This is a genomic window from Pseudomonas sp. GM60 (genome assembly GCF_000282415.1).
Lineage (GTDB): Bacteria > Pseudomonadota > Gammaproteobacteria > Pseudomonadales > Pseudomonadaceae > Aquipseudomonas > Aquipseudomonas migulae.
This window is the reverse complement of the sequence record NZ_AKJI01000087.1, coordinates 1-56,574: the sequence shown is the minus strand read 5'-3', so window position 1 is coordinate 56,574 and position 56,574 is coordinate 1. Positions and strand designations below refer to the sequence as shown.

The 56,574-nt window shown below is 59.0% G+C and carries 52 protein-coding genes (1 of these 52 only partly in view); 19 read left to right on the top strand and 33 right to left on the bottom strand.

From position 1 onward, the window contains the following. The 9 genes from aauS to PMI32_RS08250 form a co-directional block, all read right to left on the bottom strand. On the bottom strand, window positions 1-1,861 hold the 5' portion of the coding sequence (gene aauS / locus PMI32_RS08210; RefSeq protein WP_008032185.1) for a two-component sensor histidine kinase AauS. It extends 41 nt beyond the left edge of the window; 1,861 of the gene's 1,902 nt are visible here — the first part of the coding sequence; the start codon lies at window positions 1,859-1,861; the stop codon falls past the left edge of the window. Window positions 1,862-2,009: 148 nt separating this feature from the next. Beyond that, window positions 2,010-2,744 carry an amino acid ABC transporter ATP-binding protein gene (locus PMI32_RS08215; protein ID WP_008032183.1) on the bottom strand — a complete coding sequence of 245 codons (735 nt, stop codon included), beginning with the start codon at window positions 2,742-2,744 and terminating at the stop codon, window positions 2,010-2,012. Beyond that, a complete protein-coding gene (locus PMI32_RS08220) occupies window positions 2,741-3,412 on the bottom strand; it encodes an amino acid ABC transporter permease (protein ID WP_032829007.1) in 672 nt (223 codons plus the stop codon). The genes PMI32_RS08215 and PMI32_RS08220 overlap by 4 nt, the downstream gene beginning before the upstream one ends. Next, window positions 3,412-4,158 carry an amino acid ABC transporter permease gene (locus PMI32_RS08225; RefSeq protein ID WP_008032179.1) on the bottom strand — a complete coding sequence of 249 codons (747 nt, stop codon included), beginning with the start codon at window positions 4,156-4,158 and terminating at the stop codon, window positions 3,412-3,414. The genes PMI32_RS08220 and PMI32_RS08225 overlap by 1 nt, the downstream gene beginning before the upstream one ends. Window positions 4,159-4,353: 195 nt before the next feature. Continuing rightward, window positions 4,354-5,268 carry a glutamate/aspartate ABC transporter substrate-binding protein gene (locus PMI32_RS08230; protein ID WP_008032176.1) on the bottom strand — a complete coding sequence of 305 codons (915 nt, stop codon included), beginning with the start codon at window positions 5,266-5,268 and terminating at the stop codon, window positions 4,354-4,356. A 446-nt stretch (window positions 5,269-5,714) separates the two neighbouring features. Beyond that, window positions 5,715-7,253: a glycerol-3-phosphate dehydrogenase gene (gene glpD, locus PMI32_RS08235; protein ID WP_008032174.1), complete on the bottom strand. Its 1,539-nt coding sequence runs from the start codon at window positions 7,251-7,253 to the stop codon at window positions 5,715-5,717. A gap of 295 nt (window positions 7,254-7,548) precedes the next feature. Next, on the bottom strand, window positions 7,549-8,304 hold the full coding sequence (locus tag PMI32_RS08240; protein WP_008032173.1) for a DeoR/GlpR family transcriptional regulator: 756 nt from the start codon (window positions 8,302-8,304) through the stop codon (window positions 7,549-7,551). A 95-nt stretch (window positions 8,305-8,399) separates the two neighbouring features. Continuing rightward, window positions 8,400-9,905 (bottom strand): glycerol kinase GlpK, encoded by a 1,506-nt coding sequence (glpK, locus tag PMI32_RS08245; RefSeq protein ID WP_008032172.1) that lies wholly within the window; start codon window positions 9,903-9,905, stop codon window positions 8,400-8,402. Between the two features lie 75 nt (window positions 9,906-9,980). Then, entirely contained in the window at window positions 9,981-10,832 is an 852-nt protein-coding gene (locus PMI32_RS08250) for an MIP/aquaporin family protein (protein ID WP_008032171.1), read from the bottom strand. A gap of 369 nt (window positions 10,833-11,201) precedes the next feature. On the opposite strand from PMI32_RS08250, the gene ybaK reads away from it, so the two are divergent. Both ybaK and PMI32_RS08260 read left to right on the top strand, forming a co-directional pair. Then, complete coding sequence (gene ybaK, locus PMI32_RS08255; RefSeq protein WP_007971306.1) at window positions 11,202-11,672, top strand: Cys-tRNA(Pro) deacylase; 471 nt, start codon at window positions 11,202-11,204, stop codon at window positions 11,670-11,672. Window positions 11,673-11,687: 15 nt separating this feature from the next. Continuing rightward, window positions 11,688-12,470, top strand: coding sequence for a PhzF family phenazine biosynthesis protein (locus tag PMI32_RS08260; RefSeq protein WP_008032170.1), 783 nt, complete (start codon window positions 11,688-11,690; stop codon window positions 12,468-12,470). A 48-nt stretch (window positions 12,471-12,518) separates the two neighbouring features. Here the strand turns inward: PMI32_RS08260 and PMI32_RS08265 are convergent, their stop codons facing one another. Beyond that, window positions 12,519-13,628 (bottom strand): ABC transporter ATP-binding protein, encoded by a 1,110-nt coding sequence (locus PMI32_RS08265; RefSeq protein ID WP_008032169.1) that lies wholly within the window; start codon window positions 13,626-13,628, stop codon window positions 12,519-12,521. Then, window positions 13,625-14,545, bottom strand: a complete 921-nt coding sequence (argF, locus tag PMI32_RS08270; protein ID WP_032829003.1) for an ornithine carbamoyltransferase — start codon at window positions 14,543-14,545, stop codon at window positions 13,625-13,627. The genes PMI32_RS08265 and argF overlap by 4 nt, the downstream gene beginning before the upstream one ends. A gap of 407 nt (window positions 14,546-14,952) precedes the next feature. On the opposite strand from argF, the gene plzR reads away from it, so the two are divergent. The 3 genes from plzR to grxD all read left to right on the top strand — a co-directional run bounded on the left by plzR (window position 14,953) and on the right by grxD (window position 17,922). Continuing rightward, complete coding sequence (gene plzR / locus PMI32_RS08275; RefSeq protein ID WP_008032167.1) at window positions 14,953-15,243, top strand: PlzR type 4 pili assembly inhibitor; 291 nt, start codon at window positions 14,953-14,955, stop codon at window positions 15,241-15,243. A gap of 134 nt (window positions 15,244-15,377) precedes the next feature. Continuing rightward, window positions 15,378-17,483: a molybdopterin oxidoreductase family protein gene (locus PMI32_RS08280; protein ID WP_008032165.1), complete on the top strand. Its 2,106-nt coding sequence runs from the start codon at window positions 15,378-15,380 to the stop codon at window positions 17,481-17,483. A 97-nt stretch (window positions 17,484-17,580) separates the two neighbouring features. Then, window positions 17,581-17,922 carry a Grx4 family monothiol glutaredoxin gene (gene grxD / locus PMI32_RS08285; RefSeq protein WP_008032163.1) on the top strand — a complete coding sequence of 114 codons (342 nt, stop codon included), beginning with the start codon at window positions 17,581-17,583 and terminating at the stop codon, window positions 17,920-17,922. A 160-nt stretch (window positions 17,923-18,082) separates the two neighbouring features. Here grxD and bfr read toward each other — a convergent pair whose 3' ends face one another. Both bfr and PMI32_RS08295 read right to left on the bottom strand, forming a co-directional pair. After that, window positions 18,083-18,559 (bottom strand): bacterioferritin, encoded by a 477-nt coding sequence (gene bfr / locus PMI32_RS08290; protein ID WP_008032161.1) that lies wholly within the window; start codon window positions 18,557-18,559, stop codon window positions 18,083-18,085. 199 nt (window positions 18,560-18,758) lie between these two features. Next, entirely contained in the window at window positions 18,759-18,977 is a 219-nt protein-coding gene (locus tag PMI32_RS08295) for a bacterioferritin-associated ferredoxin (protein ID WP_008032160.1), read from the bottom strand. 312 nt (window positions 18,978-19,289) lie between these two features. Here PMI32_RS08295 and PMI32_RS08300 point away from each other — a divergent pair, with 312 nt between their 5' ends. Beyond that, window positions 19,290-19,892 carry a peroxiredoxin gene (locus PMI32_RS08300; RefSeq protein ID WP_008032158.1) on the top strand — a complete coding sequence of 201 codons (603 nt, stop codon included), beginning with the start codon at window positions 19,290-19,292 and terminating at the stop codon, window positions 19,890-19,892. A gap of 201 nt (window positions 19,893-20,093) precedes the next feature. On the opposite strand, the gene rnt is transcribed toward PMI32_RS08300, so the two are convergent. Together rnt and pyrC are read right to left on the bottom strand one after the other, a co-directional pair. Continuing rightward, entirely contained in the window at window positions 20,094-20,771 is a 678-nt protein-coding gene (gene rnt / locus PMI32_RS08305) for a ribonuclease T (protein ID WP_008032156.1), read from the bottom strand. Beyond that, window positions 20,768-21,814 (bottom strand): dihydroorotase, encoded by a 1,047-nt coding sequence (gene pyrC, locus PMI32_RS08310; RefSeq protein WP_008032154.1) that lies wholly within the window; start codon window positions 21,812-21,814, stop codon window positions 20,768-20,770. The genes rnt and pyrC overlap by 4 nt, the downstream gene beginning before the upstream one ends. A gap of 159 nt (window positions 21,815-21,973) precedes the next feature. On the opposite strand from pyrC, the gene PMI32_RS08315 reads away from it, so the two are divergent. Then, window positions 21,974-22,882 (top strand): flagellar protein MotY, encoded by a 909-nt coding sequence (locus PMI32_RS08315; protein ID WP_008032153.1) that lies wholly within the window; start codon window positions 21,974-21,976, stop codon window positions 22,880-22,882. Between the two features lie 129 nt (window positions 22,883-23,011). After that, window positions 23,012-24,229, top strand: a complete 1,218-nt coding sequence (locus PMI32_RS08320; RefSeq protein ID WP_008032151.1) for an argininosuccinate synthase — start codon at window positions 23,012-23,014, stop codon at window positions 24,227-24,229. Window positions 24,230-24,365: 136 nt separating this feature from the next. Here the strand turns inward: PMI32_RS08320 and PMI32_RS08325 are convergent, their stop codons facing one another. Continuing rightward, window positions 24,366-25,001 (bottom strand): hypothetical protein, encoded by a 636-nt coding sequence (locus PMI32_RS08325; protein ID WP_008032150.1) that lies wholly within the window; start codon window positions 24,999-25,001, stop codon window positions 24,366-24,368. A gap of 487 nt (window positions 25,002-25,488) precedes the next feature. On the opposite strand from PMI32_RS08325, the gene PMI32_RS08330 reads away from it, so the two are divergent. Next, complete coding sequence (locus PMI32_RS08330) at window positions 25,489-26,115, top strand: response regulator transcription factor (RefSeq protein WP_008032148.1); 627 nt, start codon at window positions 25,489-25,491, stop codon at window positions 26,113-26,115. 90 nt (window positions 26,116-26,205) lie between these two features. On the opposite strand, the gene PMI32_RS08335 is transcribed toward PMI32_RS08330, so the two are convergent. The 8 genes from PMI32_RS08335 to metG all read right to left on the bottom strand — a co-directional run bounded on the left by PMI32_RS08335 (window position 26,206) and on the right by metG (window position 33,210). After that, window positions 26,206-26,385, bottom strand: coding sequence for a PA3496 family putative envelope integrity protein (locus tag PMI32_RS08335; RefSeq protein ID WP_007898493.1), 180 nt, complete (start codon window positions 26,383-26,385; stop codon window positions 26,206-26,208). Window positions 26,386-26,492: 107 nt separating this feature from the next. Further along, window positions 26,493-27,131, bottom strand: coding sequence for an endonuclease III (gene nth / locus PMI32_RS08340; RefSeq protein WP_008032146.1), 639 nt, complete (start codon window positions 27,129-27,131; stop codon window positions 26,493-26,495). Window positions 27,132-27,156: 25 nt separating this feature from the next. Next, the gene (locus PMI32_RS08345) at window positions 27,157-27,666 is read right to left on the bottom strand and encodes an Rnf-Nqr domain containing protein (RefSeq protein ID WP_008032145.1); all 510 of its coding nucleotides are present in this window, start codon (window positions 27,664-27,666) and stop codon (window positions 27,157-27,159) included. Next, the gene (locus tag PMI32_RS08350; protein WP_008032143.1) at window positions 27,659-28,270 is read right to left on the bottom strand and encodes an RnfABCDGE type electron transport complex subunit G; all 612 of its coding nucleotides are present in this window, start codon (window positions 28,268-28,270) and stop codon (window positions 27,659-27,661) included. Before PMI32_RS08350 ends, PMI32_RS08345 begins: the two co-directional genes overlap by 8 nt. After that, on the bottom strand, window positions 28,267-29,256 hold the full coding sequence (locus PMI32_RS08355; RefSeq protein ID WP_008032142.1) for an RnfABCDGE type electron transport complex subunit D: 990 nt from the start codon (window positions 29,254-29,256) through the stop codon (window positions 28,267-28,269). Before PMI32_RS08355 ends, PMI32_RS08350 begins: the two co-directional genes overlap by 4 nt. Then, window positions 29,243-30,463 carry an electron transport complex subunit RsxB gene (rsxB, locus tag PMI32_RS08360; RefSeq protein WP_008032140.1) on the bottom strand — a complete coding sequence of 407 codons (1,221 nt, stop codon included), beginning with the start codon at window positions 30,461-30,463 and terminating at the stop codon, window positions 29,243-29,245. The genes PMI32_RS08355 and rsxB overlap by 14 nt, the downstream gene beginning before the upstream one ends. Next, complete coding sequence (locus PMI32_RS08365) at window positions 30,460-31,029, bottom strand: electron transport complex protein RnfA (RefSeq protein ID WP_008032138.1); 570 nt, start codon at window positions 31,027-31,029, stop codon at window positions 30,460-30,462. Before PMI32_RS08365 ends, rsxB begins: the two co-directional genes overlap by 4 nt. A 129-nt stretch (window positions 31,030-31,158) precedes the next feature. Then, complete coding sequence (gene metG / locus PMI32_RS08370; protein ID WP_008032136.1) at window positions 31,159-33,210, bottom strand: methionine--tRNA ligase; 2,052 nt, start codon at window positions 33,208-33,210, stop codon at window positions 31,159-31,161. Between the two features lie 267 nt (window positions 33,211-33,477). Here metG and apbC point away from each other — a divergent pair, with 267 nt between their 5' ends. Further along, window positions 33,478-34,572: an iron-sulfur cluster carrier protein ApbC gene (gene apbC / locus PMI32_RS08375; RefSeq protein WP_008032133.1), complete on the top strand. Its 1,095-nt coding sequence runs from the start codon at window positions 33,478-33,480 to the stop codon at window positions 34,570-34,572. Between the two features lie 120 nt (window positions 34,573-34,692). On the opposite strand, the gene PMI32_RS08380 is transcribed toward apbC, so the two are convergent. Continuing rightward, window positions 34,693-35,451 (bottom strand): SDR family oxidoreductase, encoded by a 759-nt coding sequence (locus tag PMI32_RS08380; RefSeq protein WP_032829000.1) that lies wholly within the window; start codon window positions 35,449-35,451, stop codon window positions 34,693-34,695. A 164-nt stretch (window positions 35,452-35,615) separates the two neighbouring features. Between PMI32_RS08380 and PMI32_RS08385 the strand changes: the two genes are divergently transcribed. The 4 genes from PMI32_RS08385 to groL all read left to right on the top strand — a co-directional run bounded on the left by PMI32_RS08385 (window position 35,616) and on the right by groL (window position 39,124). Further along, a complete protein-coding gene (locus tag PMI32_RS08385) occupies window positions 35,616-36,347 on the top strand; it encodes a HugZ family pyridoxamine 5'-phosphate oxidase (protein WP_032828994.1) in 732 nt (243 codons plus the stop codon). A 66-nt stretch (window positions 36,348-36,413) separates the two neighbouring features. After that, entirely contained in the window at window positions 36,414-36,890 is a 477-nt protein-coding gene (locus PMI32_RS08390) for an FxsA family protein (RefSeq protein ID WP_008032127.1), read from the top strand. Window positions 36,891-37,137: 247 nt separating this feature from the next. After that, complete coding sequence (locus PMI32_RS08395) at window positions 37,138-37,431, top strand: co-chaperone GroES (RefSeq protein ID WP_008032125.1); 294 nt, start codon at window positions 37,138-37,140, stop codon at window positions 37,429-37,431. Between the two features lie 49 nt (window positions 37,432-37,480). Beyond that, window positions 37,481-39,124: a chaperonin GroEL gene (gene groL, locus PMI32_RS08400; protein ID WP_008032122.1), complete on the top strand. Its 1,644-nt coding sequence runs from the start codon at window positions 37,481-37,483 to the stop codon at window positions 39,122-39,124. 168 nt (window positions 39,125-39,292) lie between these two features. Here groL and PMI32_RS08405 read toward each other — a convergent pair whose 3' ends face one another. Beyond that, on the bottom strand, window positions 39,293-40,036 hold the full coding sequence (locus PMI32_RS08405; RefSeq protein WP_008032120.1) for a phosphatase PAP2 family protein: 744 nt from the start codon (window positions 40,034-40,036) through the stop codon (window positions 39,293-39,295). A gap of 219 nt (window positions 40,037-40,255) precedes the next feature. Here PMI32_RS08405 and colR point away from each other — a divergent pair, with 219 nt between their 5' ends. From colR to PMI32_RS0129085, 5 genes are all read left to right on the top strand, one after another. After that, entirely contained in the window at window positions 40,256-40,939 is a 684-nt protein-coding gene (gene colR, locus PMI32_RS08410) for a two-component system response regulator ColR (RefSeq protein WP_008032118.1), read from the top strand. Further along, complete coding sequence (locus PMI32_RS08415) at window positions 40,929-42,209, top strand: sensor histidine kinase (protein WP_008032115.1); 1,281 nt, start codon at window positions 40,929-40,931, stop codon at window positions 42,207-42,209. Before colR ends, PMI32_RS08415 begins: the two co-directional genes overlap by 11 nt. A gap of 152 nt (window positions 42,210-42,361) precedes the next feature. Further along, window positions 42,362-43,030: a class I SAM-dependent methyltransferase gene (locus PMI32_RS08420; RefSeq protein ID WP_008032113.1), complete on the top strand. Its 669-nt coding sequence runs from the start codon at window positions 42,362-42,364 to the stop codon at window positions 43,028-43,030. A gap of 4 nt (window positions 43,031-43,034) precedes the next feature. Next, entirely contained in the window at window positions 43,035-43,748 is a 714-nt protein-coding gene (locus PMI32_RS08425; protein WP_008032110.1) for a lipopolysaccharide kinase InaA family protein, read from the top strand. A 2-nt stretch (window positions 43,749-43,750) separates the two neighbouring features. Next, window positions 43,751-43,978 carry a hypothetical protein gene (locus PMI32_RS0129085; protein WP_032828991.1) on the top strand — a complete coding sequence of 76 codons (228 nt, stop codon included), beginning with the start codon at window positions 43,751-43,753 and terminating at the stop codon, window positions 43,976-43,978. Between the two features lie 102 nt (window positions 43,979-44,080). On the opposite strand, the gene PMI32_RS08430 is transcribed toward PMI32_RS0129085, so the two are convergent. The 7 genes from PMI32_RS08430 to PMI32_RS08460 form a co-directional block, all read right to left on the bottom strand. Continuing rightward, on the bottom strand, window positions 44,081-47,116 hold the full coding sequence (locus PMI32_RS08430; RefSeq protein ID WP_008032109.1) for a multidrug efflux RND transporter permease subunit: 3,036 nt from the start codon (window positions 47,114-47,116) through the stop codon (window positions 44,081-44,083). A gap of 13 nt (window positions 47,117-47,129) precedes the next feature. Continuing rightward, the gene (locus PMI32_RS08435) at window positions 47,130-48,278 is read right to left on the bottom strand and encodes an efflux RND transporter periplasmic adaptor subunit (protein WP_008032107.1); all 1,149 of its coding nucleotides are present in this window, start codon (window positions 48,276-48,278) and stop codon (window positions 47,130-47,132) included. A gap of 213 nt (window positions 48,279-48,491) precedes the next feature. Then, window positions 48,492-49,592, bottom strand: a complete 1,101-nt coding sequence (locus PMI32_RS08440) for a DUF1513 domain-containing protein (protein ID WP_008032105.1) — start codon at window positions 49,590-49,592, stop codon at window positions 48,492-48,494. A gap of 14 nt (window positions 49,593-49,606) precedes the next feature. Next, the gene (locus PMI32_RS08445; protein ID WP_008032104.1) at window positions 49,607-50,671 is read right to left on the bottom strand and encodes an imelysin family protein; all 1,065 of its coding nucleotides are present in this window, start codon (window positions 50,669-50,671) and stop codon (window positions 49,607-49,609) included. 25 nt (window positions 50,672-50,696) lie between these two features. Further along, window positions 50,697-52,124: a di-heme oxidoreductase family protein gene (locus tag PMI32_RS08450; protein WP_008032102.1), complete on the bottom strand. Its 1,428-nt coding sequence runs from the start codon at window positions 52,122-52,124 to the stop codon at window positions 50,697-50,699. A 272-nt stretch (window positions 52,125-52,396) separates the two neighbouring features. Next, entirely contained in the window at window positions 52,397-53,746 is a 1,350-nt protein-coding gene (locus tag PMI32_RS08455) for an imelysin family protein (RefSeq protein WP_008032101.1), read from the bottom strand. A gap of 243 nt (window positions 53,747-53,989) precedes the next feature. Next, window positions 53,990-56,041 carry a putative bifunctional diguanylate cyclase/phosphodiesterase gene (locus PMI32_RS08460; protein WP_008032099.1) on the bottom strand — a complete coding sequence of 684 codons (2,052 nt, stop codon included), beginning with the start codon at window positions 56,039-56,041 and terminating at the stop codon, window positions 53,990-53,992. Window positions 56,042-56,574 lie beyond the last annotated feature (533 nt).

Here is a 56,574-nt window from a genome sequence, read left to right as displayed (position 1 = left end):
TGAGGACGAAGGTGGTACCACCGCTGGCCGGGTGCTCGACACCCAGGTGTCCGCCGGTGGCGGCGGCCAGGCTGGCGGACAGGGTCAGGCCGAGGCCCAGGCCTTGCTCGCCGGGTTTGGTGGTGAAGAACGGTTCGAACAGATGCTTGCGCGCTTCGGCATCGATGCCGTGGCCGTTGTCGCGTACCCGCAGGCGATATTTGCCGTCGAACGCTTCGCCTTCGAGCCACAATTCCGGTTGGGGCTGCGACTGCATGGCGTCGAGGGCGTTGCCGATCAGGTTGACCAGAATCTGCTCCAGGCGGGTCTGGTCAATCTGCACCTGCACGTCGGCGAACTCGCGATGCAAGTGCAGAGGGACACTTTCCACACGTCCGCCGAGCAGTTGCAACGCGGCGTCCACCGCTTTGCCGAGGCAGGCCTGGCCTTTGTCGTCGCCGCGTCGGGCGAAGGAGCGCAGGCTTGCGGTGATCCGGCCCATGCGGTCGATTAGTTCGTTGATGGTCTTGAGGTTGGTGCTGGCCACATCCAGTTGCCCGCGCTCGAGAAAGCGCACGGTGTTGCCGGACAAGGTGCGCAGCGCCGCCAGCGGCTGGTTCAATTCGTGGGCGATGCTGGTGGACATCTGGCCGATGGCCGCGAGTTTTCCGGCCTGCACCAGTTCATCCTGGGCGCGGCGCAAGGTCTCTTCGGCCTGACGGCGTTCGCGAATCTGGCCCTTGAGCCGTTCGTTGCTGGCGCGCAGGTCGGTGGTGCGTTCGGTTATCCGACGCTCCAGTTGATTGTTGGCTTCCTGCAAGGCTTCCCGGGCGGCGAGACGGGTGGCGATCACCTTGCGGCGCTCGTTCCAGGCAATCAGCAGGAACGCCACCAGGGCAAACGCCACGGCCACCAGAATCCCCTGATTGATCGCTTCGCGACGCAAATCCTGCAGCGGCGTGAGCAGGGTGAAATTCCACGGGGTGTCGCTCAAGGGACGGGTTTGCGAGAGGTAACTGATGTCCTCTTGGTCGGACTCCACTTCACTGTTGGCCGGGAAGGTCAGTTTTTCCTCGCCTTCGGCCAGCCTTTCACGGGCCAGCGGTTGCAGCTCGTTCAGTGGAAACCAGTAGTACTGAAGGCTGCGGGCGAGTTTTTCCTTGGTTTCGTCGCTCAATGGAACGACTGATTTCAGGCGTCGCGCCGGATCGCTGGAGAGAATGATGATGCCGTTTTCGTCGCTGACGAAGGCCTCCAGGCGCGCGCGCTGCCAGCGTTCTTCCATGGCTTCGAGGCGGACCTTGACCACCGCGACACCGATGATCTTGCCGTGTTCTTCCAGGCCATGGGCCAGGTAATAACCGGGTTCGCCGTTGGTGCTGCCGATGCCATAGAAGCGGCCCGGCTGACCGCGCACGGCGTTCTGGAAGTAGGCGCGAAAGGACAGGTCTTCACCGAGGTAACTGTCGACGTCGCGCCAGTTGCTGGTGGCCATAACACGACCGGTGGTGTCCATCACGTAGATGGCCCGACTGCGGCTGCGCCGGTTCAGGCCTTCGAGGTATTCATTGACCGTTTGCCGGTGTTCCGGCGACGGGTCGGCCAGCAGCTTCGAAACGCTGGTTTCGAGTTCCAGCAGGCTGGGCAGGTAGGTGTACTTGCTGATCTCGCTCTCGACGGCGCGGGCGTGCAGTTCGAGCTGACGCTGGCCGTTCTCGCTGAGGCTGCGGATCCCGTAGTGCTCGCTGACCCAGAAGCCGAGGTAACCCAATCCGATCATCAGGGCGATGACCAGTGGCGGCAGGAACAAGTGGCGGATCAGACGGGGTTTCACGACGAGTGATGGCGGCGCTGCGCGATAGAGAGTGGGGTCGCATTTCATCACAGATGCCTTGGGTCAACCACAACACAAATCTGAAGCTTCGCACTGCCCCCTGTAGGAGCCAGCTTGCTGGCGAAGGCGACCAGTCAGACACACCGTGTCGTCTGAATCGCCGGCAAGCCAGCTCCTACAAGGGGAGCGGTGTTTTTTAGTGCTGCAGAATCTTGTTGAGGAAGTGCTGGGTACGCTCGGCGCGGTGGCTGATGTCGCCGAAGAACTCCTCTTTCTTGCAGTCTTCGATGATTTTGCCGGCGTCCATGAAGATCACCCGGTCCGCCACTTTACGGGCGAAGCCCATTTCGTGGGTCACGCACATCATGGTCATGCCTTCGTGGGCCAGTTGCACCATCACGTCGAGCACTTCGTTGACCATTTCAGGGTCGAGCGCGGAGGTCGGTTCGTCGAACAGCATGACGATCGGGTCCATCGCCAGCGCACGGGCAATCGCCACACGCTGTTGCTGACCACCGGAGAGCTGGCCCGGGTGCTTGTGAGCGTGTGCCGAGAGGCCTACGCGCTCCAGCAGTTGCAGGCCTTTCTTGGTGGCTTCTTCCTTGCTGCGGCCCAACACCTTGATCTGCGCGATGGTCAGGTTTTCGGTGATGGTCAGGTGCGGGAACAGCTCGAAATGCTGGAACACCATGCCCACGCGTGAGCGCAGCTTCGGCAGGTTGGTCTTCGGGTCCGCAATGGACGTGCCGTCGACCACGATGTCGCCTTTCTGGAACGGTTCCAGGGCGTTGACGCATTTGATCAGGGTGGATTTGCCGGAGCCGGACGGCCCGCACACCACGATCACTTCGCCTTTTTTGACCTCGGTGCTGCAGTCAGTCAGTACCTGGAAGTCGCCATACCACTTGTTGACATTCTTGATAGAGATCATACGGCAAACCTTTTTTGCAGACGCTTGACCAGCAGCGAGGCGGCAAAGCTGATTGTGAAGTACACGAGACCTGCGAAGATCAGGAACTCATTCGAGCGGCCGATGATGTCGCCACTGGCACGCGAGGCATTGAGGAAGTCCACCAGGCCGACGGCGTAGACCAGCGAGGTGTCCTGAAACAGGATGATGCTCTGTTGCAGCAGCAGCGGGGTCATCTTGCGGAACGCTTGCGGCAGGATGATCAGACGCATCATCTGGCCATACGACATGCCCAGGGCCTGGGCAGCGCCCATCTGGCCTTTGGGAATCGACTGCACGCCGGCGCGGACGATTTCGCAGAAGTACGCCGCTTCGAACATCATGAACGCCACGATGCACGAGGCGAATGCGCCGATCGGTGTGTCTTCGCCGGTGATCCAGCGCAGTACGAACGGCACCGCCAGGTAGAACCAGGTGATGACCAGCAGCAGTGGAATCGAACGGAAGTAGTTAACGTAGGCGCCGGCGAGGTTCGACAGCAGCTTGCTGTGGGACAGGCGCATCAGCGCGAGGATCGTGCCGAGGATGATCCCGCCGACGACGCCCAGCGCCATCAATTGCAGGGTCATGACCATGCCGTTCCACAGGCCCGGCAGGGACGGGATGATGCCCGAGAAGTCGAATTCCATCATTTACCCCCTACGGAGATCAGGCCCGGCACGGCTACTTTCTTCTCGACCAGGCGCATCAGCAGCATCAGGCTCATGTTCAAGGTGAAGTAGATCAGGGTCGCCAGGGTGAACGCTTCGAACAGGTTCGCGGAGAACTCGGCGGTCTGTTTGGTCTGTGCGAGCAGCTCCATCAGGCCGATCAGCGAGGCGACGGAGGTGTTCTTGAATACGTTCAGGAATTCCGAGGTAAGCGGCGGAATGATGATCCGGTAGGCCTGGGGCAGCAGCACGTTCCAGTAGATCTGCGGCAGCTTGAAACCCATGGCGCGAGCAGCGGATTCCTGGCCTTTTGGCAGTGCCTGAATACCGGTGCGCACCTGTTCGCAAACGCGAGCCGTGGTGAACAGGCCCAGGCAGACAACAACGCTGAGGAACGCCGAAGTGGTCGGGTTCAGGTCCTGTTTGTACCATTCCTGCAGGTCTTGCGGCAGCAGGTCGGGCACCAGGAAGTACCAGATGAACAGCTGCACCAGCAGCGGTACGTTACGGAAAAGTTCGACGTAGCAGGTGGCGATGCCCGATACGATGCGGTTCGGCACGGTGCGCATGACGCCCAGGATCGAGCCCAGTGTCAGGGCGATGATCCAGGCCGCGATGGCGATGCCGATGGTCCAGCCCAGACCGGACACGTACCAGTCGAAATAGGTCTCGCTGCCCACGCCGGTGGACTTGAAGAACACGCCCCAGTCCCAGTTGTAATTCATTAGGGTCTCCCCTCAGTTCAATCGATGTGCAAGTGCCCGCTTGGGGGAAGCTCCGTTCCCGCCTGACCTTTTCGATCAGGCACACGCTCCCGGCTCGACAGCCACCGGTTCGAGTGTTTCCAAAAAATACCAGCAGGAAGTGACCACCTCCTGAAAGGGCGACGGCCCTCTCAGGAGATAAGGTTAGTCAGAAAATCAGGACTTCTTGTCGTCAGCCGCTTTATCAGTCGGATTGGCGATCAGTGCCTTGAGCTCGTCGCTCATCGGGAAGTTCAGGTTCAGACCTTTTGGCGGGATTGGCTGCATGAACCATTTGTCGTAGATCTTGTTGATCTCGCCCGACTTGTAGGTTGCCACGATGGCGTCGTCTACAGCCTTCTTGAACGGCTCGTCGCCCTTGCGGACCATGCAGCCGTAGATTTCGTAGGACTGTGGAGTGCCGGTCACGGCCCAGTCAGTTGCCTTCTTGGCTTTGGCCGCTTCACCTGCCAGCAGGGCGTCGTCCATCATGAAAGCCACGGCACGGCCGGTTTCCAGCATCTGGAAGGATTCGCCGTGGTCTTTGGCGGAGATGACGTTCATACCCATCTGCTTGTCGGCGTTCATCGCCTTGAGGATGCGTTCGGACGTGGTGCCGGCGGTGGTCACAACGTTCTTGCCGGCCAGGTCGGCGAAATCCTTGTACTTGGAGTCTGCCTTGGACAGCAGGCGAGTACCGATTTCGAAAATGCCGACGGAGAAGTCAACTTGCTGCTGACGCTCGACGTTGTTGGTGGTGGAACCGCACTCGAGGTCCACGGTGCCGTTCTGCACCAGCGGGATGCGGGTTTGCGAGGTCACCAGGTTGTATTTGACCTGGAGATTCGGCATGTCGAGGTCTTTTTTCAGGGCTTCAACGACTTTCAGCTGAATATCGTGGGAGTAGCCAACCGGTTTGCCGGAAGCGTCCGCGATATAGGAAAACGGAATGGAAGCGTCACGATGCCCGAGGGTGATGGTGCCGGACTCTTTGATCTTCTTCAGTGTGCCGGTGAGTTCGGCAGCGAAAACTGGAGTGGTAATCAGAGCTGCAGCAATGGCTGCGCCCAGGATATGGGGAACGATGCGCATCAAATTTTCCTCGACATTGTTTTTTTTATGGAGCCAGTTCATCGGCCCTTTTGTGCTTCGAATGTCTGTCGGCTTCTCAAGGTCCGCGCAACAAGCATTCGTCCAAGAGTGTAGAGCATGACTCGTGCCAGACCAGTCGATACAAACTAAAGTATTGATTTATAAGGATATTAAATATTTATGGCGCGTTTTTTGGAGTGAGATAGTCCGGTTAACCGAATAGACCGATGAGTCGCGTTCGGAAAACCGAATGGCCCATGCTGTAAACGCATTCCCCTGTAGGAGCCGGCTTGCTGGCGATGGCGGTGTGCCAGTCAACTTCTTTATTGACTGGCACACCGCCATCGCCAGCAAGCCGGCTCCTACAGGGATTGATGGTGTTTCCCGAATAGCAAAAAGCCCCTGAATCGTGAGATTCAGGGGCTTTCGTTCAAGCGGATTACCGATCAGGCCGCTTCAATCTTGCTGCGGTTCTGCTCGACCTTGCTCAGATACTCCGCCAGCGCTTGCTGCTCGGCCGGGGTGGTGAACAAGCCCAGCTTGCTGCGACGCCACAGAATGTCGTGCGCCGTGGTTGCCCACTCTTCGCTGCACAGGTAATCGACTTCGCGGGTGTAGAGACCGCCGCCGATGTGCTCGCCCAGGTCGCTGAGGCTTTGCACGCCTTCAAGCATGCGCCAGGTGCGGCTGCCGTAAGTGGTGGCCCAACGACGGGCGATTTCGGTCGGCACCCAGTCGAACTGGTCACGGATGCGTGAGCTCAGCGCCTGCGGAGTGGTCATGTCTTCGCCGCCCGGCAGGGTGGCGCTGGCGGTCCAGCTCGGCTTGATGTGCGTGAAGTAAGGCGCCAGTTGCGCCAGCGCCGACTCGGCCAGTTTGCGGTAGGTGGTCAGCTTGCCGCCGAACACCGACAGCAGCGGCGCTTCTTCGCCCGTGCCCGAAAGCGCGAGGGTGTAGTCGCGGGTGACGGCCGACGGATTGTCGGATTCGTCGTTGCACAGCGGACGAACACCGGAATAGCTGTGCAGGATGTCGTCGCGGCTGATCTGCTTCTTGAAGTGGGCGTTGACCACTTTCAACAGGTAATCGGTTTCGCCTTCGGTGATCGCCACTTTTGCCGGATCGCCGGTGTATTCGCGGTCGGTGGTGCCGATCAGGGTGAAATGGTTCAGGTACGGAATGGTGAAGACGATGCGCTGATCTTCGTTTTGCAGAATGTGCGCGTGATCACCTTCGTACAGTTTCGGCACGATCAGGTGACTGCCCTGGATCAGGCGGATGCCGTACGGCGATTCCATCTTCAAATCATCACGAATGAACTTGGCAACCCATGGGCCGGCCGCATTCACCAGCGCCTTGGCGCGGATCGAAAGCAGGCTGCCGTCGGCGCGCTCCAGGTGCAGATGCCAAAGGCCTTTGGTGCGACGGGCGCTGACGCAACGGGTCTGGGTGTGCACATGGGCGCCGTTCTCGCGGGCCGCCATGGCGTTCAGGACCACCAGGCGCGCGTCGTCGACCCAGCAATCGGAGTATTCGAAGCCTTTGGTGATTTCGCTTTTCAACGGGCTGTCCGGGCCGAACTTCAGGCTTTTCGAACCTTCCAGTTTTTCCCGTTTGCCCAGGTTGTCATACAGGAACAGGCCGGCGCGGATCATCCAGGCCGGACGCAGGTGCGGACGGTGCGGCAGGACGAAGCGCATTTGCTTGACGATGTGCGGCGCCTTGGCCAGCAGCACTTCGCGCTCGGCGAGGGCTTCGCGAACCAGGCGGAATTCGTAATGTTCGAGGTAACGCAGGCCACCGTGGATCAGTTTGCTGCTGGCCGACGAGGTGTGGCTGGCCAGATCATCCTTTTCGCAAAGGAACACCGAAAGACCGCGACCGGCGGCATCCGCTGCGATCCCCACGCCATTGATCCCGCCACCGATGACGGCGATATCGTAGACCTCGGCAAGTGGGGGCGTAGGCAAGGTAGAAGTGGGCATCGGCTGGCCTCGGTTTTTTTGATTGTCGATATTGGATTTCGAACATTAATGTTCATTTGCGAAAATGGTAGCCCATAAAGCCGCTCAAAGCCAGTTAACTTCGATTGAAAATACTGATCGAAGGGCCGTTAAAGGAAAATTTACGAACATTTAAACAGGCGATAGAGAGCAAGAGATGTGTTGCTTCGACGATCGTCATCGCGAGCAGGCTCGCTCCCACAGGGTTACGCTAAACCTGTGGGAGCGAGCCTGCTCGCGATGGCGTCGGTATGAACGACTAAGATGTCAACGGTGTTTAAACGACTTCCAACCGAATCTTGTGCTGACTCAACAACTGCGCCAGCGCCGGCACTGGCTGCTGATCCGTCACCAGGCAATCGATCAAGCTGATCGGCCCCAGGCGAATCATGGCATTGCGCCCGAATTTGCTGGAGTCCGCTGCCAGAATCACCTGCCGCGCATTGGCGATGATCGCCTGCGACACCCGCACTTCCTGATAATCGAAGTCCAGCAGGCTGCCGTCTTCATCAATACCGCTGATGCCGACGAGGGCGAAGTCGACCTTGAACTGGTTGATGAAGTCGACACTCGCCTGACCGACCACGCCACCGTCGCGCCGCACATTGCCACCGGTCAGCAGAACGTCGAAGTCGTCCTTGGCGCTGAGCATCGAAGCCACATGCAGGTTGTTGGTGATGATCTTCAGGTGGTTGTGGTTGAGCAGCGCCCGTGCGATCGATTCGGTCGTGGTGCCGATGTTGATGAACAGCGAGGCGTGATCGGGGATCTGTGCGGCAATGGCTTCGCCGATACGCTGCTTTTCATCGCGCATCTGATCGGCGCGCATGGCGTAGGCGGTGTTTTCGACACTGGAATCGTAGGCTGCGCCACCATGGTAGCGACGCAATAAATTGGATTCCGCGAGCTGATTGATGTCGCGGCGGATGGTCTGCGGTGTAACGACGAACAGCGTGGCCATTTCCTCGATGCTGACATAGCCGCGTTCGCGGACCAGTTCGAGGATTTGCTGCTGACGGGGAGGCAGATTCATGGGGCTTCCTTTGGGCTGCCGTGCAAAATTTGCCCATGATGCCGCAGGAATCTGCTCCCTACCAGTTACATACAGATACGAGTACTTACGTTGGCTTATTCAGCGCCTTCATGAGGTTCCCAGTCACGCGTGCGGCTGACCGCTTTTTTCCAGCCGGCGTAGAGTTTTTCCTTGGCGGTTTCGTCCAGTGTCGGCTCGAATTCGCGCTCGATCACCGCCTTGCCGCGCAGTTCTTCCAGGCTACCCCAGAAGCCACACGCCAGACCGGCCAGGTACGCGGCACCGAGTGCGGTGGTTTCGCGCATTTGCGGGCGCTCAACCTGAGTGCCGAGGATGTCGGCCTGGAATTGCATCAGGAAGTTGTTTGCCACCGCGCCGCCATCCACACGCAATGCTTTCAGGCGTTCGCCGGAATCCTGTTGCATGGCGTCGAGCACGTCGCGGGTCTGGTAGGCAATCGACTCCAGCGCTGCACGAATGATGTGATCCACGCGTACGCCGCGAGTCAGGCCGAACAGTGCGCCACGGGCATACGGGTCCCAGTACGGAGCGCCCAGGCCGGTGAAGGCTGGCACCAGGTACACGCCGTTGCTGTCCTTGACCTTGTTGGCGAAGTATTCGGTGTCGTGCGCGTCGTTGATGATTTTCAGTTCGTCACGCAGCCACTGAACGGTGGAGCCGCCGTTGAACACCGCGCCTTCCAGCGCGTAGGCCACTTCGCCACGCGGGCCGCAGGCGATGGTGGTCAGCATGCCGTGCTTGGACTTCACCGCTTTGTCGCCGGTGTTCATCAGCAGGAAGCAACCGGTGCCGTAGGTGTTTTTCGCCTGGCCTGGCTCGACGCACATCTGGCCGAACAGGGCAGCCTGCTGATCACCGGCGATACCGCCGATGGCGATGCCGCTTTTGGTGTGGCCGTAGATTTCTGACGAGGATTTAACTTCCGGCAGCATCTCGCGCGGAATATCCAGCACCTCCAGCATCTTCGCATCCCACTCCAGGGTGTGGATGTTGAAGAGCATGGTGCGCGAGGCGTTGGTGTAATCGGTGACGTGGACTTTGCCGCCGGTAAATTTCCAGATCAGCCAGCTGTCCACGGTGCCGAACAGCAACTCGCCTTTGCGCGCACGCTCTCGGCTGCCTTCAACGTTGTCGAGGATCCACTTGAGTTTGGTGCCGGAGAAGTACGGGTCGGTGACCAGGCCGGTGGTGTCGCTGATGTATTGCTCGTGGCCGTCACGTTTGAGCTGCTGGCAGATCTCGGTGCTGCGGCGGCACTGCCAGACGATCGCGTTGTAGATCGGGCGGCCGGTGGTCTTGTCCCAGACCACAGTGGTTTCGCGCTGGTTGGTGATGCCGATGGCCGCGACCTGGTCGTGATGCAGGCCGGCTTGTGCCAGGGCCTCGACCATCACGGCGCTTTGGGTGGCGAAGATTTCCATCGGGTCGTGTTCGACCCAACCGGCTTGCGGGTAATGCTGGGCGAATTCGCGCTGGGCGGTGCAAACCACGTTCGCGTCGCGGTCGAAAATGATCGCGCGGGAGCTGGTCGTACCCTGATCGAGGGCAATGATGTAGTTCTTATTCTGAATGTCGGTCATGTCGATTGCCTTGGACGAAAAAAGGGAGTGAGGTCAGGCGCGGGACCAAATGGGCAGGATCACGCGCCTACGGTATCAAGAAGTTCTTGGTTTGCCGTCAATGGCCGGTGTTGCGTCCTTTGTAGCAGGTTCGGCGCTGGGCAGATGACGGGCAATCAGCCCGCGATACGCTGCAGCACCGAGGCAGGCACCGACAATCGGTGCAAAAATCGGGATCAGGAAATACGGGATATCGCGGCCGCCGGTGAAGGAAATTTCACCCCAGCCAGCGAAGAAAGTCATCAGTTTGGGACCGAAGTCACGCGCCGGGTTCATCGCAAAACCGGTCAGCGGGCCCATCGAACTGCCGATCACCGCGATCAGCAGGCCGATCAGCAGCGGCGCCATCGGACCGTTTGGCAGACCGTTGTTGTCATCGGTCAGGGACATGATCACGCCCATCAGGACGGCGGTGATGATCACTTCAACCAGGAAGGCCTGGGCGGTGGACAAAACCGGGTTGGGGAAGGTGGAGAACACCGAGGCCAGTTCGAGGCTGGCTTGAGTGCCGCGAACCATATGGTGAGTTTGTTCGTAATCGAAGAATAGATTGCTGTACAGCGTGTAAACCAACAACGCGCCGCAGAAGGCGCCGGCCACCTGGGCAAGAATATAGAACGGCAGTTTGCGTTTTTCGAAGTCGGCGAAAATGCTCAGCGCGATGCTCACGGCAGGATTGAGATGAGCACCCGAAACCCCGGCGGTCAGGTAGATCGCCATGCTGACGCCGACACCCCAGATGATGCTGATTTCCCACAAGCCAAAGCTGGCGCCCGCGACCTTGAGCGCGGCAACGCAACCGGTACCAAAAAAGATCAGCAGTGCAGTGCCCAGAAACTCGGCCATGCATTGGCTCGAAAGCGACGGTTGTTGTAAAGCAGTTGTCATTGAAAACCTCTTTGTTTTTGTTGTCTGGCGCTTTTTTCGTCATGGCCAAAGCGCGATTTTCACCAGGGCAGGATCCCCATCCTGTTCCTGGCTTACTGCTGGGTACTGCGTTGTCACGTTGTACTGTATTCAGATTCGAAAAAATATAGACAAGAAACACTGCTGTCAAAGGTCGAAAGTGAACTGTCGGTCACAATGCAACTATTAGTCACATGAATGATCGTTTTGTTTGGCGAACCGGACGAACTCTGACGAGCGGTAAAGAATCGCGCCAAGTGCTGGAAACGCTGCCGTGATAGAGCCTTTTATGGAGCAATGTCCTAGAATCCAGCGCAGTATTTTTTCTCTGCCGCCCAGTCTGGAGCTGTCATGACCCCCGCATTGGATTTGTTGAAAAAAGTTCGTGCCGAACATCGCGTGCACAGTTACGAACATGATCCGAAGGCGGCGTCCTACGGCTTGGAGGCCGCGGAGAAACTGGGGCTGGACCCGGCGCAAGTGTTCAAGACGTTACTGGCGGCCAGTGAAAAAGGGGAATTGCTGGTGGCGGTGGTGCCGGTCGTCGGAAGTCTGGACTTGAAGGGCCTGGCGCATGCCGCCGGGGTGAAAAAAGTCGAAATGGCCGACCCTGCCGCCGCGCAACGCTCGACGGGTTATCTGTTGGGCGGCATCAGCCCGCTGGGACAGAAAAAGCGCCTGCGCACGTTTATCGATAATTCGGCCCAGCCCTTTGCCAGCATTTTTGTCAGTGCCGGTCGACGTGGCCTGGAAGTGGAACTGGCCCCCGCAGTACTGGCCGAACATACCCAGGCCAAGTTCGCCGATATCGGCCGCGCCTGAATCAGGGAGAAGGTTATGCAGCTTGAGTTTCATCAGGTCGATGCGTTCAGTGAGCGACCGTTCAGCGGTAACCCGGCGATGGTCTATCGGCTTGATGCCTGGCTCGCCGATGAGTTGATGCAGAAAATCGCCGCTGAACATAACCTCGCCGAAACCGCCTTTGTGGTGCGTGAAGGGCAGGGTTGGCACATCCGCTGGTTCACTCCGACCACCGAGGTGCCTTTGTGTGGGCATGCCACCCTGGCCAGCGCTTATGTCTTGTTCGAGATCTATAAAGAACCGGTCGAACGCCTGGACTTCATTTGTAAGTCCGGCCCGCTGAGCGTGAGTCGTGAGGGCGGCCGCTTGTGGCTGGATTTCCCGGCAATCGTGCCGTCTGCAGTCGGCGTGACCCTGGATGTCGAACGCGCCTTGGGCGTCGACGTGGTCGATGTGTTGGGTTCGAATGAATTATTCGTGGTGCTGGAGTCAGAGCAGGCCGTGCTCGACTGTCAGCCCGACATGGTCGCGTTGGCCAAACTGCCGTGGCCGGGTGCCATCGTCACTGCCAAGGGCAGCAAGCATGATTTTGTGTCGCGGTACTTCGCGCCGGCGATCGGTATCAATGAGGATCCGGTGACCGGTTCGACCCATTGCAGTTTGATCCCGTATTGGTCGAAGCGTTTGGGCAAGTCGAGCCTGACGGCGTATCAGTGTTCGAAGCGAGGCGGGGAGTTGTTCTGTCGGCTGGAAGGCGATCGGGTGAAGATCGGCGGGAATGCGACGCTGGTTGCGAGCGGAATGCTGATCCTCGGTTAACCCCAATCCCTGTAGGAGCCAGCAAGCCGGCTCCTACAGATTTAGGTATCAGCTCGCCGTGCTGTAACGCCGAACGCCGGATTCGACCGTCGGAATCTGCGCGGCGATGCTGCCGGACGCCTGGAACAACACCAGGTGTTCAGCAGTAACCCGAATGCCAACTTCTGCACCGACCAGATGATCGGCATGGCTCGGGAAAATCGATTCCAGCTGCGCGCCCGTCGGCATCTGCAACCGATACAGCGTCGACGCACCCTGGAACGACTTGCCGACAATCCGTGCCTTCAAGTCACTGTCCGGTGCATAAACGATATCGTCCGGGCGCAACAATACGTCCACGGCACCACCAATCGGCCAGGTGTAGGCCCGATTGCCGCGCAACTCACCCAGCTCGGTCTGCACCGATTCCGGGCTGCTCAGCTGACCACGAATGAAGTATCCCTGGCCGATGAAACTGGCCACATAGGGCGTCAGCGGTTCGTGATACAGGTTGTAGGGCGTGTCCCACTGTTCCAGACGACCTTCCTTGAAAACCCCGACATGATCGCTTACCGCGAAGGCTTCTTCCTGGTCGTGAGTCACCAGAATCGCGCTGGTGCCACGGGCCTTGAGGATGTCGCGCACTTCGTGGCTGAGCTTGCGCCGCAATTCGCCGTCGAGGTTGGAGAACGGTTCGTCGAGCAGCAGCAATTGCGGCTCCGGCGCCAGGGCGCGAGCCAGGGCAACACGCTGTTGCTGACCGCCGGAAAGCTCGTGCGGAAAGCGTTTGCCGAGGTTTTTCAGGTTGACCAGTTCCAGCAGCTCTTCGGTCACGCGATCCTTTTGTGGATGCTTGCGAATCCCGAACGCGATGTTTTCGGCCACGCTCAAATGCGGAAACAGTGCGTAATCCTGAAACACCATGCCAATCCGGCGTTTCTCCGGGGCGAGGGTAAAACCGGCGCTGGAGATCGTCTCGCCCGCCAGGGTGATTTCACCTTCGTGCACCGGTTCGAAACCGGCAATCGCCCGCAGCGTCGTGGTTTTGCCGCAACCCGAAGAACCGAGCAGGCAACCGATATCACCGGCATTCAAATGCAGGTTGAGGTTTTGCACGACGCGCTGGTCTTGATAACCGCAGGCGAGGTTGCGCAGGTTAAGCAGTAATGGCTGGCTCATGCGTGGTGGTACGAAGGCGGGACGAGAAACTCGAGCAGGGCCTTTTGTGCGTGAAGACGGTTTTCCGCTTGATCCCAGGCGACCGAGCGCGGGTCATCGAGCAGGTCGAGGCTGATTTCCTCACCACGGTGGGCAGGCAGGCAATGCATGAACAGCACGTCATCGGCGGCCAGGTCCAGCAGGGCACGGTTGACCTGGAACGGTGCGAACAGCTTCAGGCGCTTGGCGGTTTCCTCTTCCTGGCCCATGGAGGTCCAGACGTCGGTGCTCACCAGGTGCGCGCCGCGCACGGCGTCCTTCGGATCCCGGACGATGGTCACCCGGTCACCGGCGCTGGCCACGAACTCAGGATTGGGTTCATAGCCTTCAGGGCACGCGATGCGCAACTGGAAGTCGAACTGGATCGCCGCTTCTATATAGCTGTTGCACATGTTGTTGCCGTCGCCGATCCAGGCAACGGTCTTGCCCTGGATCGAGCCGCGATGTTCGAGGAAGGTTTGCATGTCGGCCAGCAACTGGCACGGGTGCAGGTCATCGGACAGGCCGTTGATCAGCGGGACGCGCGAATTGGCGGCGAATTCGGTCAGGGTGCTATGGGAAAACGTACGGATCATCACCGCATCGAGCATGCTCGACATGACAATGGCGGCGTCGCCAATCGGTTCGCCACGGCCCAGTTGCGTGTCGCGCGGCGACAGGAAGATTGCCTGGCCGCCGAGCTGGATCATGCCGGCCTCGAACGAGATCCGGGTACGGGTCGAGGACTTCTCGAAAATCATCCCGAGCACGCGGTTTTTCAGGGGCTCGAACAGTACGCCGCGGTTACGCAGGTCTTTGAGCTCAACGCCTCGACGGATCACGCTGACCAGCTCTTCGGGCGTGCAATCCATCAGGGAGAGAAAGTGCCTTGCGCTCATCATTGACTACCTTTTTGCTACAAACCGCAGATGCTCAAAGCCTTGTTTAACTGGAAAACGGGCGAGACCTGCGGCGTAAGCCGCACAGGGCGACGAAATAGGGGAAGGCGCGATCTTATAATTAAATGTCGCGTCTTACCAATAGGGCTACGGTTTTTAGGGGATTTCAGAGGGGCTATGGGGTGACCGCAGTAGCGCTTTTGAAGCCTGTTTCCTGACAGCAGCTGCTCATTTGTACACTGCGGCTGCGGGGCTTTGCAATCAAACAGGGCGGGCATGGTGCGCTGATGGTCGGTTTCTGACCCGGCATTCCAACCAGCTGATGGCAATGTGCCTCGTTTGTAACACTTGCTAATGCAATGTGCTGGGTTATAACTAAGTCACGAGCGACGCAGGAAGCCTTCGGAATGGAATCGAAAGAACAGCAATTGATGGAATTACTAGGTCTCACGGCCCGCTCACTGACGCATCTCACCGCTTCCATGACCTCGATGTCCTTTGAGCTTTTGCGAAGTAACGACGAGGTGACCAGGGCCGCTGGCCGGCGGATGATCGACCGCATGGCCACCATCAGCACAGGGCTCGACGAGCACTGGCGACTGATCGGCGAGCTCACCGGCGTGCATGTATCCCACGAACAGATTGAAACCATCCAGGAGATTCAGTTGCAGGCGCCGCCGAGGTTGCCGTCGAACTGATCCCGAGCGGTCATCGGCTGGCCTGATGGCCGCCGATTCACAAGACGAACGTCGCTGGCGCAGTGGCGGGGCAGGCGCCATAGTTTTGTTCCCGCGGCCGTTATTGCCCGCCCAGAACAAGACAGAGACTGGCCATGACCAAGACTCTCCATCACCGTGCGTGCCACCTGTGTGAAGCCATCTGCGGCCTGACTATCGAGACCACCGAGCTCGATGGCGATGTGCAGATCACCTCGATCAAGGGCGATGCCCTCGATACGTTCAGCCGCGGGCACATCTGCCCCAAGGCCGTTGCCCTGCAAGACATCCAGAACGATCCTGACCGTCTGCGTCAGCCGATGCTGCGCGTTGGCAGCGAATGGCAACCCATCGAGTGGGAAGATGCCTTCAACCTGGTCGCCGAACGTCTGGCGGGGATACAGGAGCGCCACGGGCAGAACTCGGTGGCGGTTTATCAAGGCAACCCCAGCGTGCACAACTACGGGCTGATGACCCACAGCAACTACTTTCTTGGCCTGCTGAAAACCCGCAACCGGTTTTCCGCGACCTCGGTCGATCAGTTGCCTCATCACCTGACCAGCCATTTGATGTATGGCCACGGTTTGCTGTTGCCGATCCCGGACATCGATCACACCGATTTCATGTTGATTCTTGGTGGTAATCCGCTGGCCTCCAATGGCAGCATCATGACCGTGCCGGATGTCGAAAAGCGCCTGAAAGCGATACAGGCCCGGGGCGGCAAAGTGGTGGTGGTGGATCCGCGTCGCAGCGAAACGGCTGCGATTGCCGATCAGCATCTGTTCGTCCGTCCGGGCGGCGACGCAGCATTGCTGTTCGGGTTGCTCAACACGTTGTTTGCTGAAGGCCTGACCCGCGACAGCCATTTGCCGGTCGACGGCCTGGATGACGTGCGCGAGGCCGTCGCGGCTTTCACCGCCGAAGCCATGAGCCCGTTGTGTGCCGTGCCGGCCGAGCAGATCCGCCAATTGGCGCGGGACTTCGCGGCGGCGCCGAGCGCGGTCTGTTACGGGCGCATGGGCGTTTCCACCCAGGCATTCGGTACCTTGTGTCATTGGCTGGTGCAGTTGATCAACCTGGTCACCGGCAACCTTGATCGCGTCGGTGGTGCGGTGTGCACCGAACCGGCGGTGGACCTGGTGGCATCTACCTCGGGCGGACATTTCAATCTGTGGCAGAGCCGCGTATCCGGGCGTCCGGAATACAGTGGCGAGCTGCCGGTGTCGGCGCTGGCCGAAGAGATGCTCACCGAAGGGGAAGGACAGGTTCGCGCGTTGATTACCGTGGCCGGCAATCCGGTGTTGTCGACGCCCAATGGCCGGCAACTGGAGCAGGCGCTGGACGGGTTGGAGTTCATGGTCAGTGTTGACTTGTACATCAACGAAACCACGCGCTATGCCGACCTGATCCTGCCGTCCACTTCCGCTCTGGAAAACGATCACTACGACACCACGTTCAACATGTTTGCGGTGCGTAACGTCAGCCGGTTCAATCGCGCGATCCTGGCCAAGCCGGAAGGCGCGTTGCACGACTGGGAGATTTTCGTCGGGCTGGCCAAGGCCTTTGCCGCGAAGACCGGCAAGGAACTGAAACCGACGATTCCCCCTGCGCAGATGATCGATCGTGGTTTGCGAATGGGGCTATATGGCGACGCCTCGCCGCACAAGCTGTCTTTGGCGACGCTGTTCGATCAACCGCATGGCTTCGACCTTGGCGCACTGAAATCCAACCTGGCGCCACGCCTGAAAACCGCCAACCAGCGCGTTCAGGCAGCACCGGCGGCGATCCTTGCCGACCTCTCGCGATTTGCGGCGCTGCAAGCACCGGTGGCTGATGAACTGCTGATGATTGGCCGTCGTCACGTGCGCAGCAATAACTCGTGGATGCACAACTATCACCGATTGGTGAAGGGCAAGCCGCGTCATCAGTTGCTGATGCATCCGGACGACCTTGCCAGTCGCGGGCTCAGCGATGGGCAGCGGGTGCGGGTCAGTTCCCGGGTCGGCATGATCGAAGTGGAAGTGCTGGGCAGTCAGGATATGATGAAAGGAGTGGTCAGCCTGCCGCACGGTTGGGGCCATGCGCGGCCCGGCGTGCAGATGACGATTGCCAGCGGCCAGCCAGGTTCCAGTGCCAATGACCTGACCGACGAGTGTCAGCTCGATGAGTTGTCGGGGAATGCGGCATTGAACGGTGTGCCGGTGACCGTAGCGGCGGCTTGATTGAGTCTGTCGGGGAGACCGAGCATGGCGCTCGGCTTTCCGTTACAATGCGCCACCGTGCCGACCCCCGAGTCGGAAAGTTCAGCCGAGGTGCTTCATGGATATCATCGAAACGATTAAAGAGCAGATTGCCAACAACACCATTCTGCTTTACATGAAAGGTTCGCCGAATGCCCCGCAGTGTGGCTTCTCCGCGAAAGCCGCACAGGCCGTGATGGCATGTGGTGAAAAGTTTGCGTACGTGGACATCCTGCAGAACCCGGAAATCCGCGCCAACCTGCCAAAATACGCCAACTGGCCAACTTTCCCGCAACTGTGGGTTGGTGGTGAGCTGGTCGGCGGTAGCGACATCATGACCGAGATGGCTGCAGACGGTTCGCTGCAAAGCACCATCAAAGCGGCTGTTGAAGCCGCCGCTGCTGCCAAGACCGAAGCCTGATGCGGTCCTTGTAGGAGCGAGGCTTGCCCGCGAAGGCGTCGTACCTGACACACCGCTTTCGCGAGCAAGCTTCGCTCCTACAACAGCACAGGCACAAAAAAGCCCCGCCTCTTAAAAGAGAGCGGGGCTTTTTATTGTCTTGAGTTTAGAGAGCGCTAACTTACTCGTCGTCGCCCATCTGCGATTGCAGATAGTTCTCAAGACCGATTTTATCGATCAGGCCCAGTTGGGTTTCCAGCCAGTCGATATGTTCCTCTTCGGATTCAAGAATATCTTCGAGCAGTTCACGGCTACCGTAGTCGCCAACGGTTTCGCAATGAGCGATCGCGACTTTCAGGTCGGCATGGCCGGTGCGTTCGATGCGCAGGTCGCACTCAAGCATTTCCTGGGTGTGCTCGCCGATCTGCAGCTTGCCCAGGTCCTGCACGTTAGGCAGGCCTTCCAGGAACAGGATGCGCTTGATCAGCTTGTCCGCGTGTTTCATCTCGTCGATGGACTCGTGGTATTCGTGCTTGCCGAGCTTGTTCAGACCCCAATCTTCATACATGCGCGCATGCAGAAAATATTGATTGATCGCGACCAGCTCATTGGCAAGGATCTTGTTGAGATGCTGGATGACTGTAATGTCGCCTTTCATGATGGGGTCCTGCCCTGTATTAGCCGTCTATAAAGTAGAGTTTGAGCCGCACAACTAAGAGTGTCAAACCTAAGTTATTGAAACTTAAGTGAAAATTAATCGGAATAAGAATGTTTGTGTTCCGCGTCTAGGGCGTAACCAATTGATTTTCAGGCATAAAAAAACCGGACATGAAGTCCGGTTCTTTGGAATGGGGTATTTACGCGGCAGTAAATTCTACCGGGAAAGGAATCGCAGCCTGGGCTGTTTGCAATTTGGTCAGCGTTTCACGCACCACTTCCTTGGCAAGGCAGGCGCATTTGCCGCATTGGCTGGCTACGCCGGTAGCTTGGCGGACTTCCTTGTAGCTGCAGCAGCCTTCATAGATTGCTTCGCGGATTTGTCCGTCGGTGACGCCAGTGCAGAGGCAGACATACATAACTGAAACCGTCGCTGGTTATGACTCAATTGCGATGGATCTTAATGTTAACGAGAATGATTGTCAAAGTGGTTTCTGAAAGCTTTGCGTTATAAGCGAGGGTGACTGACGAACGGTTTTCCTCGGGCAATCTGCCAGTAAGCGTGTCGCCGGGAATTTAGCCTGTCGGTGAAAATCCGTTGAGGACAGCTCAAAAACGCAGTGTATGATGGCCGGTCCTTATGAAGCGGGTGGGTGTCACAGGGCTGTCGCCTGAGGGTGGCAGGCTGGCGCAAACCCGGAACTTCACGTTTTTACACCAGGAGATATTCAATGAGCGTACTCGTAGGCAAGCAAGCCCCTGACTTCACCGTACCAGCCGTACTCGGCAATGGCGAAATCGTCGACAGCTTCACCCTGTCGTCGGCCATCAAAGGCAAATACGGCCTGGTGTTCTTCTACCCGTTGGACTTCACCTTCGTTTGCCCATCCGAGCTGATCGCTCTGGACAACCGCATGTCCGACTTCAAGGCCCGCAACGTTGAAGTGATCGCTGTTTCGATCGACTCGCACTTCACCCACAACGCGTGGCGCAACACCCCGGTCAACAATGGTGGCATCGGCGAAGTTCGCTACACCATGGCAGCCGACCTGAAGCACGAAATCGCCAAGGCCTACGACGTTGAATCCGAAGGCGGCGTGGCTTTCCGTGGCGCGTTCCTGATCGACGACAAAGGCGTTGTCCGCTCGCAGATCATCAACGACCTGCCACTGGGCCGTAACATCGAAGAGCTGGTCCGTCTGGTCGACGCTCTGCAATTCCACGAAGAGCACGGCGAAGTTTGCCCTGCCAACTGGAAAAAAGGCGACAAAGGCATGACCGCTTCGACCGAAGGCGTCGCGGCTTACCTGACCGAGAATGCTGCTGCCCTGTAAGGCGCATTCGAGGTACAAAAAAACCGGCCGTTGAGGCCGGTTTTTTTATGGGCGGGATAAACACAGGCCCCTGTAGGAGCGAGCCTGCTCGCGATGGTCGTGAACGATAACGCTTGAAGCCTGATACCCAGCGGCGTTCTTGAGTCCATCGTCGGAACGCCGCCCGGAGCAGGCTCGCTCCTACAGAGAGCGGGACCGCAATCAGTCGTTGTAGTCTTCCCAGCCGCCCATCTGTTTCCAGCGATTGACGATGCCGCAGAACAGCTCGGCCGTCTTCTCGGTGTCGTAGCGAGCCGAGTGAGCCTCGCGACCGTCGAAGTCGATATCGGCGGCCTGACAGGCTTTCGCCAGCACCGTCTGACCGTACGCCAGACCGGCCAGGGTGGCCGTGTCGAAGCTGGAGAACGGATGGAACGGGTTGCGCTTCATGTCCATACGCGCAACCGCCGCGTTCAGGAAGCCCAGATCGAAACTGCTGTTGTGCCCGACCAGAATCGCCCGCTTGCAGCCGTTGGCTTTCAGCGCCTTGCGGATGCCACGGAAGATATCGGTCAGCGCCGCTTCTTCACTCACCGCCATGCGCAGCGGGTGATCGAGTTTGATCCCGGTGAACTCCAGTGCGGCCGCTTCGATGTTGGCGCCTTCAAAAGGCTCGACGCGAAAGAAGTAGGTGTGGTCAGGGTATACAAAACCCTTCTCGTCCATGGCGATCGTGGTCGCGGCTATTTCCAGCAAGGCGTCAGTGGCAGAGTTGAAACCACCGGTTTCAACGTCGACAACGACTGGCAGGTATCCACGGAATCGAGCTGCCATCGGGTGGCGTGGACCACCTCCGCCGCCTTGACCGTCCTGTTCGTCGTCGTAATGGTCTTCACTCACGCGTGTTCCTCCAGCAGGCGCCAGCGCAGTTTTTCACCGGCGCGCAGCGGGATAACGGTCAGCTCGCCAAATGGCAGGCTGGTTGGGGCGGTCCACTCGTCGCGGACCAGAGTAATGCGATCGGTGTTCACCGGCAGGCCATAGAAGCGCGGGCCGTTGAGGCTGGCGAAGGCTTCGAGCTTGTCCAGTGCGTTACGTTGTTCGAACGCTTCGGCGTACATCTCGATCGCCGCATAAGCGGTGTAGCAACCGGCACAGCCGCACGCGGCTTCTTTGGCATGCTGGGCGTGAGGCGCCGAGTCGGTGCCGAGGAAGAACTTGTCGCTGCCGCTGGTGGCGGCGTCGAGCAGGGCTTCCTGATGCGTATTGCGCTTGAGGATCGGCAGGCAATAGAAGTGCGGCCGAATCCCGCCCACCAGCATGTGGTTGCGGTTGTACAAGAGGTGATGCGCGGTGATGGTCGCGCCAACGTTGGCCGAAGCCTCGTTGACGAACTGCACGGCGTCCGCGGTGGTGATGTGTTCGAACACCACTTTGAGCGTCGGGAAACGCTCGACCACTCGACGCATGTGCTCATCGATGAAGATTTTTTCGCGGTCGAACACGTCGACATCGCCACGGGTGACTTCACCGTGAACCAACAAAGGCATCCCGACTTCGGCCATGGCCTCAAGCGCAGGGAAGATTTTGTCGATGCTGGTGACGCCAGAGTCCGAGTTGGTGGTCGCGCCGGCCGGATACAACTTGGCGGCATGAATGAAACCGCTGGCCTTGGCCTCACGAATTTCTTCGGGCTGGGTGCGGTCGGTCAGGTAAAGGACCATCAACGGTTCGAAACGGCTGCCAGCCGGACGTGCAGCGAGAATCCGCTGGCGATAGCCGTCGGCTTCAGCGGCGTTGCGCACCGGAGGTACCAGGTTGGGCATGATGATGGCGCGACCAAAGGTGCGCGCGACATCCGCAACGGTATTGGTCAACACGGCACCATCGCGAAGATGAATATGCCAGTCGTCGGGACGCAGCAGGGTCAGGCGGTCGGACATGAGGGGATTCCAGGCGGGTCAAACTGAAGGGAATGCTACCGGAAAAGACTCTCTCAGGCACTCGCTATCAAGTTTTGCGGGAAGCTTCCGATATCCAACAGGTATGCCGTAAACATGTGTGTGTCGGTCTTTTTGTTGTAGAAGCCAGTGGAGCCTCCCGTGCGCCAGCGTTATTTAGCCTTGCTCAGCGTGTTTGCCAGCCTTCCCGCGATGGCGCTCACTTTCCAGACCCGTCTGGAGAGCATCGAGTGGACGGTCGAAGGGGACAAGTTCGAGTGCCGCCTGACTCAACCGATCACCGATTTCGGTTCGGGTGAGTTCGTGCGCCGCGCCGGCGAGCAGGCGACGTTTCGTCTGAAAGCCTATAACTCGATGGTCGGCGGCGGCTCGGCGACCCTGCTGGCAGCCGCAGCGCCCTGGCAGCCGGGGCGGGGCGACATCAATCTGGGCTCGGTGCAGATTGGCAGCGGCAATGTGCTGTTCAACAGTTCTCAAGTTCAGGCCGGGCGCCTGATCAGTGGCCTGATGGACGGGCGCAGCCCGGTCGTTCGACATTATTCGGGCGATGGCCGGGTGTCGGAAGTGCGGTTGTTGCCGGTCAAGTTCAGCAAGGCGTTCAACGATTATCAAAGCTGTGTGGCGAAGCTGCTGCCGAAGAATTTCGAGCAAGTCAAACAAACGCAGATCGGCTTTCCCGGCGACGGCCTGGATCTCGACGCACAGGCCAAGGCCCAGTTGCAGGTCATGCTGGAGTTCATGAAGGCCGATCCGACGGTCAATCACATCGAACTTGACGGCCACTCCGACAACAGCGGCAATCGCCTGGCCAATCGTGACCTGTCGCGGCGTCGGGCCCTGGCGGTCATGGAGTTCTTCAAGGCCAACGGTTATCAGGAATCGCAGATCACCGTGCGCTTTCACGGCGAGCGTTATCCATTGGCACCCAACACCAATGCCGCCAATCGGGCGAAGAACCGTCGGGTCAATGTGCACTTGGCGCGGGTCGCACCCACCGAGCAGCCGGCGCCTCAGACAACCGCATCGACGAGCCCCGCGAAGACATCCTGAACCGGCTGTCATCGTCGCCCGCTCGACATAATCTGTCGCTTCGTCGTCATAAGCTGTCGCGCCTCTGTAAATTATCCTGCATGACCGGTAGACTTGACGGCTTTCCGTAGAACCCCGTGGAGTGATGGCATGGCGGACGTAAACAAGGTCGTTCTGGCGTATTCCGGCGGCCTGGACACTTCGGTGATCCTCAAGTGGCTGCAGGATACTTATAACTGTGAAGTGGTGACCTTTACCGCTGACCTGGGTCAGGGCGAAGAGGTCGAGCCGGCTCGCGCCAAGGCTCAGGCCATGGGCGTAAAAGAAATCTACATCGACGATCTGCGCGAAGAATTCGTGCGTGACTTCGTATTCCCGATGTTCCGCGCCAACACCGTTTACGAAGGCGAGTACCTGCTGGGTACTTCCATCGCTCGTCCGTTGATCGCCAAACGCCTGATCGAAATCGCCAACGAAACCGGCGCAGACGCCATTTCCCACGGTGCCACCGGCAAGGGTAACGATCAGGTTCGTTTCGAACTGGGCGCTTATGCCTTGAAGCCAGGTGTGAAAGTGATCGCTCCGTGGCGCGAATGGGACCTGCTCTCCCGTGAAAAGCTGATGGATTACGCTGAAAAGCACGCGATCCCGATCGAGCGTCATGGCAAGAAAAAATCCCCGTACTCGATGGATGCCAACCTGCTGCACATCTCCTATGAAGGCGGCGTGCTGGAAGACACCTGGACCGAGCACGAAGAAGACATGTGGAAATGGACCGTCTCCCCGGAGAAGGCTCCTGACAAGGCGCAATACCTCGAACTGACTTACCGTAACGGCGACATCGTTGCACTGGACGGCGTCGAAATGACTCCGGCCACCGTGCTGGCGACCCTGAACCGTATCGGTGGCGAACACGGTATCGGCCGTCTCGACATCGTCGAGAACCGTTACGTGGGCATGAAGTCCCGTGGTTGCTACGAAACCCCAGGCGGCACCATCATGCTGCGTGCCCACCGTGCGATCGAATCGATCACGCTGGACCGCGAAGTGGCTCACCTCAAAGACGAGCTGATGCCTAAATACGCCAGCCTGATCTACACCGGTTACTGGTGGAGCCCTGAGCGTCTGATGCTGCAACAGATGATCGATGCGTCCCAGGCTCACGTGAACGGCGTCGTGCGCCTGAAGCTGTACAAGGGCAACGTGATCGTCACTGGCCGCAAGTCCGACGAATCGTTGTTCGATGCCAACATCGCGACGTTCGAGGAAGATGGCGGCGCCTACAACCAGGCCGACGCGGCGGGCTTCATCAAGCTCAATGCGCTGCGCATGCGTATCGCGGCAAACAAAGGTCGCAAGCTGTTCTGAGATCTTTGACACGCTGATGGAATGTGTGGCCTTGTCCAGGACAAGGCCACACATTTGAAAATAGGGATTTTCTGTCTGACATTGCGATTCAACATTCTTGTTGTTTTAAATACCTTCCTGTCCGCTCCCATTGATCCTAAAGAGCTACTGCCTGCTGTGTATCAGCCCGGCAATATTGATCAATGACCGTCACGTCATGTGAACTCAAATTGTAAGCAATGCAAAACGTTGCGCTGCTGCGTTTTTTTGCGTTTCTGCAAAACTTGAGTGCGCTTTCTTTCAGTAACGTCTCCGATTCGCCAACAACGAGAAACACGACAACGTGTGCCGGATTCCCCATGGGCTGGCGAAGCTGTTCCAGAAGGGCGCGGAACTGATTTTTTTTGTTCATCCACCGCGCATCAATGATGTGCAGGTCCTTGAGTGACTCGGGCAGCCGAATAGGGTACTGAACCGAGAGACTTGGCTGTAAGCCGATCTCGTCGGGTGGATCTTGCGCGTTACCTGAACGCTCTGCGTTATCCATCACCTTTATGAAGTGCTTTCCCTTTTCAAAATCGGAAGGCGCATAAAGCGATCGATAATTGAAGTTAAGGGTGGCGAAGAAAAGAAACAGCAAATAAAAGGGAAAACTGATTAAAAACCAGATGTAAATCTCTTTGTTTTCGTCATCTAGGAAGGGCAGAGAGATGGCGGCTGATGTTTCAGACAGTGTTGCGAATATCGCGATGACTGTCATGGGGTTGGTAATTCGTTGTTTGAGTTTTACCATATTTTTTACTCATATTAGTTTGTCTTTTCTCATTGGGTTGGTGTGTGATTGTTGGTGTGTGAAGTTGCTATCGTAACGGTGGTTTTATAATTAGGATATATCTGTTTTGTCATTCATTTGTTATTGATTGACTTTTGGTGTAAGGCTTTGTGTTTGATGTTTCTGGTATAAGTGGCAGGCCGAGAAATATCAATTACCCTACAAGGGTAGACCAATCGTTGGCGTGTGTCGGATCATCTTGGTCAACGGTTGTTGTGTGGCGCGCTGGTTGTAAGTCGAAACAAAAAACTGTTGAATACTGAAATATCATGAGACAGATAAAGTTTCTGGTGCGCCGTGTTTCAAGATTTTTTGTAAGATTATTCCGCGTTGTTTGTAGGGAATGTCTCTCGGTGTGGGTGACTGGGGGGAGCGGCATGCCATGGGTGAAACGACTAGGCTATTGTGCGGGCTCTAAAAATTCGAACAGCGAAAATTGGACTTGCCCATGAATAAAGTGCTGATCGTGGATGATCACCCCGTCATTCGTCTTGCGGTACGTATGCTGATGGAGCGTCATGGCTACGAAGTCATTGCAGAAACAGATAATGGCGTGGATGCATTGCAACTAGCTCGTGAACATATGCCGGATATTGTCATCCTGGATATTGGAATACCTAAACTGGATGGGTTGGAAGTCATTGCACGTCTGGCATCGGCAGCGATGCCAATGAAAGTACTGATATTGACTTCACAGGCTCCCGGGCATTTTTCGATGCGTTGCATGCAATCCGGTGCTGCCGGATATGTTTGCAAACAACAGGATCTCACTGAGTTGCTCAGTGCAATAAAGGCTGTATTGTCGGGCTACAGTTACTTTCCCAATCAAGCCTTGCATACCGTGCGCTCCAGTCTGGGGAATGCCAGTGAAGCCGATATGGTGGATCGTCTTTCGGGGCGGGAGATGATGGTCTTGCAGCAGTTGGCCCGTGGCAAGACCAACAAGGAAATTGCCGATGGAATGTTCCTAAGCAATAAAACCGTCAGTACTTACAAGACGCGGCTGTTGTTGAAACTCAATGCGCGGTCCCTGGTTGACCTGATCGAACTGGCTCAACGCAATGGGTTGGTATGACTGGGCCAGTGCTTGACGGGGCGTAAAGAGTGGGCGTTTTCAAGGTTTCGCACCTAGTAAAAAGCCTCCGTTTCGGGAGGCTTTCAGGTGTCATAGGTCAAAATCGTAATCGGCCAATTGCTTTTGCAGTCGGCGCTCCTCCAGCAGATTATCGATGGTGCGGCGTTTGCTCAGGTTGGTCTTTGCCACTTCAACCACCGGTTCCGCGTCATCGGCCTCAACGGGTGTGAAGTCGTCTTCTACGTCCAATTGCTCTTTGCCAGTGCTCATAAGGTTAACTCCAGGCTAAGACTGCCTTTGGCGCTCCTTATATCGATAATCGCCTCGCGGGTAAAAAAGATTTTTTCAATCGATAAATCAAAAAACCTAATAGCGCCTCAATCGTCCGAAGTCTTGTGCTTGTATTCGCACAGGTCTTCTATCCGGCAACTGCCGCAGCGAGGCTTGCGAGCCAGGCAAACGTAACGCCCATGAAGAATCAGCCAGTGATGGGAATCGAGCAGATATTCCTTCGGCACGAACTTCATCAGTTTTTTCTCGACCTCGACCACATTCTTGCCGGGAGCGATGCCGGTACGATTGCTGACCCGGAAAATATGCGTGTCCACGGCCATGGTCAGTTGGCGGAAAGCAGTATTGAGCACCACGTTGGCAGTCTTGCGGCCGACACCGGGCAACGCTTCCAGCTCTTCACGGGTCTGCGGCACTTCCCCGCCATGGCGTTCCACCAGCAAGCGGCAGGTTTCGATTACATTTTTTGCCTTGCTGTTGAACAGGCCGATGGTCTTGATGTACTCGGACAGACCTTCCACGCCCAGCGCGTAAATCGCCTGTGGCGTATTGGCCACCGGGTAGAGTTTGGCGGTGGCTTTATTGACGCCGACATCGGTCGATTGTGCTGAGAGAATCACCGAGATCAGCAATTCGAATGGCGAGGAGTAGGCCAGTTCGGTCTTCGGCTCCGGATTGTCTTCATGCAGCCTGCGGAAAATTTCCAGACGTTTTGCGGCATTCATGGGCAGTGCGTTTCCTCGGAAGCGATCAATGTGAGGGAGTCGGGCGGGGCCAGGCTTGCCAGGCGGCGATCAGCAAGCCCAGCAGAATGAAGCCGCCAGGTGCCAACGTGGCCAGGCGCAAGCCTGCGTCGCCGAGGAGCTCGCGCAGCAGGCCCAGGCCGACCATCAGCGCGCCGAACAGGACACACAGGCGCAGGCGCTCACGCCATGCACTCTGGAAAAAACCGGTATGTTCCAACACGACGCACTGCAAAGCGATCAGTGCTGCATAAAACCCCGAATGCTGGTGCCATTGAAGTGACCAGACCTGCGCGGCGAGTTCTGCACAACCGGTCAGCGTGGCCGCCAGCAGGACGCCTGCGAACAAGCGGGACGCCGGGATCAGTCGGGATCGCACGACAGCCATGCTCGCACCAAACGCACTGATCACCACGATGAACATCAACCACACACCCAGTGTGGTCATTAACGAGTCAGTGGCGCCGATCAGCGGCGCGAGCATCAGTGAGTTCTGTAAATTTGCGGACTTATTCATGGAGGCCGCTCCCGATCAGCTGACGCGAGTGTTCATCGAAGTAGCGCAGAGCATCGTGGATAGCATTGATCACGGCTCTGGAGGTAATGGTCGCGCCAGCGATTTGATCAAATTGACCCTGATCCTTTTTCAACGCCCAACCGCTGTCGGCGGGTTCATTCAAGGATTTGCCAGTGAACGCCTGAAGCCAGGTATTGGGCCAGTCGGCGATACGCGCACCCAGGCCCGGGGTTTCCGATTGTTTCAGGGTCTTGACCCCCAGCAACTTGCCGTTCGCGTCAATGGCGATCAGCAAGTCTATGGCGCCCGCATACCCGATCGTCTGGCTGCGCAGCAGGACCGCAACGGGTTGGCCGGCCTTGGTGGCGAGGTAGCCGCCCAGCAAGGTGCTGTTGGTCAAAGCCAGGTTACCGAGTTGCAGCGGCTGCTCCAGCGGTTGATTGTCGTAACTGTCGGAGGGCAGCAAATCGAGCAGGTTGCGACTGTCGATCCGTCGCTGTTCGGCTGCGATACGTGGCGCGCTGCTGTACTGCACAAGGTAGGTTGCGCCAATCCCCAGGCCTGCCAGCAACAGCAGAATCACAACGCTCGATGTTCGGCTCATGGCGAAATCGGCTCCTGCCTGGACGCGACAAACCGCTCCAGCGCCGGCACGCAAAGATTCATCAACAACACTGCAAACGCAACGCCGTCCGGATAGCCGCCCCAGGTGCGAATCAGGTAAGTCAGCAGTCCCACGCCCGCACCGAACAGCAGTCGGGCGCCTGGGATTTTTGCACCTGACACCGGCTCCGTGACGATAAAGAATGCGCCCAGCATGCTCGCGCCCGTGAGCAGATGAAACAGGGGGGAACCATGGGAGTCGGAGCCCGAGCCGTTCCAGCACAGCAGGCTGATGACGAATAGGCTGGCAAGCATGCCCACCGGCGCATGCCAGCTGAACACCCGCCGTTGCAGCAGAAACAAACCGCCCGCCAGAAACGCCAGGTTGACCCATTCCACGCCGCGCGCGCCGAAGTGACCGAACGCCGGATTGCCGGCGAAGAGTTCGTCCATGGTCAGGCTTTTGTTGATTCGCAAGCTGTCCAGCGCCGTGGCCTGGACCCACGCATCCGGCGTCTGGCTGAGGCTGAAACCGAACACTTGCCGCAGACCACCGAGCAGGTCCATGCCGTGGGACGAAGGCCAGTGAGTCATTGGTTGGGGAAAGGTCACCAGCACCAAAGCGAAACCGAGCATCGCCGGGTTGAACGGGTTTTTCCCCACGCCGCCATACAGTTGTTTGCCGAGCAGTGCGAATGCCGCGGCGCAGACCGTCAGCCACCATGGGCAATACGGCGGCAAAGCCAGGGCCAGCAGCGTCGCACTGACCAGTGCGCTGCCATCGCTCAAGGTCGGTTTGATCTGGCGTTTGCGCAGCCATAACACCGCCGCTTCAACGGCCAGCGCGGTAACGCCGGCCAGGATCAAATTGATCAATACGCCCCAGCCATACAACCAGAACAGCACCAGCATTCCCGGCACGGTGGCCAGCAACACCAGCTTCATGGCCTGCTGAAGGCGCTCGTCGACCGATTCAAGGGGCGACATAGGCATCCACCTGGCGCTCGGCTTCTTGCAGGCGGGCGCGTGCCTTGTCCAATAATTCAGCGGGTGTGTCGGTGCGACGTTCGAGTTTGCTGACATCCGCGCGAGCGTAGGCCAATTCGGTTTTCAGCTGTCGAAGCTGGCTGTCGATGGGGCGTTTTTCGATACGCGCCAGGTCAGGTAAAGGCTGCTCACTTGCAGTTTCTGCCGCGTGCAGGGCTTTTTCAGCGTCGCCGAGTGCGCGCTCCAGGGCTTCGATTTGCTCGGCCGGTGCGTCACTGGTTTGTGCTTTCTTGAGTTCGGCGCGGCGCATGGCCAACTGTATTTTCGCCCGCTTCAGCTCCGTGTCCTTCACTGGCGCCGCAGGTGCAGCGGCGGGTGGTGCGCTGTTTTCCAACTGCGCCAAGGCGTGTTCAGCGGCGTCGAATTGCTGTTGCAGGACGATCAGTTGCGACTGCTGTTCGAAGGTCGGCGGATGGCCGAACGCCTTGAGCGATTTGTTCAGTTGCGCGCGGCTCATCGCGAGATCGATTTTGGCTTTTTTCAACGCCGCGTCGGCATTGGCCGCTTTCTGCGCACGAACTCTCTCCAGTGCGGCTTGAACCGGGTCGAGCGTTGTCACTTCACTGTGCTGCTGTTGCGCGGCGCGATGTGCCCGGGCCTGACGCTCGGCGAGTTTCTGTTCTTCTTCGCGGTGCAAGCGGGCGTTGCGCTGTTCAAAGCGACGCCGGGCGTGATTGCGTTTGGCGGTACGCGCCTGTTGTACTTCAGGGCTGAATGCCAGGCCACCAACAATCGGCAACACCGTGGCCAGCGGTAATGGCTGCATTTCGATGCAGTCCACCGGGCAAGGAGCCACGCAAAGGTCGCAACCGGTGCATTCGTCGATGATCACCGTGTGCATCAATTTCGCTGCGCCGACGATGGCGTCTACGGGGCAAGCCTGAATGCACTTGGTGCAACCGATACACTCGGCTTCGCGAATGTAGGCGATTTGCGCCGGGGCCGAACCGCGACTGACGTCCAGCTCCAGCACCGGCACTTTCAGCAATTGAGCCAGGGCTGCGATGGTTTCGCTGCCACCGGGCGGGCACTTGTTGATCGGCTCGCCGCTGGCGATGCCTTCTGCGTACGGCTTGCATCCGGGATGGCCACATTTGCCGCACTGGGTCTGCGGCAAGAGGGCGTCGATGCGTTGAATCAGACTCATGTTTTGATCAGTCCGCTGAAACCGAGAAAAGCCACTGCGATCAGTCCGGCGCCGATCAGGTCGATCGGCAGGCCGCGAAAGGGCAGGGGAACATCGTTATCGAGGGTGCGCTGGCGCAAGTCGCTGAACAGACTCAGCACCAGCCAGAACCCCAGCCCGGCGCCGAGGCTCAGGGCTGTGGCGTGGAAAAATCCGTGGTTTTCCTGGGCGTTGATCGGCGCCAGACCGAGCACGCCGGCATTGCCGAGCAGCAGCGGCCAGAGCCCTTCGAACGAAAGCGTCGAAAACACCTTTGCCAGCAACTTCAGCAGCGGTGTGATCAACAACACGCTCAGCGGCAGAAACGCGAACAAACGCAGCGAAGTCAGCTCCAGCGGCGCCAGCAGCCAGTAATAGAGTGCGTAGCCGAGCATTCCGACGATCAGCATCAGGCACGTCGTCGCAATGCCCAGCGCATGCACCTGACGGCGCTCGGAGCCCAGCAGCGGATCGACGCCCAGCGGCCAGTGCAACACGACGTTGTTGATCAGGGCAGCGCTGATAAGCGTAAGAAGCATCTCGGTCATGATCGTGCCGGAAGAAAGAAGCCTTGCTAACAAGGTTAGGCATTATCCGGCAAGGAAGGAGGGGGGGCCAGACATGAAAATCCCACAGTCGCGTCGGGCACGACTGTGGGATCGGTTTGCCGCAGGATCTTACTTGATACGCTGACCTGGCTTGGCACCGCTGTCGGGGCTGAGCAGGTAGATTTCTTCACCGCCAGGACCGGCCGCCATCACCATGCCTTCGGAGATGCCGAACTTCATTTTCCGTGGCTTGAGGTTGGCGATCATCATGGTCAGGCGACCATCGAGCTTGGACGGGTCCGGGTAAGCGCTCTTGATCCCGGAGAACACGTTGCGTTGCTCGTCCCCGATGTCGAGGGTCAGGCGCAGCAGCTTGTCGGCGCCTTCCACGGCTTCGGCCTTGACGATCAGCGCAACGCGCAGGTCGACGGCGGCAAATGCATCGAATTCGATTTCCGGCGACAGCGGATCCTTCGCCAGTTCGCCGTTGCCGGCAGGTGCAGCTTCGCCGGTGTCGGTCTGGCTGGCGGTCAGGTCTTCTTTCGAAGCGTCGGTCATGGCTTGCACTTTCACCGGGTCGATGCGGGTCATCAGCGGCTTGAACTCGTTCAACTGATGGTTGCTGAGCAAGGTCGCATGATCGGCCCAAGTCAGCGGCGCGACGTTGAGGAACGCCTCGGCATCGGCGGCCAACAGTGGCAGCACCGGTTTGAGGAAGATCACCAGTTGGCGGAACAGGTTGATACCCAGTGCGCAGATCGCCTGGACTTCGTCGTGCTTGCCTTCCTGTTTGTTCAGCGACCAAGGCGCCTTGTCGGCGATCCAGGCGTTGGCGCGGTCGGCCAGGCCCATGATTTCGCGCATGGCACGGGCAAAGTCGCGAGCCTCGTAGGCTTCGGCAATGCTTGGCGCTGCGGCGAGGAAGGCTTCGGTCAGTTCTGGCGCGGCGTTACCGGCCACCAGCACGCCGGCATTGCCTTTGTGGATGAAACCGGCGCAGCGGCTGGCGATGTTGACGACTTTGCCGACGAGGTCGGAGTTGACCTTCTGCACGAAGTCTTCGAGGTTCAGGTCGAGGTCGTCGACGCCGCGTCCCAGTTTGGCCGCGTAGTAGTAACGCAGGTATTCCGGCGACAGGTGATCCAGGTAGGTCCGGGCCTTGATGAAGGTGCCGCGGGACTTGGACATTTTCTGACCGTTGACGGTCAGGTAGCCGTGCACGTTGATACCGGTCGGTTTACGGAAACCGGCGCCTTCGAGCATCGCTGGCCAGAAGAGGGCGTGGAAGTTGACGATGTCCTTGCCGATGAAGTGGTACAGCTCGGCGGTGGAATCCTTGCCCCAGAACGCATCGAAATCCAGCTCCGGCGTGCGGTTGCACAGGTTCTTGAAGCTGGCCATGTAACCGATTGGCGCGTCCAGCCAGACGTAGAAGTACTTGCCCGGCTCGCCTGGGATTTCGAAACCGAAGTACGGCGCATCACGGGAGATGTCCCACTGTTGCAGGCCGGCATCCAGCCATTCGGCGATCTTGTTGGCGACAGCGTCTTGCAACGTGCCGCTGCGGGTCCAGGTTTGCAGCATTTCCTGGAAGTCCGGCAGTTTGAAGAAGAAGTGCTGGGAATCCTTGAGCACCGGGGTGGCGCCAGAGATGGCCGACTTCGGATCTTTCAAGTCAGTCGGTGCGTAGGTCGCGCCGCATTTCTCGCAGTTGTCGCCGTACTGGTCTTCGGTGCCGCATTTCGGGCAGGTGCCCTTGATGAAGCGGTCGGCCAGGAACATTTTCTTTTCCGGGTCGAAATACTGCGTGATCGAGCGCGTGGCGATGTGCCCGGCGTCGCGCAGCTTCAGGTAGATCTGGCTCGACAGCTCACGGTTTTCTTCGGCGTGAGTGGAGTGGAAGTTGTCGAAGTCCACCAGGAACTCGGCAAAGTCGGCGCTGTGTTCAGCCTGGACGTTGGCGATCAGTTGTTCCGGGGTGATGCCTTCCTTTTCCGCGCGCAGCATGATCGCCGAACCGTGGGCGTCGTCGGCGCAGACATAAATGCATTGGTTGCCGCGGTGCTTCTGGAAGCGCACCCACATATCGGTCTGGATGTATTCCAGCATGTGGCCAAGATGGATCGAACCATTGGCATAGGGCAGGGCGCTGGTGACGAGGATCTTGCGTGGCTCGGACATGGGGCTCGGCTACTTGATGAAACGGAGGTCGGCCACTATAAAGCGCCGGCGCATATTTTTCACCCCGTGCGCCTGTTTCATTGGATGACTGACGTGGATTCATGCGATGCGCCGCGTTCCTGTAGGAGCCCGGCTTGCCGGCGATGGCGTCCTCAAGTCAGCTATCGCCGGCAAGCCGGCTCCTACAGATCTTTTCGGCATGCCGCCAAACGATCAGAACAGGTACGATACCCGTCTGATTTTCCAGTCTTGCTATCGGAGTTGCCCATGAGCGCCGTCAATCGCGCAGCGGTGGAAGCCGTCCTTCGCCAATACACCGACCCTTACCTGAACCAGGACCCGGTCAGCGCCGGGTGCGTGCGCAACATCGACATCCAGGGTGATCGCGTCAGCGTCCAGCTGGAGTTGGGTTACGCCGCCGGCCTGTTCAAAAGTGGCTGGGCGCAGATGCTGCAGATGGCCATCGAAGGCCTCGACGGCGTCACCAGCGCCCGCGTTGATATCACCAGTGTGATCGCTGCGCACAAGGCTCAGGCACAGATCCCGGGCCTGGCCAACGTCAAGAACGTCGTGGCCGTGGCGTCCGGCAAGGGCGGCGTGGGCAAGTCCACCACCGCCGCCAACCTCGCGTTGGCCCTGGCCCGCGAAGGCGCGAAGGTGGGGATTCTGGATGCGGACATTTACGGTCCGAGCCAGGGTATCATGTTCGGCATTCCCGAAGGCACCCGACCAAAGGTCAAGGATCAGAAGTGGTTCGTGCCGATTGAGTCCCATGGCGTCGAAGTGATGTCCATGGCGTTTTTGACCGACGACAACACGCCGATGGTCTGGCGCGGGCCGATGGTCTCTGGCGCACTGTTGCAACTGGTGACACAAACCGCCTGGGGCGATCTGGATTACCTGGTCATCGACATGCCGCCCGGCACCGGCGACATCCAGCTGACCCTGGCGCAGAAAGTCCCGGTGGCCGGCGCTGTCATCGTTACCACCCCGCAAGACCTGGCGTTGCTGGACGCGCGCAAAGGCGTGGAGATGTTCCGCAAGGTCAACATCCCGGTGCTGGGCGTGGTGGAAAACATGGCGGTGCATATCTGCTCGAACTGCGGGCATGCCGAGCATCTGTTCGGTGAGGGCGGGGGCGTGAAGCTGGCCAGCCAATATGGCGTCGAGCTGCTGGCCTCTTTGCCGCTGTCGATGATCATTCGCGAGCAGGCCGACGGCGGCAAACCAACGGTGATCGCCGAGCCAGACAGCCAGATTGCGATGGTTTACCAGGAACTCGCCCGCCATGTCGGCGCGCGGATCGTGTTGCAGGAAGCGGCGACCCCGGCGATGCCGAACATCACCATCAGCGACGATTAAACGCGATCCAATTGTGGGAGCGAGCCTGCTCGCGATGGCGGATTAACATTCAACGGATGCGTTGACTGGCACACCGTTATCGCGAGCAGGCTCGCTCCCACATTGGTTTTGCGGTGTTGGTCAGATCCGCAACCCGCCATCCATTTCCAGGATCCGGCCGGTGTAGTAGTCGTTCTCGAAGATGTACGCCGCCGAATGGGCGATCTCTTCCGGCTTGCCCATGCGCTTGAGCGGAATCCCGGACGTCATTTTCTCCAGCGCTTCAGGCTTCATGCTCAGCGTCATCTCGGTCTCGATAAAGCCCGGTGCAATGCCCGCAACGCGGATGCCGTAACGCGCCAATTCCTTTGCCCACGTGACGGTCGCCGCAGCAACCCCGGCCTTGGCTGCCGAGTAGTTGGTTTGGCCGACGTTGCCGGCGCGGGAGATCGACGAGATGTTGATGATCGCGCCGCTATTCTTCAGCTCGACCATTTTCGCCGCGACTTCGCGGGTGCACAGGAACACGCCGGTCAGGTTGACGTCGATGACTGCCTGCCATTGGGCCAGGCTCATCTTGGTCATCTCGCCATCCTTGACCTTCAACAGCAGCCCGTCACGCAGGATCCCGGCGTTGTTGATCAAGCCATGAATCGCGCCGAAATCTTCGGCCACCTGGGCGACCATGTGCGTCACTTGCTCTTCATTGGCCACGTTGCACAGATAGGCGCGGGCCTCGACGCCCTTGGCCTTGCACGCGGCAACGGCGTCGTCGAGCTTTTCCTGGTTCAGGTCAACCAGCGCAAGTTTCGCGCCTTTGGCGGCGAAATACTCGGCCATCGAACGGCCTAAACCCTGGCAACCGCCAGTGATAATGATTACTTTGTCAGTGAGTTGCATTCGCGTGCCCCAGTTGCAGGTTGGAGTGGTCTTCCTTCTAGAGAGCCTCTCGATCTGCACCTGATGTGGCCTGGCTGCACATGAGAACTGCCCCGATGGCGGACTGGAACTTTCTGCAGTCGCCTGTCCGTTTTTTCGACGGATTCTATATAAGGAGTCATAAATTGAGCGTTGAAGCGGCCAAGAATGCCCGAGAATTGCTTCTCAAGGAATACCGCGGAGTGCTGTCGACGCACTCCAAGGCGATGCCCGGTTTCCCGTTTGGCTCCGTGGTTCCTTACTGTCTGGACGAGCAGGGCCGGCCGCTGATCCTGATCAGCCGCATCGCCCAGCACACGCATAATCTGCAGAAAGACCCGAAGTGTTCGCTGTTCGTCGGTGAGCGCGGGGCCGAAGACGTGCAAGCGGTCGGTCGCCTGACATACCTCGCCGAAGCAGAAAAACTCGAGAAAGAGGCTGCGATTGAAGCGGCCGCCGAGCGCTACTACCGTTACTTCCCGGACTCGCAGAATTACCACAAGGCCCACGATTTCGATTTCTGGGTGCTCAAACCCGTGCGTCACCGTTACATCGGTGGCTTCGGCGCGATTCATTGGGTCGATCAACTGACGTTGGCCAATCCGTTCGCCGGCAAGGCCGAGGTGAGCATGGTCGAGCACATGAACGCCGATCACGCCAAAGCCATCGCCCACTACGTCGAACTGGCGGGGCTGCCGAAAACCGAGCCGGCGCAACTGGCCGGGATCGACACTGAAGGCATGCACCTGCGCATTGGTCAGGCGCTGTACTGGCTACCGTTTCAAGCCCCATGTAATACGCCGACACAAGTTCGGGAAGCCTTGGTTTTCCTGGCTCACGCCGAACATTGGCCGAAAAATGAAGTGGCCGGTGCTTGAATTCACGAAAGGGCGACGTCATCTAGGGAAGACTGGCAAGGCATTCTTGCGTTGAGGAACCTTTTGATGCGCCCTTTTTTATTGCTCTTTGTACTGTTTCCGGTGTTGGAGCTGTTCGTATTCGTCAAGGTCAGCGGTGCGATCGGGTTTTTCCCGGCGCTGCTGCTGGTCATTCTCGGCTCGATGCTCGGCGTGTTCGTGCTGCGCATCGCCGGCCTGGCAACTGCGCTGCGTGCGCGTGAAAGTCTGAACCGCGGCGAACTGCCAGCCCAGACCATGCTCGAAGGCCTGATGCTGGCCCTGGCCGGTGGTCTGTTGATTCTGCCGGGCTTCGTCACCGACGTGCTGGGCCTGATCATGCTGCTGCCGATCTCACGTCGACTGCTGGCCAATAAAATGCGCCAGCGCGCCGAAGAGGCGGCGATCCGTCAGCGTGCGTTCGCCGATGATCTTCAGCCGCGTGGCGGTCCTGCCCCGCGCGAGCCGTTGGGCCGAGAGCCGAACGTGATCGAAGGCGAGTTCGAACACCGCGATTCCAAGTAAATCGTTTCACCTGCACGGCACCTTCGGGTGCCGTGTTCGTTTTCGGGGCATCAACGTAAAAAATTTCGATGCGCGCCCTTGTAATAAGCTTATGCGCCCTTATGTAACGGTCACCGCAAGGTTTCTGGCAATCACGCCAGACAGACTTCCGCGGTTCGCTTGACGAACCGCACCCGGCACCGCCGGATTTGTTAAACCCGCCGGGACTACACCGGCCGATGAAAACCACAATTAGGAGAGATCGACAATGAAGCTTCGTCCTCTGCATGACCGCGTCGTCATCCGTCGCAGCGAAGAAGAAAAGAAAACCGCTGGCGGTATCGTCCTGCCAGGTTCGGCTGCTGAAAAAGCCAACAGCGGCGAAGTGCTCGCTGTAGGTACCGGCCGCGTGCTGGACAACGGTGAAGTGCGTGCGCTGGCCGTGAAAGTGGGTGACAAGGTTGTGTTCGGCCCGTACTCCGGCAGCAACACCGTGAAAGTCGACGGCGAAGACCTGCTGGTAATGGCTGAGAACGAGATTCTCGCTGTTATCGAAGGCTGATTCCCCGCTCATTTTCCCGCTACTACAAAGTATTTAAGGAATATCGATCATGGCTGCTAAAGAAGTTAAATTCGGCGACTCCGCCCGCAAGAAAATGCTCGCCGGTGTAAACGTCCTGGCTGACGCAGTAAAAGCGACCCTGGGCCCTAAAGGCCGTAACGTGATCATCGAGAAGAGCTTCGGCGCTCCGACCATCACCAAGGACGGCGTGTCCGTTGCCAAAGAAATCGAGCTGAAAGATCGCTTCGAAAACATGGGCGCGCAGCTGGTCAAAGACGTTGCCTCCCGTGCCAACGATGACGCAGGCGACGGCACCACCACCGCTACCGTTCTGGCTCAATCGATCGTCAACGAAGGCCTGAAAGCCGTCGCTGCCGGCATGAACCCGATGGACCTCAAGCGTGGTATCGACAAAGCGACCATCGCGATCGTCAAAGAGCTGAAAGCCCTGTCCAAGCCATGCGCTGACACCAAGGCAATCGCTCAGGTCGGCACCATCTCGGCCAACTCCGACAACTCCATCGGCGACATCATTGCCGAAGCCATGGAAAAAGTCGGTAAAGAAGGCGTGATCACCGTTGAAGAAGGCTCGGGCCTGGAAAACGAACTGTCGGTTGTTGAAGGCATGCAGTTCGACCGTGGCTACCTGTCCCCGTACTTCGTCAACAAGCCAGAGACCATGACTGCCGAGCTGGACGGTCCGCTGATCCTGCTGGTCGACAAAAAGATCTCGAACATCCGCGAAATGCTGCCAGTACTGGAAGCCGTTGCCAAAGCCGGCCGTCCACTGCTGATCGTGGCCGAAGACGTTGAAGGCGAAGCCCTGGCGACTCTGGTTGTGAACAACATGCGTGGCATCGTCAAAGTCGCAGCCGTCAAGGCTCCAGGCTTCGGCGACCGTCGCAAGGCCATGCTGCAGGACATCGCTGTTCTGACTGGCGGTACCGTTATCTCCGAAGAGATCGGTCTGAGCCTGGAAAGCACTACCCTGGAACACCTGGGTAATGCCAAGCGCGTGATCCTGTCGAAAGAAAACACCACCGTGATCGACGGTGCCGGCGTTGAGGCTGACATCCAGGCTCGCGTTCTGCAGATCCGTCAGCAAGTGGCCGACACTTCGTCCGACTACGACCGTGAAAAACTGCAAGAGCGTCTGGCCAAGCTGTCCGGCGGCGTTGCAGTGATCAAGGTTGGCGCTGGTTCCGAAGTTGAAATGAAAGAGAAGAAAGCCCGCGTTGAAGACGCCCTGCACGCTACCCGTGCAGCCGTTGAAGAAGGCGTGGTACCTGGCGGCGGCGTGGCACTGGTTCGCGCTCTGCAGGCTATCTCCGAGCTGAAAGGCGACAACGATGACCAGAACGTTGGCATCCAGTTGCTGCGTCGCGCTGTAGAAGCTCCACTGCGCCAGATCGTTGCCAACTCCGGCGACGAGCCAAGCGTAGTTGTGGACAAGGTCAAGCAGGGTTCGGGTAACTACGGTTACAACGCTGCCACTGGCGAATACGGCGACATGATCGAAATGGGTATCCTGGACCCGGCCAAAGTGACTCGTTCGGCTCTGCAAGCGGCTTCGTCGATTGCCAGCCTGATGATCACCACCGAAGCCATGATCGCCGAGATCAAGGAAGACGCACCAGCTGGCGGCGGCATGCCAGACATGGGCGGTATGGGCGGCATGGGCGGCATGATGTAAGCCAGCCTTACCCCGTACGAAAAAACCCCGCCTGCGAAAGCAGGCGGGGTTTTTTATTGCGTGCCGGAAAGTTGTGTTGCTTTTGAGGGCCCCTTCGCGGGCAAGCCTCGCTCCTACAAGGATCACGCTGAACCTGTAGGAGCGTGGCTTGCCCGCGAAGGCGTCAGATCAGACGCTGACAGGTTCTGCCTTGGTTACTCGATCAGCCTTCAACGCAGGTCGATAAAGGATGTAGTAATACGACCCCAGACAAATCAGCCAGCAGAAAATCGCTGTCCACACGTTGTGCGAGAAAAAATGCGCGCCCTGCAGCATCCGGCCGATGGAAAACACCGTGCCCAGCGCAAACGCGAACACCAGCGCCTTGCGCGCCAGACGCGGACGTCGGTCGCGCAGCACGAAAAACAGCGCAAACAACGTGAAACCGGTGGCGGCATGACCACCCGGCCAGCAACGGCCGGGTTTTTCGGTCGGTGGGCGCGGGCTGAGCAGTTCACTGTAGGTTTCATGACCGCCGAATTGCTCCAGGCTCCATGGGCATTGAACCGCGGTCACCGCTTTGACGGGCGTGACAAAAGAGGTCGCCAGGCCAAGGGACAGCACCAGGCAGCCCAGTTCCCGTTTGAACGGTTTGAGCCGGTCGATGAAAAAGGCGCCGATGAAGCCGAAGATGGCCAACACCGAAAACGCGATGACCACTTGTTTGGCGCGGTCATGCAGGATGTTTTCGAGGAAGTAACTGTGCCGTCCGATGAAATCCCCCGCAGCCGGGTCATAGAACATCCTCGCCAGGTCCATGTCCACGGACGTCAGTTCGAGCAGCACCAGAATGATCGCCGCAACGGCGGGCACACCCAGGCACACCCAGAAGTTCAGAGGGCGAGAGGCGGGGCGGGCAGTGGTCGAAACCATGGCAGTTCCTTGGTCGGTTAAATGTTCTTGAGAGCGCAGCCGCGCGGAGTTTGGGCCTGTTTCTGTCGCGGCTGTGTGAACCGATAGTGAAAAAATCGTCAACGTCACACCGGGTTAATCAATGGGTTTGACCACTGCACACAGTTCTGGCTCTGCGCCACGCCAGGCCTTAAGCTGCGCGGGCCAAGACGGCCGTTACTGTGTACGGAGGAGGTGCCCATGCGAATTCTATTGGTTGAAGACAACCGCGATATCCTGGCCAATCTGGCCGATTACCTGGGGCTCAAAGGCTACACCGTGGATTGCGCGCAGGACGGTTTGTCTGGCCTGCACCTGGCGGCCACCGAGCACTATGACTTGATCGTGCTCGACATCATGTTGCCCGGCATCGACGGCTATACCCTGTGCAAACGCCTGCGCGAAGACGCTCGTCGTGACACCCCGGTGATCATGCTGACCGCTCGCGATCAACTGGACGACCGGCTGCAAGGCTTCAAGTCCGGGGCCGATGATTACCTGATCAAACCTTTCGCCCTGTCTGAACTGGCCGCGCGGATCGAAGCGGTGATGCGACGGGCGCAGGGCGGCGGTCGTCGTACCCTGCAGGTCGGCGATCTGAGCTACGACCTCGATACCCTGGAAGTCACCCGCGAAGGGCGCTTGCTGAAACTCAATCCGGTCGGCCTGAAACTGTTGGCCGTGCTGATGCAGAAAAGTCCGCACGTCTTGCGCCGGGAAATTCTCGAAGAGGCCCTGTGGGGCGATGACTGCCCGGACAGCGACAGCCTGCGCAGCCACGTCCACCAATTGCGTCAGGTGATCGACAAGCCGTTCGCCAAGCCGTTGCTGCAAACCGTACACGGTGTGGGTTATCGCTTGGCCGAGGGCCGTGATGGAGTTTAAACAGAGCCTTGCTCAACGGATCATCATCGCCTTTGCGCTGATGAGCGCATTGGTGGCAGGCGCCTTCGCCATGGGCATTGTGGCAACCGTGCACCTGGTGGAAGAAAAACTGATTTCGGCAGGTCTGGGTGGCGATCTGCAACGTCTGTTGTTGATGGACAGTGTCTCTGACTGGAGCCATCGCCCCGAACCAGACCAGCTGTTCTACTTCAGCGGCGGGCCGGGCGATTTCGACTTGCCCAAGGATTTGCGACATCTGGAGCCGGGTTTTCACGAGGTGTTCCGGGAGCAGCTGTCGTATCACGCGATGGTCGAAGTCGTCGACGGCCGGCATTATGTGCTGCTGCAAGACCAGAGTGATTTCGAAGAGCGCGAGCGGGTGCTGTTCGCGGTGGTGCTGGTGGGCTTCGTCCTGAGCCTGGCGTTGGCGGTGTTCCTCGGCTGGGTCCTCGCGCGCAAAGTGATGGCGCCGGTGGTGCGCCTCGCCCGGCAGGTCCGTCACCGCGATCAGCTCCTGGGGCTGGCTCCCCCGTTGGCACCGGACTACGCCGCTGATGAAGTGGGCGAGCTGGCGGTAGCCTTCGACGCCACCCTCGGGCGCTTGCGGCAGGCATTGACCCGGGAGCGATTGTTCACCAGTGACGTCAGCCACGAATTGCGCACGCCGTTGATGGTGCTGGCCAGTTCCTGTGAGCTGTTGCTGGAAAACCCCGGCATCGACCAGCGGGGGCGGGCTCAGGTTGAACGAATCGCCCGCGCCTGCGAAGAGATGCGTGAGCTGGTGCAAACCTTCCTGATGCTGGCCCGCGCCCAACATGAAGACGCCAGCATGGCGCCGCAACAGTCCTTGAGCCAGGTCGCCGGCGGGCTGCTCAATTTATGGCGAGAACCGATCGAGGCAAAAGGGCTGTCGCTGATATTTGAACCGGGCAATCCGGCCAGCACTTGCTACAACGCAACCCTGTTGCACGCAGTCATGGGTAACCTGCTGCGTAACGCGCTGCATTACACCGAACAGGGCTTCATCCGTTTGACGCTGACGACCGCCGGTTTCACGGTCGAGGACAGCGGTGTGGGCATTCCCGAGGAAAAACGCGAGGCGATGTTCGAACCGTTCGTGCGTGGCAACGAGAAACGCGGTGAAGGCCTGGGGCTGGGCCTGTCGCTGGTGCAGCGGATCTGCGAGAACCAGGGTTGGAATGTCAGCCTGACGAACATGGAGCCCAATGGCTGTCGTTTTCAGGTGACGCTGAGTCAGCGCGATAGTTGATTTCGTTGGTGGCCCTCGGCCACTGCCGTCAACCTGTAAAACCTCGAAATAAATCGGGGTTTTACACCACGATTTTTTCACGAAGGCATGACCTGGCGCTGACACACCATTCCTTAGGGTAGTGGTCATCAGAAACGCAGGAGCCCTTCGTGATGGCTGGCCCGATCAAACTTGATTTTTCCGAAAAATACGACGATCAACACGCTCAGAAATACCTGCGCAAACATCAGGACGGACTCGGTCGCCGACTGTCCCATTGGCGTGACGAGCAACTGGCGCGCAAGGCTTTGACACTGGCCGGTGAACCTGGCCTGGTTCTCGATTTACCCTGCGGTGCCGGGCGCTTCTGGCCACTACTGGCGGAAAAAGCCAATCGGGTGATTATCGGTGCGGACAACTCCGAGTCCATGCTGAAGATCGCTTTGAAGGCGCAACCGGCCGATGTGGTGAAACGGGTACAACCCTTGCACACATCTGCGTTCGACATTGCCTTGCCTGATAACGCCGTCGACAGCATTTTTTGTATGCGCTTGCTGCACCACATCGGTGAAGCCGAGCATCGACTGGCCATTCTGCGTGAGTTCGAACGCGTCACGCGTGACAGTGTGATTCTTTCATTGTGGGTAGACGGCAACTTCAAAGCCTGGAAACGCAGGCGGCTTGAAAAAACACGTGGGCATCTCGGTTACCAAAACCGATTTGTGTTACCGGCTGCTACGGTCGAAAGGGAGTTCGAGCAGGCGGGTTTTCGAATCCAGGAACAACTGGACTTTCTACCGCTCTATGCCATGTGGCGGGTTTATGTATTACGCAAGAGGTAACTCAATGGCAGTGCAGTGTGCAGCAGAAACGGACGTCGCTTCCCAGGATCGCTTTGACTATTTCTGGAATCAGCGCGGTGAATGGGTTGAAGAACCCAACGTCCGTCGCGGCGGCGAAAGTGGCGTGCAGCGTATCAAGAGCAGCAGTGGACAACTGCTCTACGTCAAGCGTCAGACCGGACATACCTATCGGAGTTGGCTGCATCCATTCGGTCGGCCGACGGTGTTGCGTGAGCGAGATGCGCTCATGGGCATGCGCCTGATCGACGTACGTGTTCCGGAAATCGTTTTCTGCGGTGCGCAGCATGACCCGGTTCACAAGTGGCGCGCATTGCTGGTGACCAAGGCACTGGACGGTTTCGAAGAAATCGAACACTGGTATGCAGGTGGTGGTCGCGAGCGCCATGGCGAGGCGGTGCATGACCGGATCCTGAAGGATCTGGCCGAGAATCTGGCCCGCATGCACAAGGGCCGCTGGCAGCACGGCTGCCTCTATATGAAGCACGTATTCGTACGCGTCACTGGTGAGGGCGAGGCCGCCAGCGTCGAGATTGCCATGCTCGATCTGGAGAAGAGCCGGAAACGTTTGACCGCCCGTCGCGCCGCTACCCATGACATGCGGCAACTGCGCCGCCACTCGTCGTTCAGCGACACGGACTGGAAAAATCTCGTCTACCTTTATGAGACGGCGTTTGGCAGCGCTATCAAAGGTTTATAGCAATGAAACTCGAAATTGCTAGAGGTTTGTTCTTGATAGGAGCCTTGGCAGTTGCTTCACTGGCGGTGGCGGCTTGGGAGCAGCCCCGCACGCAGGTCCTCGGTTCAGTGAACGGGGACGCGCGTTGTCCGATGCCGCGGGTTGCGAAGGCGACCGTTGCAACCCAACCCGATCATGATTTATTACTGTTCATGTTCGGACTTTCTCAAGGACTGAGGCCGCAGAGTTGACCAGATTGAAGCCCAAATAAAAGGCCTCGCAAAATGCGAGGCCTTTTTCATTTCCGTGTCTCTTACGCTCTGTAGGAGCCGGCAAGCCGGCTCCTACAAGGATTATGCGTTCACTGGTTTATCGGGTTTGGCCAGCAACGTGTACACGCACGGCAGCACAAACAGCGTAAACAACGTCCCGATCGACATCCCCGTGGCGATCACTGTGCCGATGTCGAACCGGCTGACAGCGCCCGCGCCCGTGGCGATGATCAACGGCACCATGCCAAATACCATCGCCGCGGTGGTCATCAGCACCGGACGCAGACGAATGGCCGCTGCTTCCTCAACCGCTTCGCGCGGCGTCAGGCCCTTGTCCTTGCGCAACTGGTTGGCGAACTCGACGATCAGGATCCCGTGCTTGCTGATCAATCCGATCAACGTCACCAGTCCGACCTGGGTGTAGATGTTCATGCTCGACCAGCCGAGGAACAGCGGAATCAGAGCGCCGCAGATCGACAGCGGCACGGTCACCAGAATCACCAGCGGGTCGCGGAAGCTTTCGAACTGCGCCGCCAGCACCAGGAAAATGATCGCCAATGCCAAGGCAAAAGTGACCCACAGCGCACTGCCTTCCTGCACGTACTGCCGCGATGCACCGGCATAGTCGACGGCAAAACCTGCGGGTGCCTCTTCCCGGGCAATCTGACGCACCGCGTCGAGGGCTTCACCCATGCTCACCAGCGGGACCCCGGACAGGATCGCCGAGTTGAGCTGCTGGAACTGATTCAGTTGCCGTGGGCGTGCCCGGTCGGTCACGGAAATCAGGGTCGACAGGGCCAGTAGTTCGCCCTTGGTGTTCTTCACGTAATAGTTGTTCAGCCAGTCGGGGTTGTCCCGGAAAGGCCGTTCGACCTGCGCGATGACTTTGTAGCTGCGACCTTCAATGGTGAACCGGTTGATCTCCGCCTCGCCCAGCAACGTCGCCAGCGTGCCGCCCAGATCCTGCATGGACACGCCCATTTGCGCGGCCTTCGCCCGATCGATATCGACCACGACTTCGGGTTTGTCAAAGGCCAGGTCAACGTCGACGAAGGCAAACTTGCCGGACTCCATCGCGCGTTTTTTCACCCGGTCCATCACTTGCAGCAGCGACTCGTAATTGTTGGCGGTATTGACGACGAATTGAAACGGCAGCCCTTCGCCGGTCCCCGGCAGGGAAGGCAGGTTGAAGCCGAAAATCTGCAACCCTGGAATGCTTTCCAGTTTGCTCTGGACCGCGGGCAGGATCTGCATTTGCGTGCGCTCACGCTCGTTCCACGGTTTGAGCAGGAAACCGCCAATCCCCGATTGCACGCCGTTGAAGCCGTTGATCTGGAACGATGAGTAGTACTCGGGAAACGCCTTGAAGATGCTGACGAACTCGTCGGTGTAGGTGTTCAGGTAATCAAGGTTGGTCGGCTGCGGGGCGCTGGCCAGCATGAAAATGACGCCCTGGTCCTCGTCCGGTGCCAGTTCCGATTTGGTGAAATTGAGCAGCACCGGAATCAGGCACAGCACGATCACCGCGAACACCAGCACCACCGGCCGCGTGTTGAGCGTGCCGTGCAGCATGCGCTGGTAGCGGCGCTTGAGACCTTCGAAAATCAGGTCTAGCCGATGAGCGAGGCCGCTGGGGTTTTCGTCGTGGCGCAGCAGAAAGGCGCACATCATCGGCGACAACGTCAGGGCGACGATGCCGGAGATCACCACCGCACCGGCCAGCGTCAGGGCGAACTCCTTGAACAGCGCCCCGGTGAGGCCGGTCAGGAAGCCGATCGGGGCGTAGACCGCCGCCAGGGTGATGGTCATCGAGACTACCGGCATGGCGATTTCCCGGGCGCCTTCAATGGCGGCGTCCAGCGGCGTCTTGCCTTCTTCGATGTGACGGTGGATGTTTTCCACCACCACGATGGCGTCGTCCACCACCAGGCCAATGGCCAATACCATCGCCAGCAGGGTCAGCAGGTTGATCGAGTAGCCCATCATCTGCATGAAGAACATCACGCCGATCATCGACAACGGAATGGTCACCACCGGGATCACCACCGAACGCAGCGCCCCGAGGAACAGAAACACCACGACGATCACGATCAACACCGCTTCGAACAGGGTTTTCACCACTTCGTCGATCGAGGCCTGGATGAACAACGTGGCGTCGTAGGCAATTTCACCCTTGAGGTTCGGCGGCAGCTGGGCTTCCAGGTCCGGCATGATCTTGCGCACTTCCTTGATCACGTCCAGCGGGTTGGCGCCGGGCGTTGCCTTGATGCCGATGTACACCGAGGGCGTGCCACCGAAGGAGCTGATGGTGTCGTAGTTTTCCGCGCCCATCTCGACCCGCGCGACATCGCTGAGCAGCACCCGGCTGTCACCGTCGACCTTGAGCGGTATCGCGGCGAAGGCTTCGGCGGATTTGAGCTCGGTGTTGGCGTTGATGCTGGTGACCACGTACTCGCCTTTCACTTCGCCAGCGGCGGAGAGGAAGTTGTACTTGCGCACGGCATCGGTCACATCGCTGGCGCTGAGGCCGAAACCCGCCAGTTTCACCGGGTCCAGCCACAGGCGCATGGCGAATACCTGGTTGCCGAGAATCTCGGCTTCGGCCATGCCTGGCAGGGTCGCCAGTTTTGGCTGGATGACCCGTGACAGGTAATCGGTAATCTGCGGGTTAGTCATTTCCTTGCTGAAGAAGCTGATATACATCAATGCCGACGCATCGGCGGCTTCCTTGCTCAGTACCGGGTCTTCGGCGTCCTGAGGCAACTGGTTTTTCACTTCGTTGGCCTTGGCCAGCAGCTCGGTGAACAAGCGGTCGCTGTTGGAACCGATGCGTGCGTAGATCGAGATCACCGAGAAGTTCTGGCGACTGACCGAGGTCATGTAGTCGATGCCCTCGGCGCTCGCCAGGCTCTGTTGCATCGGTTGGGTGATGTAGCCCTGAATGGTTTCGGCGTTCGCCCCGGGGTACGCGGTGGTCACCGTGATCAGGGCGTTTTCCATTTGCGGATATTGGCGCAGCGGCAGCTTGCTCCAGGCCTGAAAGCCCAGCAGCACAATCAACAGGCTGACCACGGTGGCGAGCACCGGGCGGCGGATGAACGGGTCGGTAAAAGCCATGGGGATTCCTTGATCAGTCCGCGCGTGGCGGGCTGTTCTTCTCGGCTAAAGTCTTGTCGTCGCTGATGGCAATGTGCGCGCCGTTGTCCAGTTTGATCTGGCCGGCGGTGACCACTTTTTCGCCGTTCTGCACGCCTTTGGTAATCATCACCTGCCCATCGCGTCGTTCGCCGGTTTCGATGAAACGGCGTTCGGCGATCAGGATCGGTTGGCCCTTGTCGTCTTTTTCGAGGCTGCCGTCTTCGGTTTTTTTCTGCGCTGCCACGTACAACGAATTGCCGTACAGCGTGTACGTGATCGAGCTTTCCGGCACGACGATGCGCGGCTGCGGGTTGGGCAGCATCACCTGCAGGCTGGCGAACATGCCCGGTAACAGTTTGCCGTCGGGGTTGGCCAGGGTCGCGCGGACCTGCATGTTGCGCGTGCTGTTCTCGATTTTCGGATTGATCGCGCTGATGGTGCCGGGGAAGGTCTGCGCCGGGTAGGCCGCGACGATGATTTCAACCGGCTGGCCAATGGCGATCTTCGGCACCGACTGTTCGGGCACGAAAAAGTCGACGTAGAGACTGCTGAGGTCTTGCAGGGTGGCAATCATGGTGCCGCTGGCAAGGTAGTCGCCAACGTCCACCTGCCGAATGCCGATGGTCCCGTTGAAGGGGGCCGCGATGCTCTTTTTGCCGAGCGCAGCCTTGAGTTGATTGACCGTGGCTTTGCTTTTTTTCAGCACCGCCGAAAGTCGGTCGAATTCACCTTTGGAAATGGCCTGGCTGCCCACCAGTTGGCTACCGCGACCGAAATCGAGCTGGGCCAGCCCGAGGTCGGCCTGGGCGGTTTCCAGCAAGGCACTTTCCACGGCGCTGTCGAGGCGCAGGAGTGGTTGACCGGCCTTGACCTTCTGCCCTGATTCGAACTGCAAATCGATGACGGTGCCGTCGGTCTCCAGGCTCAGGTCCACGCCTTGCAGCGCCTTGAGCGTGCCGACGGTAGGCAGGCGTTCCTGCCACGGTTGCTCGGTAGCAGTAGCCACGGCGACGCTGATCGGCGGTTTCGGCACAGCGAAGCCTTGAATCATCGTGTAGATGGAGAAGGCTTTGTAACCGGCCAGAACCAGCACGATCAACAGAACAACACCCAACATGATCAGCATGCGGCGACGCAGCATATTTCCACTTCCTTGGAGAAAATCAGGTGAGACAGTCGGGCACATTACCGCGAGTGCACAGGGTATTCCAATCGATGTTTTCGAGGTTTCCCCCATCCTGTAGGAGCCGGCTTGCCGGCGATAGGGCCACAAGATATTGCGGTGATCTTCAGATCGCCATCGCTGGCAAGCCAGCTCCTACAGGGGAAAGCGTTTGCTGAAGGAACGGCGTCATTACGCCATCAAATGCAGGTGGTTATCCCAGAGCCCCGCAGGCAGTTCGAGGGGTTTTGCAACAAGGTTTGTCTGGCGGCAATCGTAGTACCGGCATCGGCCTTGACCCGAGGTCACGACAAAACCGTCTGCCACCGCACCCACCCCGGCGCAATCGGGAAGCGGCGCATCCAGGCGCACTTCACCGCTGTCCATGTCCCAGATGAAAAAGCGATTGCCCCGCGGCGCTGTCAACGCGACCAGGCGCAAATCACTGTGCACCGCGACACTGGCGGTGTAATGCCCCATGGCTTGCAATTGATGCTCGGGCACCGGGAACGCCACGAACGGTTGCCCCGGACGCTTGATCGCCAACAGCTCCGACGACTCATGGGACGGCCCCATGAATTGCTGACCGGCGACGATGGTGCCATCACTGGCGATCCCCAGGTGCCGCACGCTGTTCATCTGTTGTGCGAGGGTTTCCTTGCTCAGCAATGTACCGTCGCGCTGCATCAGCACCAGGCTTGGTTCCATGGCGTTGAGGTTCATCTCGACGCGGCTTTCAGCCTCGGTGCGAATGCCGCCGTTGGCCACCACCAGGGTTTCGCCATCGGGCATCCACGACACCTGATGCGGGCCGATGCCATGGGTCGAAATTTCGCCGCTGTGCACCAGACGCTCGCCTTCGAACTTGTACACACCGAGCAGGCCGCGACCGGGATCGGACGTGTCGTTCTCGGTGGCGTACAGCCAGTCGCCGCTCTGGTGAATCACCGCGTGACCGTAGAAGTGCCGGTTCGGTTGCGAGGCCACGGTTTGCAGCAGCGTGCCGTCGCGCAGGTCGATCAGGTAACTTTCGGTGCCTGGACGCCGGGCGACGAACAGCGCGATCGGCAGCGTCGGGTGGTTGATGATGTCGTGGCAGCGCTGGCCGACCTGGGTGGCGAACACCCGCGTACCGTCCAGCCGATAACCGACGGCGTAGTGCTTGCCGTCGCCATCGTCCCGCGCCGAGAGCAGCAGCGGGCTCTTGTCCTTTTGCTTGAACAGCGTCCAGCCGCCCAGTGTCACTGCTCCCAGCAGCAAACTACCTAACGTCAGAGCCTGTCGTCGCAGCATGGCACTCGCCCTCATCAGTCACCGTCGTTGGCGTTGAAGCCCAGTTGGATGCCCAGCGCCTTGGCCAGTTCGCCTTCGTGCAGGCGGTGGACGACATTGAGGCTGTCGTAGATGTCGTTGAGCTGCTGGCGACCGGCGTCGTCGTTGAGCATTTCAGTCAGCGAACGCTGGTTGCTGGCGAACAGTTTCAGGGACGCGGCGTAGGTGGCGTCGATCTTGTCGGCCAAAGGTTTCTGCTCGCTTGGCAGCAAGCCACGCAGGCCTTTGTTGTCGACGCCTTCCCACACGGTTTTGGCGGCGGCGAGGCTCGCTTCCATACTCGTCAGGGATGACTGGCTGCGCCACTGGTCAGCCTGGAATGGTTGCGGCACACCCTTGGTCTGGCGGCCCATCGGCGTGCCGAGTTTTTTCTTCAGGCTGTCGAGAGCGGTGACCTGTACACGCAGCAGATCGGCAATCGCTTCGTGGGAGTCGGCGTAGCGCTGGTTCGGGAATTTGCTCAACTGCGCGAGCATGCCGTCGGTGTTGTTCCAGGTTTGCAGAATTTCTTCGGCCAGCTGTTTCTGACGCTCGCCAATGGCTTTCAGCAGAGGGCAATACTTGGCTTTTTGCGCCTCGTTGGCCACGTCAGGCTTGCTGTCGAACAGGATGTATTCGTAGGCCGAAAGGCCTTGCACCACAACGCTGGATTTGGCCAGGGCGGTGGCATCGATCTGCGGTTGCGCGGTCACCAGTTGCTCGACCTGACGGCCCACCAGGTTTTTCTTGTCCGGCCAGAATTGCACCTGCCAGGCGCGATTGCCTTCGGCCAGCGGCCCGATCAGCAACGGTTGCAGCTCGGCCCAGGCTTTCTGCGCATGGAGGAAATCGGCACGGGCGGTGTCGAGGTTTTCCTTGCCTTCGCAATAGGCCAGCGCGCTGACGGCCAACTGGCGATCGGCTTCAACCCAGCGCGTGTAGGTCGGCAGGATCACCGACTTGGCGATGGCCGCCGACGTGACAGCTTGCGGATCCTGCGGTGAGCAGGCGCCGAGGGCGAGTGCGGCAAGGCTGGTGAACAACAACTTGGGACGGAACATTTAGGGCTCCCGCTAAGGAATACGTTTAAAGGGAATTCAAAAACGCCAGCAACGCCGCGCGCTGCTCGGCATTGAAAGACAAAACCTGTTGCTGGGCCGCTTTTGCTTCGCCGCCATGCCAGAGCACGGCTTCGAGCAGATTGCGGGCGCGGCCGTCATGCAAGAACTGGGTGTGGCCACTGACTGCCTGCGTCAGGCCGATGCCCCACAACGGCGGCGTGCGCCAGTCGCGGCCACTGGCCTGGAATTCGCTGCGGTTGTCGGCCAGGCCGTCGCCCATGTCGTGCAGCAGCAGATCGCTGTAAGGGCGAATCACTTGATTGGCCAGTTCAGGTTCTGCCGCGTTGGCGGCGGTGGTGTATTTCGGTGTGTGGCAGGACTGGCAACCAGCCTGGAAAAACAGGCTCTTGCCGGCCAGCACTTGCGGTGTGCCGACATCGCGGCGAGCCGGTACGGCAAGGTTACGGCTGTAGAACAGCACCAGACGCAGAATGTTATCGCTGACTTCCGGTTCGCCGTCCGGGCCGTTGCCGTTCGGCGCCTGTTTGCAGGCGGTTTGCGCGTCGGTGCAGTCATCAAAGGGTCTCAGGCTGGTCGTGAGGCCCATATCACCAGAAAACGCGTGAACGTTCTGTTGATTGAGGTTCGGCTGCCCGGCCTTCCAGCCGAATCGGCCGAGGACGGTTTTCTGTTGTGCGTCATCCCAGACCTGGTTCGGTCGGCCATTGATGCCGTTTTTCTCTTTGGCCTGCGCAGCGGCATTGGCCAGGATCGCTTCTTCCGGGATCGCCTCGAGCAGCCCAAGGCCAATCATCGGCGGGGCGACGCGCGCCGAGAAACGTGTGTCCGGGTGCATCGGGCCGTAGCCGAGTTGGGTGATCTGCAATGTCGGCTTGCGCAACTCGACTTCGGTGCCGTCCTTGAAACGCACCGGCACCGGCGTGTAATCAACCCGAACCTTGCCTTCCGGAACCACGCCGGGCACCGACATGTCCTGGAACTGGCCGCCGTAGACCGGCTCGGGCACGACACCTTGCTGCTCGATGATTTTGGCGTAGGTCGGTGAATCGGGTATCGACAGGCGCACCAGCATCGAAACGGCATTCACCGCATCAGGTGCAGGCGGGTGACCGCGACCGTCCTTGATATGGCAGCCCTGGCAAGCGTTGGTGTTGAACAGTGGGCCGAGGCCGTCGCGGGCCGTGGTGGTCGACGGGGCGATCACCCAGGGGTTGCGGAAGAAACTGTTGCCGACGCTGAAGTCCACGCGCCGTGACGGCGGCAGGTTGGCGGAGGGCAGGGAAAAGGCGTTCTGATCGGTCTTGCGCACGGTCGCGCTGCCACCGGACCTGGCTTCACCGGGTTCGGCCTGGGTAAAACGCGGGGCGTCATCGCAGGCACTCAGGCCCAGGGCCAGAAACAGTGCGGACAAGCGAAGAGGCAGCGAGGGCATCAGACATCCTGCAAGACGAGCAAAACAAGGGCGCAAAGTCTAACAGGGCAGGGGAGATTGAATAAGAGGAATTATCGTTTGGTTGATGTGGGGCAGGGTTTTCCGGCAAACCACGATCCCTTGTAGGAGCGAGCCTGCTCGCGATGGTGTGTCAGTCGACACTTGCTTGGCTGACACACCATCGCGAGCAGGCTCGCTCCTACAGGGGGGCGGTGTCTGGCAGGCATGAAAAAGGCGACCCGAAGGTCGCCTTTTTTTTCAGCCAGCGTTGATCAGAATTCGTGATCAGCGTTGTCCGGGTTCAGGTCGCTGATGCCCAGCTTGCCAGCGGCAGCTTCGATCGAACCGGTTTGCTTGACCAGCGAAGCGATGGCGTCACGAACGATCTGGTTGCCAGCGGTGTTGCCGGCAGCGATCAACTGGTCGTAGTGCTCACCCTTGTTGGCGTGATCGACAATGACCTGCATCTTGGCTTCGGTCGCAGCCAGGTCGGCTTTCAGCGCGGTGTCGGCCGCCGGGTCCGCCTTGGCCACCAGAGAGGACAGGCTGGCGCCGGTCATTTTGGTGCCGTCGACACGGGTGTATTCGCCCAGGTACACGTTACGAATGCCTTTGGCATCGTAGAACTGCGAGTTGTGGGTGTTGTCGCTGAAGCAGTCGTGTTCGTCTTCAGGGGAGTTGGCTTCCAGGGAAACCTTCATGCGCTCGCCCGCCAGTTCGCCCAGGGACAGGCTGCCCATGCCGAACAGCATTTTGCGCAGGCCGGAATCCACCGGTTCCGCTTCCAGGGTGGCGCGGTAGTTGTCGGCCACGTTCGGCTTCCAGTTACCGACCATTTCTTCCAGGTCGCTGACCAGCAGTTGAGTCACGGACTTCAGGTAAGCGCGACGACGATCGTTGTGACCGCCGGTGGCGCCTTTGCCTTCCAGGTAGTCGGAGGCTGGACGGTTGCCGGCGCCAGGGCCGGTGCCGTTCAGGTCCTGGCCCCAGAGCAGGAATTCGATGGCGTGGTAGCCGGTGGCGACGTTGGCCTCGGAACCACCCAGCTCGTTCAGGCTGGCGAGTTTTTCCGGGGTGATGTCTTTCACGTCGATCTTGTCTTCGCCGACCTGAACTTGAGTGTTGGCGATGATGTTGGCGGTCGCGCCCGGGTTACCCAGTGCGTGCTCGTAGGATTTGTCGACGTAGTCGATCAGGCCTTCGTCCAGTGGCCAGGCGTTCACCTGACCTTCCCAGTCGTCGATGATGGTGTTGCCGAAGCGGAACACTTCGCTCTGCAGGTAAGGAACGCGAGCAGCGATCCAGGCAGCCTTGGCGGCTTTCAGGGTGTCGGCGTTCGGCTTCGCGAGGAAGGCGTCGACGGCGGTTTGCAGGGTTTTCGCGGTGGATTCGGCATCGCTGTAAACGGCGAAGACGATGTCGGCGTAATGCGCGACAACGGCTTTGGCAGCGGCTTCGTCGACTTTGCCGGCAGCAGCTGGCGCAGGCGCAGCGGCCGGGGCCGTGGTAGTGGCGGCTGGCGTAGGCGCTGGGGCGGCAGCTTTGTCTTTGCCTTCGCCACAACCGGCGAGGGAAATAGCGATGGCCAACAGACTGGCGGTAGCCAGAGGCATACGAATCATGGCGAACATCCTGCTTCGAGAGGGGGTGGAATGGCGCAGCTAGCGCGCGAAACTGCGACATAATGCAAATCTTTCGCATTATGTGTAAAGAGTTGTTCTTGGAAATATTTCTTATTCAGATAGCGGATGTTGCACTTTGTAGGAGTGAGCCTGCTCGCGATGAACGTGAACGATAACGCGTGCAGACTGAAAGAATGCGTCGCCTTGGAGTTCATCGCGAGCAGGCTCGCTCCTACAGGAACCCTACAAAATAGCCGCGTTGCTGCGCTGGGCCTGCTTCAGATAGGCGCCCAGTTCTCGCGCCGGCAGTGGCTTGCTGTAAAAGTAGCCCTGACCTTCGTGGCAGCCTTCGGAAATGATGTAGGCCTCTTGCTCGACGGTTTCCACCCCCTCCGCAATGACCTGCATGCCAAGGCTCTTGCCCAACTGGATGATGGCCCGAACGATGGTTGCATCGTCGTCGTCATCGAGCAGGTCTTGTACGAAGCTCTTGTCGATCTTGATCTTGTCCAGCGGCAGGCTTTTCAGGTAACTCAGCGATGAGTAGCCGGTGCCGAAGTCGTCGATGGCGATCAACGCACCGGAGCGACGCAGGCTCAGCAGATGCTGGGCGGCGGTGCTGATGTCTTCCATCAGGCCGGTTTCGGTGACTTCCAGCTCCAGGCTGCGCGGTGGCAGGCGGTACATTTGCAACAGGTTGTTGACCACCCGCGGCAGCTCGGCGTGGTGCAACTGCACTGTGGACAGGTTCACCGCCATGCGCAGGTCGGTGAAGCCCTGGTCATGCCAGTCGCGCAATTGTTTACAGGCCTGATCCAGCACCCATTCGCCAATGGCAATGATGGTGCCGTTCTGTTCGGCCAGCGGGATGAACAGGTCCGGCGGCACCAGCCCGTGTTCGGGATGTTGCCAGCGAATCAATGCTTCGACACCCACCACCCGATGATCGCGGTAGCTGATCTGCGGCTGGTAGACGAGGTAGAACTGGTCGCGGATCAACGCGTCGCGCAGGTCCTTTTCCAGTTCGCGACGGCGACGCATCTCGGTGTCGACACTGGCGATATAGAACTGGTAACGGTTGCGCGAGCGAGTCTTGGCCAGGGTCATGGTCTGCTCGGCTTTTTGCAGCAGCTTCTCGGTGCTGTCGCCATCCTCGGGGAACAGGGTGATGCCGATGGTGGCGCGCAGGCGAATCTCTTGATGATCGAGGGCGAATGCCGCTTCCAGGTCATCGAGAATGCTTTGCGCCAGTTCGGCGGCTTCGTAGGGTTGTTCGATATCGGCCTGGACCAGGGCGAACTGATCGCCGCCCAGTCGGGCGAGGGCGCCAAGGCGACCGCTGTGGCCCCGCAGGCGATCAGCCAGCGCCAGCAGCAGTTGGTCGCCGGTCTGATAGCTGAATTGTTCGTTGATGCCCTTGAAGTCATCGAGGCCGACACACAACACCGCGACCCGGCGTTGCAGTTTGCCGGCGTCGACGAGGATCTTGTCCAGTTGCTGTTGCAATTGCTGGCGGTTCGGCAGGCCGGTGAGGAAGTCGTACTGGGCCATGCGCAGCAGGCTGTTTTCCGCTTCGTGGCGCAGGTGGGTGTTGCGCTCGATGGACTCGAGCAACTGGTTGGCGGTGTTGATCCAGATGCCCAGTTCGTTTTTCTCGTGGCCCCTGAGCTGTGGAATCTTGTGCTCGCTGGGGCGGTCCGGGTTGATTTCGGTCAGGTGCTCGATGATCCGCGACAGCGGTTTGGTCAGCAGCCAGTGGTAGACCAGATACAGCACCAGCCCCATGGCGAGGGCGCGCAATACCCCGGAAATGAAGATGATCACCGAACTGACGATGAACCCTTGTCCGTAGGTGGCGGTGTCGAGGGTGATGCTCAGGTCGCCGTAGTACTCGCTGTACGGGCCGCGACCCACCAGTTGAGTGGTGAAGGTGCGTTCCTTGCCGAGGATCAGGTCGGTCAGCCAGCGGCTGCTGGATTGCTGCAACTCACGGGATTTTTGCGCCAGCATGGCTTCATTGGGGTGGCCGATGGAGGCCTGGCGGACGGCGTCGTCCTGAAACAGGCCTTCAATCACTTGCATGCCCATCTCTCGGTCCAGGCTGTAGACGGCCTGGGTCGATGGGTCGCGGAACATGTCGAGGATGCGCTGGGCATCGCCTGCCACGGCCTGGCGTGTTTTATAGGCATCGAAAACGATCTGCGCGCAGCTCAAGACCACGCCGACGATCAATGCCGACAGGAGCACGACCCGGAGCAACTTCACCGACAAGCTGTTCTTGAGTTCCAGCTTCAAAGAGTCATTCCTTGTTCCGTGCAGGTAGCATCAAGTTGCCATGAGTATTGGCAATCCGGTGATGGCAGTCAAAGGGACAATCAAGCACAGGGGAATTTGCCTGTGGGTTGGCCGAAATGCTGTTGCCTGGAGTATTTGCCCTATTAGTACTGTGTCGGTAGTCGAGTCCTTCAACTTGAGGGGGATTTGGACTTATTTTCCATTTGGTTGATGGTAGACGTCTGTGGCGTTGGGGCAAGGGGCTTAACGCTTGTTTCATTGTCTGTAATCACCCATCTGCAACACCTCGATCTCCTGTAGGAGCCGGCTTGCTGGCGATGACGGCCTCATGGCGGACCATTTTCTTTCGGGTGTACATATCCATTCCTGCGGTAACGGCCGCTTATGGTTTCGCCCTTACGGCGACTCACTTTTGCAGACGCCCAAAAGTAAGCAAAACGCTTCGCCCCAGCGTCCGGCCCCTCGCTTAGGCTCGGCGTTCCCTCGCTCCGGTCCTGCTCCGTGGGCCCGCCGCCATCGGCCATCCATGGCCG

What these genes read in the sequence shown, in the direction of transcription:
- PMI32_RS08215 (WP_008032183.1), bottom strand. Translation starts at nt 2,744, where the DNA reads ATGATCTCTATCAAGAATGTCAACAAGTGGTATGGCGACTTCCAGGTA.
- PMI32_RS08220 (WP_032829007.1), bottom strand. Translation starts at nt 3,412, where the DNA reads ATGGAATTCGACTTCTCGGGCATCATCCCGTCCCTGCCGGGCCTGTGG.
- PMI32_RS08225 (WP_008032179.1), bottom strand. Translation starts at nt 4,158, where the DNA reads ATGAATTACAACTGGGACTGGGGCGTGTTCTTCAAGTCCACCGGCGTG.
- PMI32_RS08230 (WP_008032176.1), bottom strand. Translation starts at nt 5,268, where the DNA reads ATGCGCATCGTTCCCCATATCCTGGGCGCAGCCATTGCTGCAGCTCTG.
- glpD (WP_008032174.1), bottom strand. Translation starts at nt 7,253, where the DNA reads ATGCCCACTTCTACCTTGCCTACGCCCCCACTTGCCGAGGTCTACGAT.
- PMI32_RS08240 (WP_008032173.1), bottom strand. Translation starts at nt 8,304, where the DNA reads ATGAATCTGCCTCCCCGTCAGCAGCAAATCCTCGAACTGGTCCGCGAA.
- glpK (WP_008032172.1), bottom strand. Translation starts at nt 9,905, where the DNA reads ATGACCGACATTCAGAATAAGAACTACATCATTGCCCTCGATCAGGGT.
- PMI32_RS08250 (WP_008032171.1), bottom strand. Translation starts at nt 10,832, where the DNA reads ATGACAACTGCTTTACAACAACCGTCGCTTTCGAGCCAATGCATGGCC.
- ybaK (WP_007971306.1), top strand. Translation starts at nt 11,202, where the DNA reads ATGACCCCCGCATTGGATTTGTTGAAAAAAGTTCGTGCCGAACATCGC.
- PMI32_RS08260 (WP_008032170.1), top strand. Translation starts at nt 11,688, where the DNA reads ATGCAGCTTGAGTTTCATCAGGTCGATGCGTTCAGTGAGCGACCGTTC.
- PMI32_RS08265 (WP_008032169.1), bottom strand. Translation starts at nt 13,628, where the DNA reads ATGAGCCAGCCATTACTGCTTAACCTGCGCAACCTCGCCTGCGGTTAT.
- argF (WP_032829003.1), bottom strand. Translation starts at nt 14,545, where the DNA reads ATGAGCGCAAGGCACTTTCTCTCCCTGATGGATTGCACGCCCGAAGAG.
- plzR (WP_008032167.1), top strand. Translation starts at nt 14,953, where the DNA reads ATGGAATCGAAAGAACAGCAATTGATGGAATTACTAGGTCTCACGGCC.
- PMI32_RS08280 (WP_008032165.1), top strand. Translation starts at nt 15,378, where the DNA reads ATGACCAAGACTCTCCATCACCGTGCGTGCCACCTGTGTGAAGCCATC.
- grxD (WP_008032163.1), top strand. Translation starts at nt 17,581, where the DNA reads ATGGATATCATCGAAACGATTAAAGAGCAGATTGCCAACAACACCATT.
- bfr (WP_008032161.1), bottom strand. Translation starts at nt 18,559, where the DNA reads ATGAAAGGCGACATTACAGTCATCCAGCATCTCAACAAGATCCTTGCC.
- PMI32_RS08295 (WP_008032160.1), bottom strand. Translation starts at nt 18,977, where the DNA reads ATGTATGTCTGCCTCTGCACTGGCGTCACCGACGGACAAATCCGCGAA.
- PMI32_RS08300 (WP_008032158.1), top strand. Translation starts at nt 19,290, where the DNA reads ATGAGCGTACTCGTAGGCAAGCAAGCCCCTGACTTCACCGTACCAGCC.
- pyrC (WP_008032154.1), bottom strand. Translation starts at nt 21,814, where the DNA reads ATGTCCGACCGCCTGACCCTGCTGCGTCCCGACGACTGGCATATTCAT.
- PMI32_RS08320 (WP_008032151.1), top strand. Translation starts at nt 23,012, where the DNA reads ATGGCGGACGTAAACAAGGTCGTTCTGGCGTATTCCGGCGGCCTGGAC.
- PMI32_RS08325 (WP_008032150.1), bottom strand. Translation starts at nt 25,001, where the DNA reads ATGGTAAAACTCAAACAACGAATTACCAACCCCATGACAGTCATCGCG.
- PMI32_RS08330 (WP_008032148.1), top strand. Translation starts at nt 25,489, where the DNA reads ATGAATAAAGTGCTGATCGTGGATGATCACCCCGTCATTCGTCTTGCG.
- PMI32_RS08335 (WP_007898493.1), bottom strand. Translation starts at nt 26,385, where the DNA reads ATGAGCACTGGCAAAGAGCAATTGGACGTAGAAGACGACTTCACACCC.
- nth (WP_008032146.1), bottom strand. Translation starts at nt 27,131, where the DNA reads ATGAATGCCGCAAAACGTCTGGAAATTTTCCGCAGGCTGCATGAAGAC.
- PMI32_RS08345 (WP_008032145.1), bottom strand. Translation starts at nt 27,666, where the DNA reads ATGAATAAGTCCGCAAATTTACAGAACTCACTGATGCTCGCGCCGCTG.
- PMI32_RS08350 (WP_008032143.1), bottom strand. Translation starts at nt 28,270, where the DNA reads ATGAGCCGAACATCGAGCGTTGTGATTCTGCTGTTGCTGGCAGGCCTG.
- PMI32_RS08355 (WP_008032142.1), bottom strand. Translation starts at nt 29,256, where the DNA reads ATGTCGCCCCTTGAATCGGTCGACGAGCGCCTTCAGCAGGCCATGAAG.
- rsxB (WP_008032140.1), bottom strand. Translation starts at nt 30,463, where the DNA reads ATGAGTCTGATTCAACGCATCGACGCCCTCTTGCCGCAGACCCAGTGC.
- PMI32_RS08365 (WP_008032138.1), bottom strand. Translation starts at nt 31,029, where the DNA reads ATGACCGAGATGCTTCTTACGCTTATCAGCGCTGCCCTGATCAACAAC.
- metG (WP_008032136.1), bottom strand. Translation starts at nt 33,210, where the DNA reads ATGTCCGAGCCACGCAAGATCCTCGTCACCAGCGCCCTGCCCTATGCC.
- apbC (WP_008032133.1), top strand. Translation starts at nt 33,478, where the DNA reads ATGAGCGCCGTCAATCGCGCAGCGGTGGAAGCCGTCCTTCGCCAATAC.
- PMI32_RS08380 (WP_032829000.1), bottom strand. Translation starts at nt 35,451, where the DNA reads ATGCAACTCACTGACAAAGTAATCATTATCACTGGCGGTTGCCAGGGT.
- PMI32_RS08390 (WP_008032127.1), top strand. Translation starts at nt 36,414, where the DNA reads ATGCGCCCTTTTTTATTGCTCTTTGTACTGTTTCCGGTGTTGGAGCTG.
- PMI32_RS08395 (WP_008032125.1), top strand. Translation starts at nt 37,138, where the DNA reads ATGAAGCTTCGTCCTCTGCATGACCGCGTCGTCATCCGTCGCAGCGAA.
- groL (WP_008032122.1), top strand. Translation starts at nt 37,481, where the DNA reads ATGGCTGCTAAAGAAGTTAAATTCGGCGACTCCGCCCGCAAGAAAATG.
- PMI32_RS08405 (WP_008032120.1), bottom strand. Translation starts at nt 40,036, where the DNA reads ATGGTTTCGACCACTGCCCGCCCCGCCTCTCGCCCTCTGAACTTCTGG.
- colR (WP_008032118.1), top strand. Translation starts at nt 40,256, where the DNA reads ATGCGAATTCTATTGGTTGAAGACAACCGCGATATCCTGGCCAATCTG.
- PMI32_RS08415 (WP_008032115.1), top strand. Translation starts at nt 40,929, where the DNA reads ATGGAGTTTAAACAGAGCCTTGCTCAACGGATCATCATCGCCTTTGCG.
- PMI32_RS08420 (WP_008032113.1), top strand. Translation starts at nt 42,362, where the DNA reads ATGGCTGGCCCGATCAAACTTGATTTTTCCGAAAAATACGACGATCAA.
- PMI32_RS08425 (WP_008032110.1), top strand. Translation starts at nt 43,035, where the DNA reads ATGGCAGTGCAGTGTGCAGCAGAAACGGACGTCGCTTCCCAGGATCGC.
- PMI32_RS0129085 (WP_032828991.1), top strand. Translation starts at nt 43,751, where the DNA reads ATGAAACTCGAAATTGCTAGAGGTTTGTTCTTGATAGGAGCCTTGGCA.
- PMI32_RS08430 (WP_008032109.1), bottom strand. Translation starts at nt 47,116, where the DNA reads ATGGCTTTTACCGACCCGTTCATCCGCCGCCCGGTGCTCGCCACCGTG.
- PMI32_RS08435 (WP_008032107.1), bottom strand. Translation starts at nt 48,278, where the DNA reads ATGCTGCGTCGCCGCATGCTGATCATGTTGGGTGTTGTTCTGTTGATC.
- PMI32_RS08440 (WP_008032105.1), bottom strand. Translation starts at nt 49,592, where the DNA reads ATGCTGCGACGACAGGCTCTGACGTTAGGTAGTTTGCTGCTGGGAGCA.
- PMI32_RS08445 (WP_008032104.1), bottom strand. Translation starts at nt 50,671, where the DNA reads ATGTTCCGTCCCAAGTTGTTGTTCACCAGCCTTGCCGCACTCGCCCTC.
- PMI32_RS08450 (WP_008032102.1), bottom strand. Translation starts at nt 52,124, where the DNA reads ATGCCCTCGCTGCCTCTTCGCTTGTCCGCACTGTTTCTGGCCCTGGGC.
- PMI32_RS08455 (WP_008032101.1), bottom strand. Translation starts at nt 53,746, where the DNA reads ATGATTCGTATGCCTCTGGCTACCGCCAGTCTGTTGGCCATCGCTATT.